Genomic DNA, 57,671 nt, shown 5'->3' with positions numbered 1-57,671 from the left:
CCGGTAATCGTCGACCACTTCGCGGGTAGTGACGAAGTGATTTTGCCAGAAAAGCGTGAGCTTGTCCAGCAGCGACGGGGGGGCGGTCTGCTGCGTCATCAGGCCCAGCCACCAGTATTTTATAAACTGACCGAACTGAAAATTACGGTCGCCGTTGAAAGGTTTATCCAGAAATGGCTGGCCGGGATTTGCTGCCGTTTCGTCCATTTCCACGGGCGGTGGGGGCGTGGTAACGGCGTTGTTGAGAAGATTTTGAACGGCCTGGGCGGCAGTCAGCCCCGTAAACTGGGTAATCTCAGCCTGGGTTGGCCCAAACGTGGCCCGGCGCAGTAGATGGGCCGCCGCACGGGTGTCGAGCACGGCCGTGTAAGGATCTAAAAAAGGCATAGCGCAAGCGCAGAGCCGCAGCTCAGTCTGGTGGATAAAGACAGGCTGCACAACAAAGATAAGGTAGGTAGTCGGGTAGTTATCACTATTCTGCTACCGTTCCCTAAGTGCGCCTCATGCTTTGTCAGCCGCAAATCGTTGGCCAAACTGTTTCGTTGCGCAATAATTTAAAACGCCAGAGCCAACCACGTTCAGTTGCAGCGTGTTACAGAGACATATCCGTTATTCACCTATTGCCCTATGGCTAACCTGGCCGATTTGACCGCTTTTCCTGCACTGCAAGCCGTACCCGATGAGCAATTACAGTGGCTGTTGGACCATGCTGAAGAGAAAAAATACCCGGCTGGTCATCTGCTTCATAAACCAGGCGACCCCATTGATCACCTGCGGTTGTTGCTGACTGGCGAGGTGACTATCGGCGCTGAGCCTGACGAATTGCTGCATTACACGGCCCCAGCCATTACGGGTGTGTTGCCTTACTCCCGCCTGACTGAAGGCGTACAGCCGGTAACGGTTGATACCGACGCACGGATGCTGGAACTACATCGTGACCACCTTCGCGACATGGCTACTACCTGCTACGAACTTACGGCAGCACTGGTGCAGCAAATGACCGACCGCGTACGCAATTTTACCCAACAGGCGCAACAAGAAGAGAAGCTGGCTTCGTTAGGGCGGCTGTCGGCAGGACTGGCGCATGAACTAAACAACCCGGTTTCGGCTATTGTGCGCAACGCCGACGCCCTGCGCAACCATATGCGCGCCACACCCGAACGGTTCAAAGAGATCATGCACATGGCGCTGACCGACGAGCAGACCGACGTGGTCAATGAGTGGCTGTTTGAGAAGCTTGACAACAAAACCGCCCCGCTGTCGATGCTGGAACGGAGTAGTCTGGAAGATGACCTGACCGACTGGCTCGACGACCAGAAGGTACCCAACGGCCCTGACCTGGCTAACTCACTGGCCGAATTTCGCTTTACCGAAGCTGATCTGGACTTCATACTCGAACAGGTTGGCCCCGAAAACGTGGCGGGTGTACTGGGGTGGGTAAACAATAACCTGGTCACCGAAAAACTCGTCGTTGATATTGGTGAGGCCTCGGGACGGATGGCCACGCTGGTTGCGTCTATCAAATCATACACGCACATGGACCGGGGCGGTGGCCGCGAAGCGGTAGTCCTGGCCGATGGTATTCGGAGCACAATTACGTTACTGGGCCACAAAATTCGGTCGAAAAACGTGGCTGTCACGGTCGATATTCCCGATGACCTGCCTACCATTCAGGGCTGGCCCGGTGAGTTGAATCAGGTTTGGACCAACCTCATCGACAATGCCATCGACGCGGCTCCTGACACGGGCGGTACACTTGCCATTCGCAGTTATGTAGAACGGGAACAGTTTGTCTACACCACCTTCACCGACAATGGATCGGGCATTTCCGATGGTATCCAACAGAAGATTTTTGAACCCTTTTTCACTACCAAAGGCATTGGCAAAGGCTCTGGCCTGGGCCTCGACGTGGTGCAGGGAGTGATCCGCCATCACAACGGCAGTATCAAAGTGGCGTCGAAACCAGGCGAAACAACGTTCACGATTTGTATACCCATTTCTAATGAGTAGATGAGCGAATAGGTGAATAGTTGCGCAGCAGCTTTCGCGCACCGGTCCTACTACTCACTCAATTGCTCATTCACTACTTGACCCCATGAAACAACCTATTATTCTGGCTATTGACGACGACGAACCGGTACTGGAAGCCCTGCGTCGCGATTTGCGGGCGCAGTACCGTAAAGAGTATCGAATCCTGACTACATCGTCGGCTCATGAAGCGTTGGCGTCGCTGGCTGATTTGAAGAAAAAAGGAGAAACCGTTGCCCTGTTTTTGTCAGATCAAAAAATGCCCGACATGCTGGGCGTTGAATTTTTAAAAGAGGCTCGGAAGGTATTCCCCGGTGCCAAAAAAGCCCTGCTCACGGCCTATTCCGACACTGACGCTGCCGTGCGGGCGATCAATGAAGTACAACTCGACTACTACATCAACAAGCCCTGGGACCCACCCGAAGAAAAGCTATACCCGGTATTGGATGGCTTGCTGGAAGACTGGAAACAGCGACATGTGCCTGATTATGAGGGTTTAAGCTTAATTGGGTACCAGTTTTCACGGGATTCGCACGAACTGAAAGACTTCCTGGCAGGGAATCTGTTTCCGTACCGATGGCTTAATGTTGAAGCTGATGACCGCGCCCAGTCACTGCTCGATACCCACGGCCTGACCACCGCTGACCTGCCGGTGGCTGTGCTCGGTGATGGCACCGCGCTGGCACATCCTACCATTCAGGAATTGGGTGAAAAACTGGGTCTTAGTTCAAAAGCAGAAGGAGCGCTCTACGACCTGGCCATTATTGGAGCAGGGCCTGCCGGGCTGGCAGCGGCGGTATACGGAGGGTCGGAAGGGCTGCGTACCATCCTGATTGATAAACGCGGGCCGGGTGGGCAGGCAGGTACGAGTTCACGCATCGAGAATTACCTTGGCTTTCCCAATGGGCTCAGCGGGGCCGAACTTACCCAGCGGGCTATTTCGCAGGCAAAACGCTTTGGTGTGGAGTTTTTGGTACCGCAGGAGGTGGCCGAAATTAAGTCGGAGGGGCAGTATAAGCGCATAAAGATGGCCGACGGGAGCGAGGTCGTGACGCGGGCTATTTTGCTCAGTACGGGTGTTTCCTACCGAAAGCTGGAGACCGAAAGCCTCGACAAGTTCACCGGCGCGGGGGTTTACTATGGTGCCGCCACCACCGAAGCCTACGCCTTCAAAGGGCAGCCGGTCTATGTGGTGGGTGGAGGAAACTCGGCAGGGCAGGGGGCCATGTACCTCTCGCGCACCGCCTCCGACGTATACATCTGTATCCGCCGCCAAAGCCTGTCCGACACCATGTCGCAGTACCTGATTGACCAGATTGAGCGCACACCAAACATCCACCTGTTGCCCTGCACCGAGATTGTGGAAGGCAAAGGCGATGATAAACTGACCGCCATTGTGCTCGAAGACCTAAATACTAAAGAACGCCGCGAAGCCGAGGCAGGGGGGGTATTCATCTTTATTGGTGCCAAACCCCTCACCGACTGGATTGAAATGGACATCATTCGCGATGGCAAAGGGTTCATTCAAACGGGCCGTGACCTGATCAACAACGTCCGCTATCGCGAGATATGGAAACAGTCACGCGAACCGTTTTCCCTCGAAACGTGCAGCCCCGGCATCTTCGCGGCGGGCGACGTGCGCTCTGGTGCCATGGCCCGTGTGGCCTCAGCCGTAGGCGAAGGCGCAATGGCCGTCAGCTTCGTGCATAAGTATCTGGCTGAGAACTAAACACATAAGTTTTCTTTCAACTTCATGGGTTTAACAAAAAAAGGCCCCCGCTTCACAGCGGGGGCCTTTCGATTGGTGTAAATGGACGGTCTGCCGTCGCGGCAAAATCAGGCTATGCGCCCCGCTCCATTAGCCATTAATAAAACTTGGCGCGGTTGTCGGTGATTTTGGCCGCATCGCGGATGGCTTCGTTAGCATAAAACTGGGACCGCTGGAATCCATTCTGCTCAATCATATTGCGGTACATGGCGTAGTCAGCCACGTTGGGGGCGGGCGTAATGCGGGTTGGCTCCACAATCAGCACGCCGCTTTCGCCCGCAAAAGGCTTTGAACGCTTACCAGGTTTTAGGCCGAAAGTCTTACCCAGGGCTACAGGATCGACACCAGCGCTGCGCAAAAAGCCCGTCGACAGGTTGATATCGTCGGCAGTTTCAACAATGGCACCGGCACCGTACTTCTGCGCAACGGTCTCAAGCGGACCGCTGGGATTACCCAACTTGGCCAGAATCTGATCTGCCTTTTTTTGGTTACGCACTTTGGCGGTCAGTTCAGGGCGGTAATCATCAATGGTTACTTTGTCTTTGTCGGTTTTGCCCGTCAGCACAGCTACCACGTACTGTTCACCTACCTGATACGGCTCCGACACAGCGTTGATGTCGGTCTTCTTATCGAACGCCCACCGTACAATCTGACGGGCATCTGTCAGCGCATTGATGCTGCTGGCCGTTTCGGGAATCCGCTCAGCGTTGGCTACCACGAGTTTGTCCTTTTTCGCGTTCTCGTCGAAGTCATCTTTCGTGCGGCTGTTGGCGGCAAACTGACTCGCTTTCTGGTAGGCCTCGTTGGTGGTGGCTTCGCTTGGCGTAATGGTTTTGCCAATACCCGCCACGCGATAGAGCAGGTTTGTTTTTGGCTCGGTCACTTTAATAATGTGGTAGCCATAATCGGTTTCAATCAAACGGGGAATCAGACCGGCGGTGCTTTGACCAAAAACGGCTTCTTCAAATGGCTTCACCATCCGGTGGTCGTTTTTGAAGTAACCCAGGTCACCACCCAAATCCCGCGAACCGTCGTCGCTGTTGGTTTGTGCCAGTGCCTCAAACGACGCACCACCCTGAATCTGCTTCAAAATGCCTTCGGCGCGACGACGGGCCTGTGCTTTCACCGAATCAGACGCCGTTTTAGGCGCGTTGATCAGGATGTGGCTGGCGCGGGCCGTGAAGCTGGTATCACGCTTGGTACCGCCATACTTATAAATGAAGTAGGTGTTCTTTTCGCGGAAAGGACCGTATACACCACCCGGCGAAAACGTAGGAATGGCGGCGCGGAGTTGCTCCGGCATCTGCCCGGCAGTTTGGTAAAGGGGCACCTGCTCATCGGAGTTCTGGCGGGCAAACGTCGAATCGTTTTTGGCTGCACCCAGCCCGCGGGCCAGTGTCTTGATCTCGTTGTAGAGCGACGCGCTGTCTTCCTTCGACGGGTTCACGGCAAACGTTACGTACTGAATCGTGCGGCTATCAGCGCCGGGGTATTCGTCTTTGTGGCTGCTTAGATAGCTTTCCAGTTCCGAATCAGTGACTTTCACGGTCGTGTCATTCACCGATTGGAATGGCACGTAGAGGAACTTCACGTCGGCCTTGGTATTCTGCGCTGTGTATTCTTTCTGGGCTTCAGCGGTGGTTACGAATGACGACAACCGGATAAGGTTAGCGTATTTCTCGCGGAGGCGGCTCGTGCTCAATCCCTGCTCAAAGTTGGCCCACTGCACTTTCTCTTCAACAGGGCGGCTGTTCAAACCTTTCAGGAACGTCAGGATCTGCGCTTTGTCAAATACGCCGGCGGCGTTGGTAAAGCTGCGCCGAACTTCGGGACTGATGTTATCGCCCTGCACCATGTCTACAAGCTCGTCATTCGAAACGGTCAGGCCGAGCTTATCAAATTCCTTTTGGTAGGCGATTTCGTAGATAAACTCATTCCAGGCCTGATCCCGAATCTGACCCATTTCCTGCTCACTCGGAGCGCGGCCAGCCTGCTGCTGATACTGCTGGCGGGCCTGCTCTACTTTGGCCTGAAAATCCTGATTATCAATGGTCTTCCCATCAATCTCTCCCACTTCCTGACTGTTGCCGCCGAAGAGTGCTCTCCGGCCTCCCAACAAGTCGCTGCCTACGATAAACAGGATCAAACTGACGGCAATTACGCCGACGGCCAACCCCGAACGTTCACGGATTTTGTTAATTAATGACATTTCGGTTCTACACGAATTTAGCCCGCAAAATAACAATCTTTCCCGTTGGGATACAAGAATGGGGCCAAAAAGGGCGGGGTTCGACGTTCAAGGTCCAGGCGACCCTCTCTAAAGTTGCTTCGTTTCGGCATAGCACGAAACAACTTTAGAGAGGGTCGCCTAGACCTTGAACCTTAAACTAATTTCTCCTTCCATCCGCAGCACTGAAAACCGGGCGAAGAGTTCTTCCGAATACCACTTGCTGTCGCGGGTTTTCTTCACAATCTCGCGGTGGCCGCTTTGTCGGTAGGCAAACTGATCAACGAGGGCGGCGTTTTTCCAGACGCTGATGGTACATTGTTGTACCAGCGGTTTTTCGCCTACGCCCATGGCTAGCAGAAGGTTATCGCCCTGATCGGCAATGCGCTGGCGGGCTTGCGGAATGTTGCGGTAAAAATCGAGGAGGGCACCGGGACGGATGTTGGCGCGGGTGAGCACGGCCACGGGTGCGGCAGGGTCGGGTGGGGGCAGTGCCTTGTCTGGGGTGAACGGGTTGACACCGTCCCAAAGTCCGTGCGACTTAAACGGCTGCAGGTACAACGTGCTGATACCGTGTGTGTCTTTTGGTAAAAATGGCTGCCACCTTTCTGACGTGAAAAACGCGTTTGCTGACGCCTCGTCCTGCCAGACACCCAGGAAAACGTACTGCGAAAAGTCGGGGATGAAGCCAAAGTTTTTCCCCGTACCCATCATTTTCTGAAACCGCAACCCCACCTCATCAAATGGTTTCATTAGCCACCGACCCATGTTGGCAAAAGCCCGGTACCGGTCGCCGGGGGCAAATTTCAGGATCGTGAGCGTTACGAGCGGCAAGAGATTTACGATTTACGATGTACGACTTACGATTTGTTGCTTACGCATCTGTTTCTGGTGTAAGCAACAAATCGTAAGTCGTACATCGTAAATCGTAAATCAGCACTTCTTGTTTCAACGCCGCCCTGAATGCTACTTTTGATCTATGCATTCACTTTACCTTCCGGCACGCTTCGGGCAATTTCTCTTTCTTTTACTCATCACGGCTTTTTCGGCAATTGCCCAAACGCCACCGCGTACATTGACGTGGCAGTTTCCGTTGCCCCGGCCCCATACGGGCGTGTTGCTGGGAAACGGCACCCAGGGCATCATGGTCTGGGGTGGGGGGCATACGTTGCACATCACCATCAGCCGGTCAGGGTTTTGGGACCACCGGGGCGGCAACGAATTTTCGGCCAAAACCACCTACGCCGACCTGAAAAGTAAACTTCAGGCGGGCGACAAGGCAGGCATTACCGCCGCCTTTGCCGTGCCCCGTTCGGCTAGCCAGTCGCTGGGGCATCCGCAGCAGTTGGGTGGCGGGCGGCTCGACGTGACCTTGCCCGATGGCTGGCTCATTCAGTATGGTAATTTGTTTACAGACAGGGGTTTACTGCAAATTATAGTGCGCGACCCCCAGCAGGTGAGCCACGTGCTGAACATCAGACAGGCGGCTAGCCTGGAGGTGACTGAACTGGAAATTCCGAAAGATCTGCGTGGCAAACTGACCTATAAGCTTATCCCGCACTACACCTTTGTGACCGAGCAACTCCGGGCGGCAGGCATTGAAGAGCCGCAGTGGGTGGTGAAAGATTACGGCGGAAAAGGCGCGTTCATCCAGCCCCTGCCCGACGATGACCCGCTGTTGGTGGGGTATGATCTGGTCAATGACCAACACCTCTACATCCAGACCAGCAACCTCTACTACAACCGCAAGACCCGCCGGTTCGACTACCCCGCTATGCAGGCCCTGCTGGATAGAGCCCCCTCGGCTATTGCCAACGTCGACACGTTTTGGACCAGTTATTACAAAGTGGTGCCGCGCATTGCCCTGCCCGACCCGCTGTTGCAGGAAATTATTGACTATGGGCTATACAAACAGGCCATTTCTACTTCGCCAAACGGGCTGGCCTGCACACTGCAAGGGTCGTTTATGGAAGATTATCAGTTGCCACCCTGGAGTAACGATTACCACTTCAACATCAACGTTCAGATGATCTACACGCCCGCTCTGGCAACCAACCGGCTGGCGAATTTCAAACCCCTCTGGCGGATGATCAACGGCTGGATGCCGCAGTTGAAAAAGAACGGCGAAGCGTTTTTTGGTCGGCCCGGCGCGCTGATGCTGCCCCACGCCGTAGACGACCGCTGCCGGGTGGTGGGTACGTTCTGGACCGGTACTATCGACCATGCGTGTACCGCCTGGATGGCCATGATGGCCTGGCAGAACTACCGCTACGGGCTCGATCAGCCCGACGCGCCGCAGATGCTTAGCCAAACGGCCTGGCCTTTGCTGACCGGCGCCTTTGAAGGGTACTTCGCCATGCTGGAAGAAGTGTCTACCGACGACGGCGGCAAGCGGTTTAGCCTGCCAGTATCGGTAAGTCCCGAATACCGGGGGGCGGAAATGAACGCGTGGGGGCGCGATGCGTCCTTTCAACTGGCAGCGCTACACCGTATTTGTCGTATTCTGCCACAAGCCGCCGCCGCTCTTGGTAAACCCGTTGACCCCCGTTGGGCCGACGTTGATAAACGGTTACCTGCCTATTCTACTTTCGAGGGGAAATACATGGACGAGTGGAGCCTGAGCAACAAGCGAATTGCGCTCTGGGAAGGTATGGACCTGATCGAAAGCCACCGTCACCACTCACATCTGGGCGGCGTATATCCCTTTGCCACAATTGATCTAAGCAACCCCACCGAGCGCAAAATGGTGGATAACACCCTACAGGCCTGGCGGTTCAAGGGGGCGGGTGGCTGGTCGGGCTGGTCGTTGCCCTGGGCGGCTACGCTGCTGATGCGCACCGGCCAAACCGACGCCGCCATCAAGTGGCTCCACTACTGGAAAGAAAATTACGTGAATGAGGGGCGGGGTACACTGCACAACGCCAATACCAACGGCACCAGCCTGCTGGGGTCGCCGGATTGGGAGACCGAAAAGCAAAACCGCGAGATCATGCAACTCGACGCTGGCTTTGGCGCACTCAACGCCGTGCTGGAACTGCTGGTGCAAAGCCGCGACGAGGCTATCTACGTGCTACCCAACCGCCCGCGTACCTGGCAAAATCTGAAGTTCGATGATGTGCGGGCCGAGGGTGCTTTTCAGCTTGGGGCCACGGTAAAAGAAGGAGCCGTAACAGAAGTACGCGTGAAGAGTTTGGCAGGCGGCAAGCTCACCCTGATGCTTCCTTTCGAGGGTAAGTTCCGCCTGAACGGCCAACCCCAGGAAGGCACAAAATTAGTTCGTGACTGCAAAGTCGGCGAGGTGTTAACGTTAACGCCGATGTAGGATTTTTTCCACGAAAAGGGGAAAAGAGTTCAATGTTTAAAGTCCAATGTCTAAAGCGGTCCGCCGCTGCGGTTGCTTCGCACAACACAAAGATGAGTGCGAAGCAACCGCAGCGGCGGACCGCTTTAGACATTGGACTTTAAACATTGAACTCTTTTACTGATTCGGATTGCCGTCGCCGTCGAGCTTGTTGCCGGCTTTGTCAAAGGCATCACCGATTGACCGGCCAGCCTGCTTGAAACCAGCTTTAATGTCTTTCCAGGCGTCGGCGGTGGCGTTTTGGGCCTTGTCGATGTCTTCGCCTAGTTCTTTGCGTTTCCGCTCAGCCTCAGCCAATTGCTCTTTTGATTTTTCTTTGGCTTTAGCACCCTGACGCTTAATATCAGCCTTCATTTCTTCAATATCACTGTCGAGCTTGGCTTGCTGCTTTTTCATGCCAGCCACAGCCTCGTCGCGCTCACGCTTGAAATCACTGGCGGCCTCATTTCCAGCGGCTTTGGCCTTGTCGCCAGCCTCATCGAGGCTCTCTTTGGTTTTGTCAGCAGCCTCATCCGCATTTTGTTTTGCGTCGGCGGCAGCGTCTTTAGAGTCGGCAGCAACGGCGTCGCCGGTGCGCTCCATAGCGTCTTCTGTACGTGATTCCTTTTTTCCATCTGAACTGCAGCTTTGCAGAACTGTCATAGATGTAGCCAGCAGGCCAATGCAGAGTAGTGAGGCGAATGAGCGTGTATGCTTTTTCATAACCGTTGTGAATTTTGGTTTAACGCCAATTTAACAGACAACGACCATGCCAGGAAGAAATAGATAAGCAGTCTTGCTTACGCCAGTGCAATACGCTAGCGAAGGCAAGACTGCCCACTATTTCATTTTTATTGCACAACCGATAGCTTTCGTCAGGGGTGTCACCACGGGTCGGCCGGCCAGCAGACTGGTGGCGGCCTCATCTACATAAGCGCGTTGCACATTGGTGGCGTCCTGTGGGCTATCATCAATGCTGCCGATATACTCTACCGTGAAGCGTTCGCCAGATCGTTTCAGCACGTATACCTGCGGCGTACGTGTGGCACCAAACGCCTTCGCGACCCCTTGCGTATCGTCGGTGAGGTAGGGAAACGTGTAGTTCCTGGTCTTTGCCCGTGACTGCATCTGCTCGAATGAATCTTCTTCATATACGCTCGCATCGCTCGACATGATAGCCAATACGGGGTATCCCTGCGGCCCAAATTTCCGGTCAAGGTTCAGCATGCGGTCTTCGTAGGCTTTCGAAAAAGGACAGTGATTGCTGGTGAAAATGACGATAACGCCCTTTTGCGTTTTGTATTCGTTCAGCGAGATTGTTCGACCATCGACGTTTTTCAACGAAAAAGGCACTACGACCTCGCCGAGTGTATAACCCGTTGCCGCACGTTGGGCAAAGACGGGGAGGGTAACGATTCCGAGCAGGAGAACCAGCAGGAATGGTTTCATGATGTTGGTATTCACGACAGTTAGACAGCGAATAACGGGAAAAGATTAATCTGTAGGGGCGGGCCATACCCGAATCGGTCGTGGCTGCCCGCTCTCGGCCCAAAGGACCGCCTGTAATGTTTCTGCACAAAACAGCGGCCCTTTGAGCCGAAAGCGGGCAGCCACGATGGGCCGCCCCTACATGACCGTTTACTCAATAACTTTGCTCTTACTAAACAGTGTTCAGTATGTTTGATGCGTTAAGTAATGACTTATGGGAATCGTAGAACGGAAAGAGCGAGAGAAAGAAGACATGCGGCGGCGAATAGTAGACGCGGCACGGCACCTGTACGTATTGAATGGGTTTGAGAAGTTAAGCATCCGGGCCATAGCCGAAGAGATCGAATACAGCGCGGCAACGATATACCTGTATTTCAAGGACAAAAACGAGGTTATGTATGCCATTCATCAGCAGGCGTTTAGCAAAATGATGCAGGAGTTTCAACCCATCGTGAGCATGACCGACCCGTTTGAAAAGCTGGTAATGATGGGGCGGAAATACACGCAGTTTGCCATGGAAAACCCTGAGCTATTTGACGTTATGTTTATTATCACGGCACCAATGGATACGCTTGAATGCCGTGAGGAAATCTGGTCGGAGGGGCGCATTGCGTTTAATATGCTGGTGCAGGTGGTACAGGAGTGCATCAATGCAGGCATTTTTCAGCCGCAAGACCCGGAAGTGGCTGCTATGATGATATGGAGTACGATTCATGGCTACACGGCGCTCTTTATCCGTAAGCGGATGAATATGTTTTCTGACCAACGCCGGGCCGAATTGATGGAACAGGCCTTTGCGCTGTTTTGCGATAGTCTGCGAAAGTCGCTCTAAAAAATTTAGCCATTCACTAAACGATGTTCAGTAAATAAGATGCGATTATGAAGCAGCGATTATATGTCTTATTGCTCATGATTATCGGTTCGCTACCAGGAGCCGCACAACCACTTCCCGGCAAGCCTACATTGCTGGATGGCTATGTGCAGGAAGGACTGGCAAACAACCTAACGCTGAAACAGGAGGGCTATGAGCTCAGGCGCGTAGCCGAGTCGCTGACGCAAGCGAAGGCGCTATTTTACCCCCGCGTGGCGTTCAACCCCACCTATTCGCTGGCAGCGGGTGGTCGACGGCTGGAGTTCCCGGTGGGCGATCTGCTCAATCCGGCCTATGCCACGCTCAACAAACTGACAGGCCAGGACCGATTCCCAACCAATATTCCGAACGTGAATCAATTGCTGGCCCCGAATGATTTTCACGACACGAAATTCACCCTACAATACGCAGTCTATAATACTGATGTCCAGTACAACTATTTGATTCAGAAGCAATTGCTGTCAGCGCAGGAAGCGCGGAAGCGGGTGGTTGAAAACGAGATTCGGTACGGAATACAGACGGCCTATTACCAGTATCTGCAAACGCTGGAAGGTCTCCGCATCTACGACAACGCCCGCAGCACCCTGCGCGAACTAACCCGGCTGAATGAGAAACTTGTGGCTAACAACGTGGCGACAAAAGAGATCGTGTCGCAGGCGCGGTACGAACTAAGCAAAGTAGATCAGCAGGTGGCAGTAGCCGAAAAAAACCGTGAATCCGCCCGCGCTTACTTCAACTTCCTGCTCAACCGAGACCTTGCCGCCCCAATTCAGATCGACTCGACACTGGCGTTGGTTAAGGCCCCTTCTGCCGAAAATGGTTTGCCCGACATGCAGCAGGCGGCTGTGCGCAACCGACAGGAGGTGAGTCAGTTAACCTATTCGTTGGCGGCAGCACAAACGGCGGTGAAGCTGAACGAGGCCAACGCTCTGATTCCGAATCTGTATGTGGGCGGCAATGCGGGTTTTCAAGGTTTTGGCTACACGTTTCGGAATCAGGCCTATGCCGTAGCGCAGCTTGGTTTGCAGTGGGATCTGTTTCGGGGCTACGAAAAACGCTCGAAAATTCAACAGGCAAAAATTCAGACGGGCCTGCTCCAAACCCGCCTCGCCGAACTGGAGCGGCAGATTCAGCTACAGGTGTTGCAGGCTTTTTACGATCTCGACGCAGCCAACGAAAGCCTGGTGGCCACGCAGTCGGGCGTGGCCAACGCCGAACAAACGTTTCGGATTATAGACAGCAAATACCGTAACGGACAAGCCCTATTGATTGAGTTTCTGCGGGTGCAAAACGACCGGCTTACCGCCCAACTTCAACAGTCGCTCGCCCGTGAAGACGTACTCGTAAAACGCGCTGCCCTTGACCGGGTTGTGGCGGTTCCGTAGAGTTCACTGCCATACGATGGCTGATAGAACGCAGATCGTTATGATTAGCTGAGATCATGTTGAATCATAATCACCATAACGATCTGCGTTCTATCAGCCCTTCACCAATACTCCGACCAACACACATGAAACCAACGCAATTACTCCCTTACCTCCCGTTGTTTGCCTTGCTCTGGGCTTGCGGTGGCAAAGCAACTACCTCCGAAACAGCCGCTGCCGACACCACACAAACTGAGGCCTCGGTGGTGCCGGTACGGCTGGCGGCGGTCGAATCCGTAGAGCGGGCCGAACCCATTGTGGCATCGGGTCTGGTGTCGTCGTCGGAAGAGGCGCGGCTGTCGTTTAAAGTCGGTGGAATCATCAACAAACTGTATGTGAATGAGGGGCAGTCGGTGCGGAAAGGGCAGTTGCTAGCTACGCTGAACCTGACCGAAATCGACGCGCAGGTAGCCTCGGCGCAGTTGGCGCAGGAGAAATCAGAGCGTGATCTGGGTCGGGTAAAAAAGCTCTTCGCCGACACTGCCGCCACCCTGGAACAACTTCAGAACGCCACCACAGGCAGCAATGTGGCTAAACAAAACCTGACCATTGCACAGTTCAACCGGGGTTACGCGCAAATTCGGGCATCGGTCGACGGCACCGTGACCCGGAAGCTGACTAACGAGGGTGAGTTTGTTGGCCCCGGTGCTCCGGTGTACCTCATTTCGGGCAACCACCGGTCCGACTGGGTAGTGCGCGTGGGGATTTCCGACAAAGACTGGGCACGTCTGAAACTTGGTGACCGCGCCAGCATCCGCCTCGACGCTTACCCCGACCGAGCCTTCTCCGGCACAGTCCGCGAACTGGCCCAGGCCGCCGACCCGGTCAATAAGCTCTATGAAATTGAAATCAGGATCGACCCCAGTGGTGTGAAACTGGCCCCCGGCCTTTTCGCTAAAGCTACGCTGACCCCCGCCCAACGACGTACCTACACGACCGTGCCGATTGAAGCCATTGTAGAAGGAAACGGTAAAGAGGGATTCGTCTATGTATTGGAACCTGACCGCCGCCACGTCCGCAAACAGCCCGTCCAGATTGGCTATATCAGCGGCGAGAAGGTATTGCTAACAGGCGGGTTGTCGGCTGTTAGTCAGGTAATTACGTCAGGATCAGCGTATTTAACGGAAGCGTCGGTGGTGGCTGTTAACTAACTAGCGTCAACAATTTGTTGATGATAGTTTGTCGGAATTCAGGCTGGACGGCACTGAACCGCCGATCAATCAGCGACTCGTTCAACAAGAAAACTTTATGAACACGAATGTAGCTGGTGAGTGGAAGAACTGGTCCTGCAAAGTCAGTAGCAATAATAGGGAACGACAAACCATCCGAATGAAACTGGCTGGTGATCTGCACCATCAGGTAGTCGCCGGTTTGGTTGACGGCGGCATTTGACAAGATCAGGGCAGGCCGTTTTTTGGTCTGCGAAATGTCGGTAAACGGAAAATGGACACTGACAATATCGCCTTGCTGGTAGGTTGGGTTCATAGCAGGCTATCCCAACGTTGATCGGCTTCGCTGTTCCACTCAACGCCTAATGAAGGTTCAGCCAGTTTGGTCACCTCGTCAATGACACGTATACCTGTAACACCTTCAACGTCACGCAAAATTTCTTCAACCCGGTGGCGGTCGGCTTCATTACGAACCGTAATCAGTACTGCTTCCATCGTTTATTTTTTGTATTTATAAGATGAATTTAGCACAATTTTCCGTCAAAAACTGGCAATTCATGCTGGTGCTGTTCATCGCCGTGGTGGCGCTGGGTATCAACGCGTTGCTGAATATGCCGAGGGGTGAAGACCCCGAATTTACGGCTCCCAATTTCGTGGTCATCTTCGTCTATCCCGGTGCCGATGCCGAGGATATGGAGCAGCTCGTGGCCGACCCCGTTGAAGCCCGCTTCAATGCCCTCGACAACATCGACCACGTCATCACCACCATTGAAGATGGGCTGGTGGTGGCGCGGGTGGAATACAATTACAGTGAAGATCCCGACGAAAAATACCAGGAAATGGTGCGCGAAGTCAATGCGTTGCGGTCGGTGTTGCCGCCCGATATTTTCCGCATCGACATCCGCAAATTTTCGCCTACCGACGTCAGTATTGTGCAGGTGGCGTTGCAGTCGGAAGTGGCGTCGGATAAGGAATTGGGTGGACAGGCCGACCGATTGAAAGAGGCGCTGGAAAAGGTGAAAAGCCTGAAAGAAGTGGCCAACTGGGGTTTTCCCAAAACAACAGTCCGGGTGTCGCTCAACATCGACAAGATGGCACAACTGGGTATCCCCATCAACCGAGTGGTGGGGGCCATGCAGGCCGAAAACCTGATCATCCCGGCGGGCAGTTTGCAGGCCGGTGCGCGGAAATTCAACGTTAAAACCACCGGCGATTACCAATCCCTCGACGACATCCGGAACACCATCGTATCAACCAACGGGCAGAAGATCATCTACCTCCGCGACGTGGCCGACGTGAACCTGAGCTACGAAGACCAGACGTACCTGACGCGCCTCAACGGCCACCGGGCGGTGCTGGTCACGGCGGCACAGAAGGCAGGCGAGAACATCGAAAAAGTAGGTAGCAAACTGCGCCCCGTCATCGCCGATTTTGCGAAAACGCTGCCATCGCATATTGTACTGACTAAAAACTTCGATCAGGCTGCGAGCGTGAGCAAACGCTTATCGCGCTTCGCCAAAGACTTCGGCATTGCCATTCTGCTGGTATCGCTCACCTTGCTGCCGCTGGGGTTCCGGGCGGCGTCGGTGGTGATGATCTCCATCCCGCTGTCGCTGGCTATTGGGCTGGCGTTGCTGGGCGTTTTTGGCTTTAGTATCAACCAGTTAAGTATCGTGGGGTTTATTGTCGCGCTGGGTATCCTGGTCGATGATTCCATTGTGGTGGTTGAAAATATTGAGCGGTATTTGCGCGAAGGCTACTCCAAAAAAGACGCCGCTATCAAAGCCACCAACCAGATCACGCTGGCCGTTATTGGCTGCACCACCACGCTCGTTCTGGCATTTCTGCCCCTGCTGTTTTTACCCGAAGGCTCCGGCGATTTCATCCGGTCGCTGCCCACGGCGGTGGTGACTACGGTGGTGGCATCGCTGGCGGTGTCGCTTACGATTGTGCCGTTTCTGAGTAGCCGCCTCCTGAAGCCGGGTCATAACCCGGAGGGTAACCTGTTTCTGCGGGGGCTGAAACGGGGTATCAGCGTATCGTATCGCCCGTTGCTCAACGCGGGGCTGCGGTTTCCGGTTATCACGTTGCTGCTGGCGGGGGCGTTGTTTGGTGGGTCGTTGATGCTGTTCAAACGGGTGGGTTTTGCCTTGTTTCCCCCGTCGGAAAAGCCGCAGTTTTTTATCAATATTGAAACCGGCGATGGCAGCAGCCTAACCGAAACCAACGCCGTGGCGCGCTACGTAGAGGGCGTGCTGAAGGACGAAAAAACGGTGCAATATTTCACCAGCAACGTAGGCAAAGGCAATCCGCGCATCTATTATAACATTGCCCAACGCAGCGAAGCGGCCAATTTTGCGCAGGTGTTTGTGCAGTTGCACCCCGAGAATGGCCCCGCCAGCAAACGGGTGGTAATAGACCGCCTCCGCGACAAACTGGCGCAGTACCCCAATGCTAAAATCGAGGTCAAAGACTTTGAACAGGGGCCATCGCAGGAAGCCCCCGTAGCCATTCGGTTGTTTGGCGACAACCTCGACACGCTCCGGGCGCAGGCGGCGAGGGTGGAGGCCGTTTTCCGCCAGACGCCGGGCCTGATCTATGTCAGCAACCCCCTGGCTACCCGTAAAACTGACCTCCGCGTACGGATTAACAAAGAGAAAGCCGGACTGCTGGGCCTTTCCATCGCCGACGTGAACCGCACGATCCGGCTGGCTGTGGCGGGCCTGAACATCGGTACCTTCAAAGACCCCGAAACGGCTGATGACTACACGATCAACGTCACCGCCAACGGCACCCGGCTACCCAACGGTGCGGTATCGCAGGAAGCACTCAGTAATCTCTATATCAATACGTTGACAGGCGGTACGGTGCCGCTGCGCCAGATTGCAGATCTGCAATTCGAGACCGGTACAACTCAGATTCGGCATTACGACAAAGACCGGTATGTGAGCATTACGGCCTTCGTGAAAACGGGTTTCCTGGTCGATAACCTGTTTACATCCGTGCTGAATAAGCTTGGTAGCATGACCTTTCCGAAAGGGTTTACCTATAAAGCCGCGGGCGAACTGGAAAGCCGCGAGAAGTCCTTCGGCGGATTGGGGACGATCATTCTCATCACCGCGTTTGGGTTTCTGGCGGTGCTCGTGCTGGAGTTTGGTACGTTCAAAAGCTCGCTCATTGTGCTGTCGGTGATTCCGCTGGGGGTAGTGGGGGCTATTGCCGCACTGCTCGTCACGGGTAATCCGTTCTCGTTTGTGGCCATCATCGGCTTGATCGCGCTGATTGGCATTGAAGTCAAAAACTCGATCCTGCTAGTCGATTTCACCAACCAACTCCGCGCTGAGGGTATGCCGCTGGAAGCCGCAATCCGGGAGGCGGGCGAGGTGCGGTTTGTGCCCATTGTGCTCACCTCACTCACGGCCATTGGGGGCCTTATTCCCCTGGCCATCGAGAACAACCCACTCTACAGCCCGCTGGCGTGGGTGCTCATCGGCGGTCTGATTTCCAGTACCTTACTCTCCCGCATTGTCACGCCGGTACTCTACAAACTGCTACCCCCACAAGTGGAAATGAAGGCTTTGGCAGAACCGGAACTAGTGTCAGTATAGGGCGGTGGTCCGGTGGTTTTTACCATATGATAAGTGTTGGTCATCAGCGCGTTAAGACCTTTGTAGTGCCAATTTGTAATCGAAGGCATCATGATCCGAACAGCACACGCCTATACCATCATCATCACCGGTGGCCACACTGGTCTGGGGCTGGCTGCCAGCCGCCATATTCTGACCAATGCCACCAATGTACAGCTTGTCTGGGCTAGCCGGTCGGGAGCCATGGCCAGGCAAACGGCGCTGGACATGGCTCCCGACCGCATTACGGTATTACACCTCGATCTGGCAAAACTTGCTGACGTTCAGCAATTTGTTGCCTCAGTTACTACACTGATTGAGGCCGGAACGCTGCCGCCGCTGGGTGCTGTAGTTTGTAATGCGGGCGTTCAGTTTGCGGGTGGGCTACACCAAACTACCGAGGGTATCGAGGAAACGTTTGGCGTAAATCACCTCGCCCATTTTCTGCTCGTCAACCTGTTGCTTTCCCATCTGTTGCCCACTGGCCAGGTAGTGGTAGTTAGCAGCGGTACTCATTTCAACGCCCCCCGCATTTGGCAAAGTGCCCTGTTTGGCATGCCCGCCCCCCAGTATTTGGGCGCCGCAGCATTGGCGCGGGGGGCAGTACCAGCCCACATGAACCCAGTCGGCAATAAGGCCAATCAGTTTCGGTACACTACGTCTAAACTCTGTAACCTGCTGTTTATGTACGAGTTAGATCGCCGGTTACGGGCGGCGGGTTCGCAGATTACCGTCACAGCCTTCGACCCTGGCCTGATGCCCGGCACTGGCTTGGCCCGTTCTAATTCGCCTGTTGAGCGTTGGGCCTGGAACTACGTGCTGCCCATTTTACGACTTTTCGATGGCGTAAACTCCGTCGACACATCGGGGCGTAACTTGGCCCGGTTGGCAACAGACCCGGCTATGCCAAGTGTTAGCGGACAGTATGTTGAAGGAACAACTGTGGTACCCTCGTCGGTGTTGTCGCGCCGCCCGGAGCTGTGGTCCGATTTATGGGCGGAAAGTCAGAAACTGATAGAACTGAACACGATGCCGCACGTACCCACGGCCAAGCCAACGATGCAATGAGCCATACACCCCTGGAAAATTTCCTGTTGCAGTTCAGCCATTTCACCCCGCAACAGCTGCAACTCATTAACAGTAAGGCCGTTGAGCGAACCTATCCGACGGGGGCGTACTTCTCTGAAGCGGGGCAAATAGCGCGCGAAATTGGCTTTATCATCAGCGGCATCTTCCGCGCCTGCTACTTCGACAATGCGGGCAACGAGATCACAAAATACTTCATCGACGAAAACCATTTCGTAGTCGATCTCCAAAGCTATCAGTATAAGCTGCCTTCTACAGAATACGTGCAGGCCGTGACAGCGGTGCAGGTGCTGGTTTTTTCTGAACGGGACTGGCAAACAATCGGCCACACCATTGTGGGCTGGGCCGAAACGGAGCGAAGCATCGTTACGCAGGCGCTACTGGAAAAAATAGACCGGCTCAGCCCGCTCGTCAATCAGGATGCCGACACCAAATACCGGGCATTTTTGACAAAATACCCCAAGTTGGCCAACCGGATTCCGCTGTCATACCTGGCCTCATATATTGGCGTTACGCCACAGTCGTTGAGCCGGATACGAAAAAATCTGGCTGGTCACTAAACGCATTTCTGAATAAGCCATGAACGCTACACTGATTATTTTCTATATAGCATTGCTGGTCATCAGCCTTGTTTATCTAGTTGCTGGTTTTCAGAAAGTCAGCGGCCGGGAACCCATGAAATCGCGAATGGCTGAAATGAATCAGGGCGGCGTGGTGATGCTGCTAATTGGTATGGCCGAAATAGCGGGTGTCATTGGCATTTGGTTACCGGCTACCCGGCCACTAGCCTTGCTTTGCCTAATGCCCTTTTCAATTGGCGGCATTACTGCGCATATCGTTCTCCGGCACAACTTCAGAGAGCGCAATATACCGGCGGTACTCATGATTGTATTGATCTGTGTGGCCTTTTGGCTGGACCCAAGTTTTTCTATCGTTTTCAATTGAAACCAATTAACTAAACCAAGTCTGACCATGACACGCTTCCGTTTTCTACTGATTATTCTGCTGTCTGCAAGCAGCCAACTAGTTGTAGCACAGGCTGCGGCTGATAAAATTTTGGGTCACTATTTAAGTCCTAAAAAAGACGGTAAAATTGAAGTATATAAAGTAGGCGAAATGTATTTCGGAAAAGTTGTTTCGGGAAATAATCCCCGGAAAGATGTTAACAACCCAAACCCAGCTTTACGAACGAGAGATTTGCTGGGTATGGTATTTTTGACAAATTTCGTCTATAAAAATAATGAATACAGTGATGGCGAAATTTATGATCCCGAGAATGGGAAAACTTATAGTTGTAAAATGTGGCTCGATAAGGGTAATCTTAAAGTCAGAGGGTACATTGGCCTTTCCATAATTGGTCGTACAGAAACATTTACAAAAGTTAATTAACTGGTAAGCTATAAATTGCCTTAGACCTGGCTTTGGGTAATTTGTAGCCTACCAGATTATTTGTCTGTTACAGAAAGGGGTAGCATTACTAAAAGCTTTTCAGTCAATTACACCACTTTCTATAATACTGAATGTCTTGTTGATGCAATCTATCTCTGCCATCACACCATACGGTATTGTAAAGGTTGGGCAGGTATGGCCGAAATCCATTTCGGTAATTATTGGCATACTAGTCAGATTTTCTTCACGCATTACTTTCAGTAGTTCATTGTTGTATTCGGTCACATATTGATTGTTATGCGGCCTACCCAGAATGATACCTTTAGCCCTGTGTAGAATACCTTGCTGAGCATAATTTCTTAGCCACCAGCGAAAGTAATCGGGTTTCGGCATATCTTCTGACGTTTCAAAAAATAGTATTGAATCAGCCCAATAGTCTCTGTTAGGCCAACAATCAGTTCCTTTCAGAAACTCTAGTACTTCCATACAACCACCTATTAATTTCCCCTGCACCTTTGTACTTCCCTGAAGAAAGTTCCAGCCCGAGTTTTTCTCTACCTTTCTTTTTGTTGTTTGTAAAGCCGGATCGAACCAGTCTAGTAGCTCAGACGTCCAACCTCCCTGATTTGGATATAGTTGCCCAACTGGTTTGGTTGAAAACAGTGTTCTCTTGATGTCATCTATCTGATATTGATGCATTCCGCCATTTTCTGCAAATCCGACAAGTAATGATGTGCCATAAAAAGAAACTATGCCCGCCTTTAGGCAATTGAAATGGGCTATCGTACTGTCAGAAAAACCTAAAACTATTTTTGGGTTTTGTTTGATTATAGTCAGATCAATATAGCGTAGAACACGTATACTATCTTCGCCACCGATATTGGAAATTATAGCCTTTATAGATTTATCGGCAAAAGATTCCATTAGATCATTGGCTCTTGCTTCTGGATTTTTGTAGATATAATCTGCTGATTTTAATGCATTGGTTGTTTCGACAACGTCTAAGCCGAAGATGTCCTGTAATTGCCTTTTCCCTTGCTCATATCGGTGCAAAAGTTCTCCCGCGCCGCCCCAAGAAAGCGAAATTGTGGCAACCTTATCACCTCGTTTCAATACTTTTGGCTTGATCAGTTTCATATCCGTTTCAGCTTTGTAAGATTTCTCGTTACAGATAACGTCATGTTGCCCACTGAACCCGTTCTTAACCCACCCGATGATGAGAAACAGGCTACTAATCTATGTGTTTGCATCATTAATTCTGCTGTGTCCGTCGGCCAATATGCTGGCGCAACAACCCGTTAACCGGCTGATTGTCCTGACGGATATTGAGGCCGATCCTGACGATGCGCAGTCCGGCCTTCACCCGTTACAGACGGGTTATTGTAGACTTTGTGCCTTAACAAGATGCCGGTGTTGATGCCTTTATTCCGGGCAATAACATCAACGAGAGCCTAGCGTAGTACGTTGTCGAACTGCTGTGTAAGACATCTCGCTGGCATTGACGGGTACAAGCACAAACCAGCCGACTGGACCATACAGGCGCTTTTTGGCCAAACAGGCCCGTCTGGGGCGGCTTTTTTTTACCTTCGGGGTATCAGGCTTCCCATTGTCACGCAACGTTCATGAAGAATAGCTTCTGTTTATACCTGCTGGTCAGCAGCATACTCCTGCTGGGCGGCTTACCTGGATGGGCACAGAAAGCCCAGAGTGCTCCCGAAGCCATGCGCTTCATTAAGCTTGGAAATACACTTCGCGAAATCGACAAACCGCAACAGGCTATTGATTTGCTTTTGCGGGCCCTGCCAGCCGTGCAGGGTAAAGATATTTACTGGGAAGCGATTGCCTACGAAAACCTGGGTCTCGCATACAGCGACCAGGAAAACACGGTTGATGCTATCCGGTATTTCCAAAAAGCACAGCTACTCTACAAATCGCTGAAATACAAGGCCAGCGAAGCCGCTATGAGTGAGTTGATCGACGATGCTACCGGTAAAAAAACCTATGCTGGCATCGATATCGGCTCATCGGGTATTAAGCTGGCCGTTTTTGGTACCAGGATGGAAAATGGTTTCTATACCAAGTCGATTCTGTCCAAGCCCGATGCGCCCAACGTAACGCTGATTTCAGGTACACCACAGGCCTTCGACAATGGCCGAAACGTACTCAGAGCCTACATGGATTCTATCCGGCGGTATAATATTCCTCCCGAACGTATTTATGTGGCTTTCAGCAGTGGCATCAATGATGGTTTTGGTAAAACACCGGGTCGGCGAAAACAGCTTTACGACCTCCTGACGGCCGAACTCCCTAAAGGCGCTGTTTTTGACACTACCCTGACGGCTTCCCGCGAGGCCGAACTCTTCACGGTAGGAGCCGTGCCGCGCAAACTCTGGGCTACCACCTCGTGCATGGACATTGGCAGCGGCAACACGAAAGGAGGTTACTACGATGCCAATCGCTACTTCCACGCGCTCAGTTTTCCGATTGGTACCAAGTCGCTGGCCGCACTGATCGACAAAAACAAGTCGCTGGATATTCCCGCTTACCGCAACGAAGCGCAACGCGTAGTGAACGCCCTTGCCGACTCAATGCTGAGACCTGAATTTAGTACGGGCCATGTAGGGCTGCAACAACGCAGAACGGTGGCTTTTGGTGGGGGTATTGCCTGGGCGTTGGTGGCTTATCTGCACCCCGAAAAAGCGGGCGTGACGGCCGTACCCCTGACCGTTGCCGACATAGAGCGCTTTAAACGGCTGGCGCTCACCAACTACCAGGCGCTTATTCACCCTGACCTTACCGATTTAACCGATCTGGCTGTTCGCCAGAAAGCCGAGAAAGACCTTGGCAACGTGCAGGCGCAGTTTAACGAGAAGCAGGTTATTGCGGGGGCACTCTGGCTCGATGCCGTAGTGCGGGCCTATGATAACACGACCGTGCCTAAGCGGTTCGTTTTTATCCGTGACTCAGATATAGGTTGGGTGACGGGTAAGTTTCTTGAAGACTTAAACCGTGCCTATGAACGTACCCTTGCCACGGAGGCCAAATAACCTTCTGAGTGCGTAGTAATCTATTGACTAGTAGCTAATAACACCATTCCACGTTGGAAACAGTAACACATGTCAGCAGGCAGGCCTTCATGGACGGTGGCGGCGAAATGGGCGCGCTTACCCGTCAGTATGACTGGGCCGCCACGCCACTAGGGCCGCCAGAGCGCTGGCCACAGAGCCTGCGCACCACGCTGAGTATTATTTTGCATTCAAGATTCCCCATGTTTTTGTTTTGGGGCGAGCAGCACCTGTGCTTCTACAACGATGCCTACCGCCCCAGCCTGGGTAAAGATGGCAAACACCCGCAGGCGTTAGGTAAGCCCGGTGCCGACGTTTGGCCGGAGGTATGGCCGATCATTAAACCCATGATTGATCAGGTGCTGACGGGGGGGGAGGCCACCTGGAGCGAAGATCAACTGATTCCCATTTATCGAAACGGTCAGTTAGAAGACGTATACTGGACGTATAGCTACAGTCCTGTGAGCGATGAGTCGGGTAAGCCAATGGGGGTGTTTGTTACCTGCACCGAAACCACGCAGAAAGTCAACATCCTAAACCGGCTTCAACTATCAGAACAGCGGTTTCAAAATCTGGTGCGCGAAGCATCGGTGGGGATCGTGGTGCTGACCGGCGACGATATGGTGGTCAGTATTGTCAACAATGCCTATGCCCGTCTGATAAACCGTAGCGCCGGCGATCTTGCGGGTAAACCGTTATTTAGTATCGTTCCGGAAACAGAAGCGGATTTCAGACCAATTCTTGATCAGGTTCGGCATACCGGTGAGCCCGTCTATCTCTATGGACGGCCCTATTTTGTGTATGCGGATGACCGCAAAAAGGAAGGTTTTCTGAACCTGGTTTATCAGCCTTACCGGGAGCAGGATGGCAACGTCAGCGGTGTGATGGTCCTTTGCCAGGATGTGACCGAACAGGTAGCGACGCGCCAGAAACTGGCTGAAAGCGAAGCCAAGTTTCGTTCACTCATTGAAGAAGCCCCCGTAGCCACCTGCCTGTTTGTGGGCCCGTCTATGCGCATTGATATTGCCAATGACACCATGCTGGGTTATTGGGGAAAGAGCCGGGCTGTGTTAGGCCAGCCCCTGAATGAGGCTTTGCCAGAGCTAACAGAACAACCGTTTCCGCAGATTCTGGCCGAAATTTATAGTTCTGGCCGGATTCATTCGGAAAAAGGTGCCCGCGCGGATCTGGAAGTGAATGGAGTACTGAGTACCTACTACTTCGACTATACCTATAAGCCGTTGCGTAACGCGGCGGGAGCTGTTTACGCCATCCTGAATATGGCCGTCGACGCAACAGACCGGGTTGTTGCTCAGCAGCAGATTGAGGAAACGCAGCAACAGGTGCTCACCTCGTTCGAGCAGTCGCCGGTAGCAATTGCCATCATCAGCGAACCAGACCTGACGTTTCGGATGGTAAACCCGTTCTACGCGCAGCTGGTTGGCCGCCACCCCGAGCAGCTAATCGACAAACCGCTGTTGGCCGCGCTCCCCGAAATTGAGGGGCAGGGGTTCGACCAGCTGCTGAGGCAGGTCATGGCTACGGGTGTGCCCTACGTTGCCCCAGAAACCGAAGTATCTGTCATGCGCCACAATCAGCTGGAAACCATCTATGTCGACCTGAATTATCAGCCCCGCCGCAAAACAGACGGGTCTATTACGGGCGTTCTGGTTATCGCAACCGATGTAACAGGACAGGTAAAAACCCGTCAGGCGATTGAAGCCAGTGAAGCGCGTTACCGAAAGCTGTCGGAGGAGTTGGACCAGCAAGTTCGGCAGCGCACCAACGAACTGGAAATTACAAACAGAGCCCTGTCTGCCACTAACAACGAGTTTACGGCCGCCAACCGGGCGCTGGAAGAAGCTAACTATGACCTAACCCGTTCCAACCAAAATCTGGAGCAGTTTGCCTATATCGCCAGCCATGATTTGCAGGAACCCCTGCGCAAGATCCAGGCCTTTGGTGATATCCTCAAAAGCCATTACGGAACCGCACTGGGGGCGGGGGTTGACCACCTGGACCGGATGCAGGCCGCCGCCAGCCGCATGTCGCAGCTAATTCATGACCTGCTGGCTTTTTCGCGTATATCCACTAGCCAGGCCATTGCCATTCCTGTAGCGCTGGATGAGGTTATTGGTCAGGGCATTGAGAACCTATCCGTCGCTATTGACGAAGCCAGCGCGCAAATTCGGGTAGAAGCTTTGCCCACAGTCATGGGCGACCGCCTGCAGTTGGGTCAACTTTTCCAAAACCTGCTCAGCAACGCCATTAAATTCAGCCGGAGAGATGAGAATGGAGACTCCATAAGCCCCCAGGTTATAGTTAAGTCCACGCAGATACCCGCCAGCGATTTGCCCCTTTCACTGAAGCCAACACGCCATACGGAGAGCTATCATTGTATTGCCGTCACAGACAATGGCATCGGTTTCGATGAAAAATATGCGAGTCGTATCTTCCAGGTATTCCAACGTCTGCACGCCAGAAACGAATACGCCGGCACAGGCGTAGGGCTGGCTATTTGCGAAAAAGTAGCGGCAAACCATGGCGGTGGCATTGTGGCTCACAGTCGGCCCGGAGCAGGCGCTACGTTTAGCGTATACCTGCCGGCGTAATAATGGAGCTTTCCAAAAACAAAGCCTGCCTCCGGTTGCGGAAGCAGGCTTTTTCATGGAATGAATGGACTGGAAACGGAAAGCAACAGAGCAAGCTTTTACCACCGGCGCTCCTAGGTATTGCCGGGTCGTTGCGGTTGAAACTATGGGTTAGAGCCTTTGGCTAACCCAAGGTTTAATGAGTCTTTCCGCAACTTCATCAAGAAACTCCCAGCCACTACCAACTTGCGCCGTCGCCGATACGACGACGGCAAAAAACAAACACCGGCCTACGTGGGTATCAGTGCGCTGAGCTAAAAGCTACCGGCTGGCCACCAGCTTGGCTTTGGGAGTGAACTTCTCGACGGTGTGTGGTACGGGCTTTACTGTACGCAAATAGTCATAGATCGCACCGAGATCCTGCTCGGTCATACCCGCATACATGGCCCAGGGCATCACCGAATTGAAGCCATCTTCGCCAAGGGCGGAGGGTGCTACGTCAGCATTAGCGTATGCTTTAAATCGGGTAATGAAGGCTTCTTTGGTATAGGCTGCAATACCGGTTTCGGTGGGCGTGAGATTAGCCGAACGCACTGTACCAGTAGGCAGCGGAAAGGTGCGTCCACCCGCCATTGTCATGCCTGGCAGGGGTTGCCCTTTATCGTCTACGGGCGTGTGGCAGTCGCCGCAAGATGCCAGCGTGATCAGATAACGGCCATATTCCACCGTGTTGACCGGATCCGGACGGTGGCCGGCTTGAGCTTTGGCCGGGATGGTGTTCAGAATAAAATTCATCGGAAAATCGGGTTCCGCCGCCGGAATGGCCTTGTTTTCAATCGGTTTCAATGACCGCACGTAGGCAATAATGGCGTGGATATCGGCAGGGTCGGCCTGACCAAAATTCCGGTAGGGCATAACCGGAAACAGAGCATGGCCGTCGCGGCTGACGCCGGTGGTAATGGCCCGGTAAATCTCGCCGTCGCTCCAGGGACCGAGGCTGGCGGGGGTAATGTTGGCTGAATAAAAGTTGCCCGGGAAGCCCATTTCGCGCGCAAACTTTTCGCCGCCTTTACCCTCGGTGCCCGCTACAATGGGGCCGTTGAGCTTGCTCCAGTCGCGGGTGGAGTGGCAGTCTACGCAAACGGCCACGTGGTTGGCCAGATAGCGCCCCCGCGCGAGTTGAACCGAGTCGGCCCGGAGGGTGAGTGTGGGCGCCGGACCCACATTGGGCAGGGCTAATTTTACGTAGCTCAATCCGGCAATAGCCAGAATAATTAGCAGGGCCAACAGGCCACCAAGCATACGTAGCAGTCGTTTCATGACCTCGAATACCTGCCGGGAAGGAAAGCAGATAAGCAAGATTAGGCATCGTAACCACCTGATCGTTCAGCTATTGCTTGAGCGTAGATTATTGTTAGCAAGTGGTTGGCAGGCTACTTCGCCGCAATAACCGCAATGGTCAGGCGGCTTACACACACAAGGCGATCCTGCTCGTCGGTGATACGAATATCCCAGACGTGGGTGGTGCGGCCTACATGAATGGGTGTGCAGCGGCCATATACCCAGCCCGAACTCACCGACCGGATGTGGTTGGCGTTGATCTCCAGCCCCACAGCCCGCTGCTTGTCGGGGTCGGTGAGGCGAAGCATGGAAGCCGTGCTGCCCAGCGACTCCGCCAACACGACCGATGCCCCCCCGTGCAAAATGCCGAAGGGCTGGTGGGTACGCGCATCAACGGGCATCCGGCCCACAATGAGGTCGTCGGCAATAGATACCAGTTCAATGCCCAGGTGGCCTGAGATAGAGTTTTTGTTCAACTCGTTCAGACTCTCTACCGTAGGGGTATACTTCATAATACGCTGATTTATCCGTAATTTTGCGGCCAAATTAGGTTACGCTCTACGTAACACAACAGCTTTTGGCACGAAAAGATATATACATTATTCGCCACGGCGAAACCGACTATAACCGCCGGGGTATTGTGCAGGGCAGCGGTGTCGACGCACCGCTGAACGACATGGGACGGGCGCAGGCTGAGGCCTTTTTTCAGGCTTATCAGCATATGCCGTTTGCCAAAATATACACGTCTACGCTGATCCGTACCTACCAGACAGTTGAGCCGTTTGTTGAGTTAGGCATCCCCTACGAAAAGCTGTCGGGTCTGAACGAAATCAGCTGGGGCATTATGGAAGGCAAAATTCCTAATAACCTCGACGATGAATATTACCGTAATCTAATTGAAAACTGGTCGGCAGGAAACACGGCCATGCCCGCCGACGAAGGCGAAAGCCCCGAGCAGGTGGTAACCCGGCAGCGGCCCGCCATGGCGCACATTATGGCCCAGACCAATGAATCGCCGGTGCTGATTGCCATGCATGGCCGTGCCATGCGCATTTTGCTGTCGTGGCTGCTAGACAAACCGCTGGCCCGTATGGACACCTTCGAGCACAGCAATCTGTGCCTTTATAAACTGGGCTACGACAACGATACCAGGCAGTTTACGCTCGACGTAGCCAACGATACGTCGCATCTGCTGGCTGTCAGTAGCTACTACTGATTGCGCTACCACTTATCCCCTCTATAGCCCCCCTCATCCGCCCGGGAAAGGGGGTTGGTAAAATCGCGGGGGTATAGACCCGGCCGTTTTTGTAGTTTCGGCATTGGGCTATCCGCCCATTGTGTTTATTGCCTGCATGTCGAAACAACGCATATACTGGTTCTGCCAAATTGTGGGCTGGACGCTCCTCATTCTGACGGAGTTTGTGATCTATTGGATCGACGAGGGGTTTGAGGTGAACATGTTTTACCTCTCCATTGCCAACATCGTGCTGGGTATCAGTTTAACTAACGTGTACCGGATCATGATTCAGCGGTGGAACTGGGTGCGGCTGCCGTTCTACAAACTGGCCCCCCGTGTGCTGGTGTCGGTGCTGGTGCTGGCCCTGATCATGACGCTGATTAACTTCCCCTTCGACCAGGAACTGATTGTTAACCCACAATTGCATGATCTGTCGGCGTTTATGGCCAACATGGCCAGTTGGGTGAAAACCATGCTGGCCTGGATCCTGAGCTACACTGCCTACCACTACGTAGAGCGTACCCGCGATGCCGAGATCGAGAAAATTTTGCTCAAGACGTCCATTCGCGAAACAGAGGCCAGGGTGTTGCGATCACAGTTGAATCCGCATTTCATGTTCAACGCCCTCAACAGTATCCGGGCGCTGGTGTACGAAAACCCCCAGAAGGCGCAGCAGGGCATTACGCAACTGTCTAACATCCTCCGTAACTCGCTTCTGGCCGACCGTCGTAAAACCGTTGACCTGCGCGAAGAGATCAAGACCGTAGACGATTATCTGGCCCTTGAAAAAGTGCGTTACGAAGACCGTTTGCGTAGCCTGATCGACGTTGATCCACGCGCTATGTACTGGCAGGTGCCGCCCATGATGTTGCAGACACTGGTTGAGAATGCCATTAAACACGGTGTGTCGAAAGAAGTAGGGGGGGGCTTTGTAGAGCTGCACGCGCATGTAGAGCCCACAGCCCAGGGTCGCGACGAACTGCATATTCTAATCCGTAATACGGGTACTCTCGGCGACAGGGAAGCGTCGGGCGGATTTGGCCTGAAAAACACTCTTCAACGGCTCGACCTGCTCTACGGCCCCGACGCACACTTTCAAATTGCCCAGGAAGCCCAAGGTGTGGTCTTGGCCGACGTTCATATTCCCCAACAATCTGACACTGTTTTTAAACGTGAAACCCTACATGATGTGCAATGAATAGTGTGCATTAATCCTTTTCCCCCATGCGAACCATCATCATAGACGACGAGCGGCTGGCCCGCAACGAACTCCGGCGGTTGCTGGAGAATATGCCCAAAGTACAGATCGTTGGCGAAGCTGCCAACGCCGATGAAGCCCTGCCAATGATTGAAAACCTGCAGCCCGATCTGCTGTTTCTGGATATTCAGATGCCCGGAAAAAACGGCTTCGAATTGCTGCAGGCTATTGAAGGCAAGGCACCCGAAGTGGTGTTCACAACGGCCTACGACGAATATGCCATCAAGGCGTTTGAATTCAATGCGCTCGACTACCTCCTGAAGCCCGTTGACTTGGCCCGGCTTACCGAGGCTATTCACCGAGTGGAGGAAGAACTGAATCACGGTCAGGCCCCCGAAGGTCCCCACGTGCCCAAAGACGGCTCGAAACTGCTGGGCGAAAACGACCAGGTGTTTGTGAAAGACGGTGAGAAATGCTGGTTTGTGAAACTGGGTAAAGTGCGCCTGTTCGAGTCGATGGGTAACTACGTCCGGCTTTATTTCGATGATCAAAAGCCGCTGGTACTCAAATCGTTGAACGCACTGGAAGATCGCCTCGATCCGGCTACCTATTTCAGGGCCAACCGAAAGCACATCATCAACCTGCAATGGATCGAAAAAATAGAACCCTGGTTCAGCGGCGGCCTGCTGGTCACGCTGCGCGGCAGCAACGACAAAGTTGAGATAAGCCGCCGTCAGGCTATTCGGTTTAAGGAGATGCTGTCCTTATAAGTCGATAGTCAATAGCCGGTTGATGACCGAACAACTCTGCGAGAGTCTACTGGTGCGTCAGCCGACTATCGACTGACGACTTTTTACAAATAAAAATCCCTGCGCTCAAACTGGCGCAGGGATTCCGTACCCACCGTAACTTGTACTTAACCTAAAATGAAACCACCTAAACCTAAACGTACCACTTCGTAAAGTGACCCAGTTAAACAGGCTTTGGTCAATATAATTGGCTCATGTGCCTGGTCGGCTATTCGACTAGTGAACTGCGTGATTGGCTTGTGCCTCAAACGCCACGCCCACTAATCAGCCTGAACACGACCGCTATGATTGCTATAACAAGCAATGCGTGAATCAAATTTCCCATTCCAAAGCTGTTGAATCCTAAGAAGCCCAGCGCCCAGATGATCACCAAGATCACAGCTATTGTGTACAGCAAGTTTCCCATAACGTTTATTGTGTTGTTGAGTAAATCAGAACCACTGTGTCTCGTGTTCTGACTACTCTTTAGAAAATTCTGTGCCAGACAAAATATGCGTCAAGATCAACACATGACTAAAAAGGCTGTATGATGTGTAAATGAGGCTTTTAAGCACTTTTTTTCAATCCCACACCAAAAATCAGGAAACGATCAGCTAATCTGGGTTGGGGAATTTTTTCCCCACTTTGGGAAATCTGAACAGTAAATAGCTCCACAGATTTCCCCACACCCTACAAATATTGTATACATTCGGTCATAGGCAGGTATAAAAGGATTGGGTATAACTGCTTCTTAATGGGGCATTTAGGCGCTAAAATTGCTTAAGTCTACGATAGCCAATAAGTTAGGCATTATATTTTATAGATATAATCATGACAGCGTGGTTGAAATATGTAACGAGCGCACAATATGACCGGAGTAATTGTACCTAGTTCGGCTGTCGGACACGCGTTTGTGCCGAAGCCGAACATCAAACAAAATATGAATACCAAGCACGTTCTCATCGTAGACGACGAAGCCGATATATGTTTATTATTGTCAGGCTTACTTCGCCGGTTGGGCTACCAGCCTACGTGTGCCCATTTCTTAGAAGATGGCCGTCAGTGTCTGAGCCGGCAACATTTTGACGCTGTGTTTCTGGATCTGAACCTGCCCGACGGCTTAGGATTTGACTTGTTGCCAACGATCAAGCAGGGAGGGACATCACTAGAGATTCCTAAAGTGGTCATGATCAGTGCGTTTGATGGAGCTACCGAGCGAAAGCGGGCTACCGACCAGGGTGCAGATTACTTTATGGGAAAACCCTTTACCCGCAAAACAGTAGAGCAGGCATTAGAATCTATTCAGGTATAGTACGCTAAAGTCGTGTTTTGGAGTTAGGGTATTAGCCAACCGTAAAGAAACCATACATCGGCTGGTTCTTGTTCTTGTTTGGAATTGCCAACCGTAGGTTAGCTGAGTTGCCTGTTCCCACCATCATCAACAGATCGCCTTAACGAGTGTTCCTGAGATGGGCATTCTGCTTATGGAAAAAATATTAATCATAGACGACAACAACGACATCTGCGTCTTGTTAGAGCGTTTCCTGGGTAAACAAAAGTATAAGACCGCTTCAGCACAGCGCGGCGAAGAAGGATTAGCTCTGTTACGCCGTGAAACGTTCGATCTGGTTATTTGTGACTTCAAATTGCCTGACACCGACGGGTTAGATATGCTGCGCCGCATTAAGGTGCTTAGCCCTGCCACCGCTGTTATCATCATCACTGGTTATTCAGACGTACGCATTGCCGTGCAGGCGCTGAAATATGGCGCCTTCGATTACGTGACGAAGCCGCTGCTACCCGACGAGATCCTGTATACGATCAGGGGAGCGCTCGACAAGAAGAGCAGTACGCCAGCCAAAGCCGCTGTTTTAGACGAAGCGCCAGCAGGCGCAGCTAAAGCAGGCAAAACAGCCAAAACTGCGCTGGCCCCCGATGGAAAACGGTTCATCTTTGGTAAGAGCCGTGCCGCCGAACAGCTACAGAAACATGTTGAACTAATTGCGCCGACCAATATGTCGGTCATTATCACGGGGGAAACCGGCACCGGCAAAGAGTTTGTTGCCAATGCCATTCACCTGAGCAGTAAACGCGCCGAGAAACCCTTTGTGGCTATCGACTGTGGGGCGTTGTCAAAGGAACTGGCCGGAAGCGAATTGTTTGGTCATGTGAAAGGTGCTTTCACCGGGGCCATGTCCGATAAGATGGGCTCTTTCGAATACGCCAATGGAGGTACCCTGTTTCTCGACGAAATCGGCAATCTGTCCTACGAAAATCAGATCAAGCTGCTGCGGGTATTACAGGAACGTAAAATCAAGCGGGTTGGCGGTAACACAGACATCGGGGTCGACGTGCGCATTCTGTGCGCTACCAATGAGGACCTCCGCGACGCTGTTCGTCAGGGACGTTTCCGGGAAGATATTTTTCACCGCCTCAATGAGTTTACCGTTGAGCTACCCCCGCTGCGCGAGCGCAAAGCCGATATCATGCTTTTCGCCGAACATTTCCTCGAACTGGCCAACCGCCAACTGGAGAAAGACGTACTCGGTTTCGACGACGAGGTGCGCGACAAATTCAAAGAGTACTACTGGTATGGTAATCTGCGCGAACTACAAAACGTGGTGAAAAGGGCAGTGCTGCTCACTCAGGGCGATTACGTACAGGTTGATGTATTGCCTCACGAAATAACTTCACCCACGTACATCACCACCGACGAAGCGGCAGGTTTTGTAATGGACTCTGTCAGGCCCGGTTCGATGCCCGTTATGCAACAACCTACGCAGGGGGGTAACCTGAAATCTGTGTCGGAAAGTGCGGAACGGGCTGCTATTCTGAAAGTACTCGAGAAAACGGGGTACAATAAGACCAAAGCTGCGGAAGTACTTAATATTGATCGTAAAACGCTCTACAACAAGCTGAAGGCGTACGATATTCACTTGTAAAGTATAAAAGCTGAGCTATGAGATGATCCTGAAACGGAATTACCTCATAGCTCAGCTTTTATACTTTAATTGAATGAGTAGCCGATGCTCAGCAGACCTACGCCGTTGCGTGCATTGTTGAGTACAGCCCGTGAAGCAGTCGTGTTAGCAATTTTCTGGATACCCTGCTCGTAACGTACGCCGACCAGCAACTGGCCGAAGAACACGTTAACGCCACCCGCCAAACCGTAATCGACGCGGTTAAATTGGTCAGGGTTCAGGTTTGTGCCTGTGCTTAACAGGCTACCCTCCGATTTTACATTCGAATTGAGCAGGTACCCCACGTAGGGACCAGCCTGGATTTCGGCGAAATCACCCAGCTTCAGTGTAGCCAGTACGGGCAATTCCAGGTAATTGATGTTAAAGGAATTTCTGCCTGTGCTCCCCAGCACATTGTAGCCGGCCGATGCACCCTTGTTAATGTAAAGCAACTCGGGCTGAATGGCGAAGGCCGAACCTACAGGTACTTGCGTAAACACACCTGCATGAAAGCCAATACGTTCTTTCCGGTCATTTAGGCTGGTGTTGTCATAGAATAATGAGCTAGCTGACAAACCTGCTTTAATACCTGTACGGGGACGCGTCTGGGCGCTGGCATCAGTAGTGTGAAGGGTTAGGCCTGCAGCGATGGCCGCGAGAGCGCCAATTTTGAGGTACGTTTTCATAGCGTAATGTTGAGTTGGATAAAGCGTGTTGTAATGTGCTTTTGCCTTTTATCCATCACAATATCATGCCATTTGCATGAAGAATATGTGCGTTTTCGTAGTAACACTTTGATTGTCAATAAGTAAACCTGCGCCCTGTGTGCAGGTCGGTGATGGCTTAAAGCGCAATCGATTGAATTGAGTGCGTACGAGATTCCACACTTTCGGAATGGAAGCCCCCAACTAGAGCAGTTAAATGCAGTCTGTCTAAACCGCTGTTGCGTGTTATGGCCGGGTTACGAATACGCCAACTATTGCAAAAAGATGATCTCCGGTGGTGGCGCTGGCGACGGTATAGACCGCTAGTGCTGTTTCGTGGTTTGGCAAGGTACCTTTGCTGTGGCCTATGCGGCAACCATCGTTTTGATCAATATGGCGGCAACCAAATTATACAGACGCACCGGTGGTTAAACGGTTATGATGAGTATCCAGGAACAGATATTGGCTTAGCCATTGTGCAGAAAGCTACCGAAAATCATGCTGGACTCGTCCTGGTTCATCTCTGACCAGATCGTCGCACGTTGATCTATGTGTATTTACCCATAGGCTAGGTAGTGATTTACGGTTATCTTCGTACAGTTGCATAACAGCCTCTTCATTCGTTATTGCCTTCATATATGATGCTATCTTCTGAAATACAGCCTTCGACTACGATTTTAATCGCCGATGATGACGCAGACGACCGGCTGTTTATGGCCGAGGCCTTGCGGCAAAATCAATTTGGCAGTACCGTTAAGTTTGTCGAAGACGGCGAAGAACTGATGAATTACCTGACGTGTGCTAATGGTTTCACCGTCGAAAATGCACCGCGTCCAAGTCTGATCTTGCTGGATTTGAATATGCCCCGGAAAGATGGATTTGAGGCCCTTAAAGAGATCAAGACAAACCCTCATCTGTGCCGCTTGCCGGTTGTGGTGTTATCTACATCGTCGGCCAAAGAAGACGTAAAACGCGCCTACGGTCTGGGAGGCAATTCATTTATCACTAAACCACATAACTTTAGTCGGCTAACCGAACTCATGGGTTCACTGAAGCTCTATTGGATGGAAACTGTTCAATTGCCGGATTGATAATACCTCACGTTATGACCACTTCGCTACCCGACTCAGAAAGCGATATTATTGATAATCAGCAGCTTGTACGTGTTCTGTTGGTGGAAGACGATGAAGATGACTACATCTTGACCCGTACGCTCATGAGCGCCCCGGAAAACCGGAACCTGCGGTTAGACTGGGTAGAAGGCTATGATGAGGCACTGGAACGCATTCTGGCCAGTGACTACGATGTTTACCTGATCGATTACCGATTGGGCCAACGCACAGGCATTGAGTTGATTCAGGAGGCTGCCCGGGCCGGTTGCCATTCGCCCATGATCCTGCTCACGGGGCAGGACGATAAATCAGTCGACTATTCGGCAATGGCCATTGGAGCCGCCGATTACCTTGTGAAAGGCCGGATCGACTCGCAGCTGTTGGGGCGTAGTATTCGCTATGCCCTGCGGCAGGCCGAATCGCTGGCCGAACTGCTGGAGCAGGAAAACAAGTACCGGTCGCTGTTTGAACGGTCTATCGACGCCATCTTCGTGGCCGACCAATCCATGCATTTCCTCGACGTGAACCCATCTGTTGAGCACCTGCTGGGCTACACCCGCGACGAACTGCTGAAGCTGAACCCTGCCCGGCTATTTGATCAGTTTGACAAACTGCGTGAGATGCGTTTTTCGGTGCGCGAGTTTACCCAGATCAAAGATTTCGAAGCCGTGTTAGTGAGTAAGCAGGGCCGCAAGCGCATCTGCCTTATCTCGATCTGGGCCGTGGAAGATGCCAACGGCCGCCCCGTCTGGTACCAGGGTATCGTACGCGACATTACCGACCAGAAAAAAGCGCAGCAGGAACTGATTATTGCTGAAAAGCTAACCATGACGGGTAAACTGGCCCGTAGCATTGCTCACGAAGTGCGTAATCCACTGACCAACCTAAGCCTGGCGCTGGATCAGTTGGTTGATGAACTGGGAGAGCAAAATGAAGATACCCAGCTGTATACCGACATCATTGGCCGCAATGTGGAGCGTATTGGTGCCCTGATCACCGACATGCTCAACTCCTCGAAGCCGCGTGAACTTGACCGCCGCCCGCAAGACCTGAACGATATTGTGCGCGAAACGCTGGGCTTTGTTACCGACCGCATCAAGCTGAAGCAAATGACGTTGATTACTGACTTCAGCACCCATGACTGCACCGCCAACCTGGACCGGGAACAGTTGCGGATTGCGTTCACCAACATTTTCATCAACGCTGTGGAGTCGATGGAGCCGGAGCACGGCAAGCTGGTAGTACGCACTATGTGCCTCGAAGATTCGCAGGTGTGTGTGGTGATTGAAGATAACGGCGCGGGTATTCCCCCCGAAAACCTGCAACGCCTGTTTGACCCCTTCTTTACTGGTAAACAGAGTGGTATGGGACTGGGCCTGACCGCCACCCAAAATATTGTGAACAGCCACAAAGGGCATATCGACGTAGATAGTCACGTTGGGATTGGTACTACGTTCAGGCTGACATTCCCAAAGTAACCGCTCACCCCGCAGGGAGGATCAGTCATCTCGCCGCGGGCACTTTACCAATCTTTAGCACCAGGCCATATTCTTTGGCCTTTGATACGTCTTTGAGCGTGACGGTACCGTCCTGCCAGGTGTAAACGCCCGCCTTAGGCTGGGCTGAACCGTAGCGCGCATTGTAGTAGGCGATCAGATCCTGCTGATAAGTGCGCACGCTGGCCGGGTTGTTCAGGTACAAATCCACCCGGATGCCCGATACCTTTCCGGATTCAGTAAAGTATTGATAATCAACTGACTCCAGATTGTCAAATTCTATGCTATAGCCCACGTGGGTGGCATCTTCTTCAAAGGGACGTTCGGTTTCGGGTGCTTTGGCAGCGGCGAAAGCATCGCCCAGGTTAACCCGTTTCCAGTCATAACTGGGCGTGAGGCTCAGGCTGTTGATGCGGGCCGATGTTGCTGGCGCTGCCGTTGTAGATGCCGCTGCCGGAACCGTAGTCAGGGTAGAATCGATGGCCGTGCCCACGCGGTTTTCAACGCGATTCGATTCTGTTGAAGGACGTGAGGTGCAGGCAGCCAGAAGAAGTGTAACTAACGCAGGCAGGACGAGGTGTTTCATGCCTCAAAATTACAATTCGCGCTGGATGTTGAGGAAAAAGCCCGGCTCCCGTTGTGCGTTTACCACCCCGCTGAACCGCACCACCAGGTTATAGAACGTGACCACGTCAAGGCTGGCTCCGTAGCCATAGAGCCATCGGTTAGCCAGTCGGCTTTGGTAGCGTTCGGCCACGGGGCTGCTTACGTAGCCTGCATCGCCAATGAGCGACACGTAGGCCGAAATAGGCAGGGTGTTAAACTGCTTCACGTGCAGCCAGTTAAGCTGCTTTACCGTGGAAAATAGCCGGTAGCGAATGTTGTTCCTGAACAATGCATACCGCTGACCTTCAATAATATACAATTCATAGCCCCGCAACACGTCGTCGCCGTTGCCCAGGCCCCGGAGATTATAATACGGCTGTCTGTTGGTCCAGACCGAGCGTAGGCGAACCGTAGACGCTGCAAAAAATCGCTTGCCAAGTGGCCAGTAGTGGCTTAATCCCAACGTTAAATCGGTTTGCTTCAGGTCGGCGTTGGGTAGCCAGCCCATGTGAGCCAGTACGCCCGTGGCCAGGGTGCCCCGTAGCGGGTAGGCTACATTGTCGCGACGGTCATAGCGGTAGCTGTACGACAGCGTGGCGAACTTTTGTGCGCGGCGGCCGTCCAGAAAATAGTCGGGGTTGAGGCGGGCTACGGTGTCGGCAATGGTGTTGCGACTGTAGCGGGCTTCCAGTTCGTGAAAATGATAGAACCCGTCGCGGCGGGTAATGCCAATGCTGGTGGTTAGCCGCGAGCGCAGGCTCTCCAGTACTGCCGGACGGATATACACCCATTTGTCGGTAAAAGTGCGGTAGGCTATCTCGCGGTTGGTGGCATAGTAGAAATCGGCGTTGACCCCGTACCGTTGCGCTTTGTCGAAATAGGGGCGGTCATAGGAAAGAATGTATTTGTCCGTAAAACCAGTCTGGGCCAGTGCCGTGAGCTTGTCATTACGGCCCGTAAAGTTTTTCCAGTCGAGGCGCAGACCATAGTTTGTGCGGCGGATGTCGTGGCCCCGGTCATACCACCACTCATTGAGGTTGCGGTCGGCCAGTTCGAAGATGGGGGCTACAAAAATGTACCAACGCTCTTTCAGGGTCACCACCACATCGAGCGGCCGGTAGTCGGGCGGGGCGGTGGTATCTTCCACGGCCGCTACATCGACGGTGACAAAGAGGTTGGTGTTGGTGATTTTGCGCTGATCCCAGGCTACTTTCTGGGCCAGGTCGGTTCGACTGATAGTGTCTCCTGCCAGCAGGGCCATTTCCCGCCTGATGATTCGGTCGCTGGTGCGGGCATTTCCGCGCAACGTGACCGACCGCACCACCAGCGCGTCGAGGCTTCGGCTCCCCCGGCTCCCCACCGAATCGGGCGGAGGCAGCGGAGCCGACAGGATGCAGCTGGTGAGGAGCGTGAGCAGTAAAGACATAGTGGTGGATAAGGCGGAGAGATCTACAGCATAAGTAGTGTATTACTGTGAAAGATAAGCCAATATCCCGAATGGCTCTGTGGTACATACGCGTTAAACCAGCCAATGGGTTGCGCAAAGTGCCTGAGACACCTTGTTGTTTAACCAGCTTTGGCCCCAATAAGCTATAAACAAAATAACCCAACTCCATCGTCAAATCATGCAACGGGCTGCGTAATATTGTTGTATAGTTAACCTTACATGCTGTTTCAATAACCAGCTAATCTATGCAGACTGACCAAGCGCCAAGCGTGGCCCAAGCTACTTCCCGCCCGAACCTCTCGTTCTGGCAAATCTGGAACATGAGTTTCGGGTTCTTGGGTATTCAATACGGCTTTGGCCTACAACAGGCCAACATGAGCCCCATTTACCGTTATCTGGGCGCCGACGAGGCGTCTATTCCGGGGCTCTGGCTGGCCGGGCCGCTTACCGGGCTGTTGCTCCAACCCATTATCGGGGCCGTGTCTGACCGGAGCTGGTCGCCTACGTGGGGACGGCGCAAACCGTTTATTCTGGTGGGTGCGCTTATGGGCAGTATTGCCATGTTGCTGATGCCCAATTCATCAACAGTCTGGATGGCGGCGGGCCTGATGTGGATGCTCGATGCGGGCCTGAACTCAGCGATGGAGCCTTTCCGGGCGTTTGTGGGCGACATGCTCAACGAAAAGCAGCGGCCTACCGGTTTCGCCGTACAGTCATTCATGGTTGGTTTCGGCCAAACGCTGGCCAACTGTATGCCTTATATTTTGCCCTTTATTGGGGTGTCCATGCTGGTGAGTGCCAGTGAGTTGGCCAATGGTATTCCCAATTCGGTGCGGTATCCGTTCTACATTGGTGCGGCGGCTATCCTGATTGCTGTAGTCTGGACCATGCGCACCACCAAAGAGTACCCGCCCGTTGATGAAAGCTACAAGCTGCATCCGGTCTTCACCGACGAACAAAAAAAATCAATTTCCTTTTGGCACCTGGCGCTCGCTTTGGGGGCGGCTGTACTAGCTTTCTTCTTTGCTGCCCGCCTCGGTGGCATTGCCAATGGCCTGATCTGGGGTGTAGGCGTCATGGCCGGTGGTTACCTGGTGCTGATGCTGCCCGTTTTCAAAGAAGTGCTGGCTTCGCTGTCTGAGATGCCTACCGTCATGAAGCAACTCTGGTGGGTGAAGTTTTTTACCTGGTATGGCCTGCCGCTGATGTGGCAGTACCTATCACTGGCGGTGGCCAAGTATGCCTTCGACGCGCCCAATGCGGTCTCAAACAAGGCTGGCTTTGAAGCGGGTACCAAGTGGGGCGGGCTGTGTTTTGCTATGTTCAGTATCTCCTGCGCCGTTATTTCCATCTTTATTCCACGCATTGCCAAAGCCATTGGCAGTGCCCGCGCCACCCATGCCGTATTCCTGTGCATCGGTGCACTGGGCTTTTTCCTGACGCTGACGTCAAATGATAAACTGATTTATCTCGTCGGAATGGCCATTATTGGGTTAGCCTGGGGTTCTATCATGTCGATGCCTTACCTGATGCTGGCGAGTGCTGTGCCCAAAGAAAAAATGGGCGTATATATGGGTATCTTCAATGGTTTCATCTGCGTACCGCAGTTCATTGGTATGCTTACCGTGCCGCTTTTCTACAAAACGCTCCTCGGCGACGACCCTCGCAACGCACTGGTACTAGCCGGCGTCTGCATGCTACTGGCCGCCGCGTCCTGCTTCCTGGTGAAAGCACCGAAGGCAGTTTAGAGGTCGAAGTTTAAAGTCTAACGTCTAATGTCCAAAGTTAGCTGACGCAGATGTATGCTGACGCACAAAACGAGTACGCATGAGCAGGCTCATGCGTCAGCTAACTTTGGACCTCAAACTTTAGACTTTGAACCAGTTTTCCTTCCCATGCCCAATTCCTCCAAACTCATCCTCTCTGTCGGCGAATTGCTAGTCGATTTCATTGGTCATCATGTCTCTGCCAGCCTGTTCGATTCGCCTGATTTTCGGCGCTATCAGGGGGGCAGTCCCGCCAATATGGGTGCCAATATGGCCCGGCTGGGCAACCGCGTGGCCCTGGTGGCCTGCGTCGGCGACGATAACCTGGGCAAGTTTCTGGTGCAGCGCGTAGCCGAAACGGGCGTTGACACCCAGTACATTGCCACTGACCCCAACGAACCAACCAGTATTGTGGTGGTGTCACGCACATCGGGAACGCCCGATTTTATTGCTTACCGCACTGCCGACTGCCAGATTCGCCCCGAATACCTGCCCGATTCGTTGCTGGCTCAGGCATCTATTTTCCATACCACCTGTTTTGCCCTAAGTCGCCAGCCTGCTCAGCAGGCCATTGTTGAAGCCGCCGAACGGGCCGCCTCTTTAGGTGCGCAGGTAAGCGTAGATGCCAACTATGCCCCCAGTATCTGGCCCGACCGGGCGCAGGCGTGGACCGTGCTGAGTCGTTACTGTGCCACCGGGGCCTTTATCAAACTCAGCGAAGACGATGCCACCCGCCTTTACGGCGAACCTCAAACCACCGAGCGCGTTCTGGCCGACCTTCATGCTATGGGAGCCAAACTGGTCTGCTTTACCCTCGGGGCCGAAGGAAGTCTGGTGTCCTTCGACGGGGGGGTAGAAACCGTACGCATTACGGGTCGTAAAGTTGACGTGGTTGATGCCACCGGCGCGGGCGATGCCTACTGGGCAGGTTTCCTGACGGCCTGGCTCGATGGTCGCGACCCCACCGATTGTGCGCAGGCCGGTGCCAATCTGGCGGCTATTAAGCTCAAACAAGCCGGTCCTATGCCTCCGTCTGTCAATCGGGCCGTGCTTTATACAGGGCACCTTTAATTTTTATAGGCAGTGAAGAATGGTAAGCAGCAGCAGGCAGTGGCCGTAGGCAGGGGGTTAATTACCATCCTTTCCTCCGTCCTTATCTTCGCTTCTTGCCAGACAAAACCGAAGGTCGCCACATCAGCTTATGCCGATCTGCGCGACGACTATCTGGCGGCTTATTATGCCAGCAACCCCGAAGCGGCGGTGTTTTTGGGCAAGCACGAGTTCGACGGGAAGCTTGACCTGCCAACCCCGGCGTATTGGCAAAAGCAACGCGCTGAACTGGCCCGTTTCGATTCGGCTTTTGCGCGGTTGGATACGACCCAATTGTCTGCTGATGAACAGATTGACTATCGACTGATGCAGGCGCATGTGCAAAGCGAGATCAACAGCATTGATAGCATCCGCGTGGCGGAAGACCCGTACACGTACACCGTCGATTTTAGTTCGTACGTAGAGCGTACGTTTGGTACACCCGCGGGCCGGATGAAATCGGTGATTGAGAAGGCGCGGCTCGTGCCCGACTGGGTAGCGGCAGTGAAAGAGAACATCGGCCCGCATCCTTCCCGCGAACACGTGCTGGTGGCTATCGACGCCCAAAATGGCACCGCCGATTACCTGTTGGGCGAGGTGCAGCAGGCCTTTGCCAAAACGGGTACTACCGCGGAGCAGCAAGAACTGACATCAACAACGAAACAAGCCGCCGAAGCCCTGCGGGGACTGGTGAGCCACCTGCAAAAAACCGTGCTGCCCCGCGCTACAGGCTCGTTTGCCATTGGGCGGGGCAATTTACGGCGGATGCTCCTGTACAATGAACACCTGGCCGCCAACCCCGACAGCCTGCTGGCCGTGGGTATGGCTAACCTCCGTCGCGAACAGGCCGAATTCGCCCTTGCCGCCCGTGTTATCGACCCTACCAAAACGCCCATTCAGGTGTTCCGCCATATGCAGCAGGAACACCCTGCCGCCGATAAACTGGTTGCCAGCACAAACGCTCACTGCGAAGCCATACGGCAGTTTTTGCTCGATAAGAAGATTGTGTCAGTCCCTTCTGAAGTGCGGGCAACCGTAACGAAGACGCCCGAATTTATGGTAGGTGCCACGGCCGCCATGAATACGCCGGGACCGTTTGAAGATAAAGCCGCCGCACAGGCGTATTACTACGTTACACTGCCTAAAAAAGCCTGGTCCGCCCGCCAGCAGGAAGAATGGCTCGCGCAGTTTAACCGCTATGTGGCCGAGGTGATCTCCATTCATGAAGCGTATCCGGGCCATTACGTGCAGTTTTTGCACCTCAATGCCTCGCCTGTGAGCGAGGTGCGGAAGGTGTTCAGCAGCTACGCATTTGTGGAAGGCTGGGCGCATTACACCGAGCAGATGATGCTGGAAGAAGGCTTCGGCAACACCGATCCAAAAACCGCCGCCAAGTATAAAATGGCCCAGCTGTCGGAGTCGCTGTTGCGGTATTGCCGGCTGGTGTGCGCCATCAATCTGCACACCCATGGCTGGACGGTGGATCGGGCAACGAAATTTATGCAGGCCAACTGTTATTACGAAGAAAAACCTGCTCACGAAGAGGCGCTGCGTGGCACCTATGACCCCGGATACCTCTCTTACTCGCTGGGAAAGCTTCAGTTGCTGGCACTGCGCAGCGAATACCGGCAACAGATGGGTAAATCCTTCAGCCTAAAGACCTTTCATGACCGGGTGCTTGACCAGGGTATGCTGCCCGTCAATGAGTTAAGACGGGTATTATTGGCGCCGCCCGTGCGAGCCGCACAATAGTGATCTACAGGATAAGAATGAGCACTTAATGGCTCTTTAACGTCCAGTTTTAAGCCTGCTTTATCCTAAACCGTTGGCAAATTCATATCTTTATACTACCGAAAATCGTTTTAATACAGTACGTTAAATCATCTTACTCCTATGAATAGACGCGATGCCCTTATGCGGGTGGCTACGTTGGTTGGTGCTACCGTAGCACTACCCGCGCTGGGTCATTCCGCGATGGCCGACACGCTCGAAGCCTCGGCCGCACAACGGGTGGCCACCGGTAAACCCGTGCTTTTCACGGCCGACCAGGATGCCCTCGTGGCTGACCTGGCCGACGTTATTATTCCAACAACCAACACGCCCGGAGCCAAGGCCGCGAAGGTGAACGAAATCATTGACGTGGTACTGAAAGACTGCTACAAAAAGCCCGATCAGCAACGCTTTATTGATGGCCTCACCCAGACCCAGAAAATGAGTCAGGATGCCTACGGCAAAACGTTCAGCCAACTGGACAATGCCCAGCGCATTGAGATTATGAAAAAGCTGGAAGCTGATGCCAAAGCGCAGAAAGCAGAGATGGCCCGTGCCGTAGCTGGGCAGCAGGATGTACAGATTCCCGCTGCAAAGCGCAACGTGACGCCCTTCTTCAGCATGCTGAAAGACCTAACGCTGATGGGCTACTTCACGTCGGAAATCGGCGCGACACAAGCCCTTGAGTACGTGGCTATTCCCGGCCGCTACGACGGTTGTGTACCCCTCAAGCCCGGTCAGAAGGCCTGGGCCATCTAAAAAACCAGTTCAAGGTTTAAAGTCTAAGGGTCAAGGTGTTGCGGAGCAGTTCTGTCCGCGCAACTTTAGACATTGAACGTTGAACATTGAACTCATTTTTCAATGAACTTGAACATCGACGCCCAGAAAGACATGACCTACGACGCTATCGTGGTTGGGTCGGGCATATCGGGTGGCTGGGCCGCAAAAGAACTAACCCAAAAAGGGTTGAAAGTGCTGATGCTGGAACGGGGCCGCGACATTAAACACGTGGAGGGCTACACCACCGCCACCAATAATCCCTGGGAGTTTCCGCACCGGGGGCGCGTGACCACGCAGGCCGCCGAAGAGTACTGGGCCAACATGCGTACGGGCTACACCGCCAACGAAGAGTGGCGGCACCATTTCGAAAACGATTCGCTGAATCCGTATATCGAAAAACGCCCTATGGACTGGATTCGGGGGTATCACGTGGGTGGTCGGTCGTTGATGTGGGGTCGGCAGAGCTACCGCCACAACGAGGAAGACTTCATGGCCAACCTCAAAGATGGCATCGCTGTCGACTGGCCAATCCGCTATGCTGATCTGGCTCCCTGGTACACCTATGTGGAAGGCTTTGCTGGTATCAGCGGCTCAAAAGACGGCCTGAGCGTATTGCCCGACGGCAATTACCTGCCTCCTATGCAGATGAACTGCGTAGAGAAGGAAGTGAAAGCACGGGTGGAAAAAGCCTTTGGTAAACGTCACATCACGATGGGCCGCACCGCCCACCTCACCGATCCCAAAGCGGTGCATACAGAGTTGGGTCGGGCTGCCTGTCAATACCGCAATCAGTGCATGCGTGGCTGTCCGTTTGGGGCTTATTTCAGCACCCAATCAGCCACGTTGCCAGCGGCAGTTGCCACTGGTCGGCTCACGCTTCGCCCCGATTCAATCGTGGCCGAAGTGCTGTATGACGACAAAAAAGGCGTAGCCACCGGCGTTCGGGTAATTGACCAGAACACGCTGCAAACGCGCGACTACTTCGCCAAAATCATCTTCCTCAACGCCTCGGCGTTTGGTAGCACGTCGATTTTGATGAATTCTAAATCGAGCCGCTTCCCCAACGGGATGGGTAACGACTCGGACCAACTGGGCCGCAACATCATGGACCACCACCTGGGCGTGGGTGCCTCTGGTGACTTCGAGGGCATGGAAGACCAGTATTACTACGGTCGTCGGGCCAATGGCGTCTACGTACCCCGCTACCGCAACTGGGACGGCGACAAGCGCGACTACATCCGGGGCTTTGGCTACCAGGGTGGCGCGAGCCGTGCCGGATGGAACCGGGGCAATGGTGCCGACGGTTTCGGTGCCGATTTCAAAGAATCACTCACCAAGCCCGGCCCCTGGTCGATGGGCCTGGGTGGTTTCGGCGAAGTGCTGCCCGACCCCAACAACCGCATGACCCTGTCGCCCGACAAGAAAGACAAGTGGGGTTTGCCGCTGATTGTTTTCGATGCCGCCTACGGCGAAAACGAAAAGAAGATGCGCAAAGACATGATGAACGACGCCGTGGAAATGCTGGAGGCAGCCGGCCTGAAAAATGTACGCGGCTATAACGACGAGAGCAAGCACCTGGGCATCGGTATCCACGAGATGGGCACCGCCCGCATGGGTCGCGACCCCAAAACGTCGGTGCTGAACAAGTGGAATCAGATTCACGCTGTGAAGAACGTATTCGTCACCGACGGTGCCGCCATGACGTCGGCCTCGTGCGTGAACCCGTCGCTCACCTACATGGCCCTCACCGCCCGCGCCGCCGACTTCGCCGTGAAAGCGATGAAGCGCAAGGATATTTAGGAAGAAGGAACGGAGTAAAGGAGTAATGGAAGAAGGGGTGGCTGACGCAAGCGTAATGCTGGGTTAGTCACCCCTTCTTCCGTTCTAGCCTTAGTGGGGTAGTGTGAATAGTGGCAACTGCTAGGTGGGGTAGCTCAGGACCAGCGGACGACCGCTGGTCCTGAGCTACCCCACTTCTTCTCTACGCTATGTGATACCCCAAATCGTGCTTAATTTCTTTCAGCACAAACGTGCTGTTGAGGACGCCGATGTTCTCGATTTGGGATAGCTTGTTTTTGACGAAATCGTGGTACTCGCCGAGGCTGCCGACGTGGATTTTTAAGAGAAAATCGACTTGCCCGGCCATGTGGTAGCACTCCTGCACCTCTTCCAGCTTCTGCACCTCTTCCTCGAACTTGTTGATGAACGCCTTGTCGTGGTAGCGCATAGACACCTGGCAGAACGCCATGATTGATTGGCCGAGCATGGCTTTGTCCAGCACGGCCACGTATTGCTTGATGTAGCCCAGGTTTTCCAAGCGGCGGATGCGCTCGTAGATGGGGGAGAGAGTGAGGTTCAGTTGGGCGGCCAGCTCTTTGGTGGTGAGCTTGGCGTCGGCCTGAAGCAGGCGTAACAAGCGCTTGTCGATGTCGTCTAGTGCATCCATGCCGAAAAATTTTCTACAGGGCGATTTCGTGTAAAAATAACGCCGTACTATTTGGGTCTAAAGTAGTAAATCGCCGGAATATTTACGGTCTGTGGCCAAAAAACGTCGGTTGTTCGTTGTATAGATAACTTTGTGCCGGAAATAGATGATGCGCTACAATGCCCATTTATTGCCGGAATAAACCTGTTTTTCAACGGAATCATCGACCCACTATGCAACGGGACACGGTATTGATTATTGGAGCCAACGGGCAAATCGGCACTGCGCTGCTCCCCCTTTTGCAGGAACAATTTGGCCACGACAACGTGATCGCCTCCGATCTTCGAAAGCCCACTCATAACACAGGGCCCTTTGATGTGCTGGATGCTACAGACCCCGATGCCCTTGCCGACCTGGTGCGGCGACATAAGATTACGCAGATTTACCACCTCGCGGCAGTGCTGTCGGCGAAGGGCGAGAGTGACCCGCTTTGGGCCTGGGATCTGAATATGAAGGCACTGCTCAACGTGCTGGAAGTATCGCGGGTGCAAAGGCTGCGCAAGGTGTTTGTGCCCAGTTCCATTGCCGTTTTTGGCGACGGTGCCCCCCGCAACAGTACGCCGCAAAACAGCGTGCTGAACCCCAGCACGGTATATGGCATCAGCAAAGTGGCCGCCGAAAACTGGCTGGCTTATTACCACAAACGGTATGGCCTCGATGTGCGGTCGCTGCGGTATCCGGGCGTGATTAGCTACCAGTCGATGCCCGGCGGTGGCACGACCGACTATGCCGTGTCCATTTTCCACGAAGCCGTTCAGGGTCACGCGTTCGATTGTTTTCTGGCCGAAGACACCCGTCTGCCCATGATTTACATGGACGATGCCCTGCGCGCCACGCTGGAACTGATGAACGCCCCCGCTGAACGCATCAGTGTACGCACGTCGTACAACCTGGCAGGAATGAGTTTCACCCCTGCGGAATTGACCGCCGCTATCCAACGTTATATACCTGAGTTGGTCGTGAACTACAAGCCCGATTTCCGGCAGGCCATTGCTGAATCGTGGCCTATGAGCATCGACGATTCAGCCGCCCGGCAGGACTGGGGCTGGAAACCCGCCTTCGACTTAGCCCGCCTGACGGAGGAAATGATCAATCATTTATCGGCCATGTATCAGCCAGCATAAAAAGTAGGGTAGCACGGATTTTTTTGGACAGGATTAGAGGGATTTTATGGATTGATAAGATTTTTTTCTTCACCATACAGCAGATGATTGGAGCGAAAGAGAAATCTCGTCAATCCATAGAATCCCTCTAATCCTGTTCAAAAAAATCCGTGCCAATCAGCGTCATCAGCGTTCTTTTTAAAAATCTAAGCCATATGTACGGAGCTATTAAAGACCAACTTCAGCAGGAGCTGAACAGCATTAAAGAGGCCGGTTTATACAAGACCGAGCGCATTATCGTGACGCCACAGTCGTCGGTGATTGCGGTGAAAGACGGGCGCGAGGTGCTCAACTTCTGCGCCAACAACTACCTCGGCCTGTCGTCGGACCCGGCGGTGATTCAGGCGGCGCACGATACGCTCGATAGCCACGGTTTTGGTATGTCGAGTGTGCGGTTTATTTGCGGCACGCAGGACATCCACAAAGAACTGGAGCAGCGCACCGCCGAGTTTGTGGGTGCCGAAGACTGCATCCTCTACGCGGCGGCGTTTGATGCCAACGGCGGCGTTTTCGAGCCACTATTGAACGAGGAAGACGCCGTTATTTCCGACGAAATGAACCACGCGTCTATCATCGACGGTATCCGGTTGTGCAAGGCGAAACGGTTTCGCTACAAGCACAATAACATGGTCGATCTGGAAACGCAGCTTCAGGCAGCAGCCGGTTCGCGCCGTATCCTGATCGTGACCGACGGCGTGTTCTCAATGGACGGCACCATTGCCCAACTCGACAAGATCTGTGACCTCGCCGACCAGTACAACGCGATGGTGATGGTTGATGAGTGCCACGCCAGCGGATTCGTGGGCAAGACCGGTCGCGGTACGCCCGAATATCGGAACGTGCTGGGCCGGATCGACATCATCACGGGCACGTATGGTAAGGCGCTGGGTGGCGCGTCGGGTGGCTTTACAGCGGCGCGGAAAGAGATCGTGGACCTGCTGCGGCAGCGGTCGCGGCCCTATCTGTTCTCCAACACGCTGGCCCCGGCCATTGTGGGTGCGTCGCTGAAAGTGCTTGATATGCTGCAAGAATCAACTGCCCTGCGCGACAAGCTGGAAAACAACACCCGTTATTTCCGTGAGGCCATGACAGCCGCCGGTTTCGATATTTTGCCCGGCGAACACCCCATTGTACCCATCATGCTCTACGACGCCAAACTGGCGCAGACTTTCGCCGCCAAGTTGCTCGACGAGGGTATTTACGTGATCGGGTTCTTCTATCCGGTTGTACCGCAGGGCAAAGCCCGTATTCGGGTGCAGATTTCGGCCAGTCACGAGCAGGAGCACCTTGAAAAAGCCATTGCTGCTTTCACCAAGATAGGGCAGGAACTAAGTGCGATTAAGCAGGAAATAGCAGCGTAATTGACTGATTGTTAATGAACAAGCCCCGCCCTGATTTGCTCAAGGCGGGGCTTATTGGTTAGTGTGCTACAACCAGATTAGCCGGGCGCTGATGGCTACGCGCGGGTTGCCGGAACGCCGGACCGCCTTCGACAAGCTCAGGGTGACAACAACCTTGAATCAATTCAGTGAACCTGACTCTAGTTTCCTGTCACCCTGAGCTTGTCGAAGGCGGTCCGGCGTTCCGGCAACCCGCGCGTAGCCATCAGCGCCCGGCTAATCTGGTTGTAGCACACCAATGTCCTTTTATTTCTTCGATTCGGCGTTGGAATCGCTGCCTGAACCTGTGGCATTGCCTGAATGACCATGACCGCCACGCTCGTTAGCTAGTTCGGTTTTGGTTTTGCCACCCGGCGTTTGCTGACGTCCCTGGGGTGAATGGTCATCCTCTTCGCTCTGCTTGCTGCTGTGCTTGCCGCGTGATGTCTTGCCCTGCTTTTCGTCAGGTACATTCGTATTTAGCTCGTGCTTCTTGGTTTTGTCGGCGGTATCGCGGACGGTCGGTTGCGTGGTTTGCTTGCTCATGTTGAGTTTCTTTAATGAACAATGTATAATGAACAATGTACAATGAGCTTGCGCATATGCAGGCTGACGCGTAAGCCCATTGTACATTGTTCATTATACATTGTTCATTAAACCCCCTTCCCGCCGCGTTGTTTACCTTTACCGAGGCAGTTGCCCCACATCTGGCCAGCCTTTTCCATGCACACTAACTACTATTTTCTGCGGCAGGTGGCGCCTGCGCTTCAGGAGCGGCTGCGCGGGCTGTTTTTCGTAGACTGCTTCAGTCAGGATCGCGACGAGGTGGTGCTGGTGTTTGCGCAGGCACGGGGCAAAATCAACTACTACAAGCCGTTCTTTATCAAAGCCTCGCTCCGCCCCGAATTTTCTGGTTTGCTCTTTGCTGACGATGTGCGCCGGGCACGAACCAACAGTGTCGACCTATTCGAGGCGCTCACCTCTGGGGCATCGGGGGAAGCTGATGAAGCGGGCGAAAAAGTAACCGAGCAGCCCGGAAAGGCCGTTTTGGGGGTGCGGTCGTTTCTGAATGAACGATGCCTGGCTATTGATCTGACGGATAATTACACGCTGCTATTCAAGTTTTTTGGTAACCGCCCCAACCTGCTGGCCTTCCACGAAAACATCGTAATCGAACTGTTCAACCACAAGCTGGCCGGCGACAACAACCTGCGCCTCGACACGCTCGACCGGCCCATCGACCAGTCAGAGGCGGCGTATGATGCGGCGGGTGGCGACTACCGGAAGCTGTTTCCTACGTTTGGCAAGGTAGTGCGCGCCTACCTGAATCAGCGCGCCGAAGAAGCCGGAAAACCAGTCGACTGGCCCTTGCTGCAGTCGGTGGTGGCGGAGTTTGAAACCCCAACCTATACACTGGTGCGGTTTGAGCACAAGCCCACGCTAAGCCTGGTGCCGATCAGCGAACCGTTGCGCACCTACACTGGGCCGCTGGAAGCGTCGAGCAGTTTTTACATTTCATTCAATGGCCAAAACAACGTTGAACGGGAGCGGGCTGAGGTACTTCGGCTGCTTGACAAACGGCTGAAACGGGCGCAATCGCAACTCGACGCAAACCTGCAACGGCTCATCAGCCGCGACGAGGGGCCAAGTCATGAAGAACTAGGCAACCTGCTGATGGCCAACCTCCACACGATTGACGTACGGCCCGGCGGACGATCACCAGAGACGGTGACGGTGGCCGATTTTTACCGGAACGACACGCCCGTAACGATCCGGCTTAAGCCTGAACTGTCGCCGCAGCGCAACGCCGAAATGTACTACCGGAAGTCGAAGAATGAGCGAATCGAGATCGACCATATTCACGAGCAAATTGCTCTCCGCGAAGCCGAAATAGCCCAAATCAAGGCCGACAAGGCGGTTATTGAGCCCATGCAGTCGCTGAAAGAACTGCGCAAATACATCAAGCAACATACCCTGCTCGATGCCGCCATCACAACCGACCCGACTGAATTGTTTAAGGAAGTGATTTACGAAGGCTTCACAATCAGGATTGGCAAAAATGCCAAAAACAACGACCTGCTCACGCAGCGATACACTTACAAAGACGACCTGTGGCTACACGCCCGCGACGTCTCAGGGTCGCACGTGGTGATCAAGTACCGGGCGGGCAAACCGTTTCCAAAAACGGTGATCGAACGCGCGGCCGAACTGGCTGCCTGGAACTCGAAACGCCGCACCGACAGCCTCTGCCCGGTCATTGTAACGCCCAAAAAATATGTCCGTAAACCAAAAGGCCTGGCTGAGGGCCAGGTCGTGGTAGAAAAAGAAGATGTGGTGCTGGTAGTGCCAAAAGGTTGAAATGATTTACGATGGACGACTTACGATTTATGATTTGTTGCTTTCGCCAAAGTAATCATGCGCTTGCGAAAGCAACAAATCATAAATCGTAAGTCGTCCATCGTAAATCATTTCACGATCTCCCGGCTCATTTTCCCCCAGGTGATATCCCATGAGTTCTCGGTCAGGAACTTGTCAATAGCGTTCCAATCGGTAGGGTGCTCTTTGTTCAGGGCTTTCTCAATAGCCGTTTCAAAAGCCTCGGCGGTGGCAGCAATCTGCGTGAAACCGCGCTCACCATAAGTACGTACCACGTCGCGAATGGGAGTCGAAACCGTGGGCAGACCAGCGGCCAGGTATTCAGGCGTTTTGGTTGGGCTGATAAATTTCGTCGATTCGTTGAGCGCGAAAGGTAACATGGCTACATCCCAGCCGCTGAAATAGGCGGGCAATTCTTTATACGACTTCATACCCAGATAATGCACGTTGTCGCTATGGGGCAAGGTAGCCGGGTCAATTTTCACAACTGGGCCAATAACGATAAACTGCCAATCGGGCCGGCGTTGGGCCATTTCACGAAGCAACTGCACATCGAAACGCTCGTCGACTACGCCTGAGAAGCCAATGCGCGGGTGCGCAATATGAGCCTGATCGGCGGGGTCGGCCTGCCGTTTGCGGGCTTTCGAGAAATGGGCGAAGTCAATGCTGCTTGGAAACGCATGCACGTTGGCGTGGCGGTTGCGCTTGGCCTCATACAAACTATACCCACCCGTGAACACCTGATCTGCCTGCGCCATTAATTTTGACTCCAGATCAATTAACTCACGTGGGGCACCCAAAAACGCCGACAGTTCGTCCATGCAGTCATAAACGGTACGGGTAGGAGTAAGGTGGTCACTGAACATCAGCGCCATGGGCGTATAATACCAGCTAACGAACTCAGTTATACGTTCAGTCTCAATGAGTTGGTCGATCATACGGCGCTGGTAGGCCAGCACGTCGTCAAACGGTGTGCCATGCGGAATGTGCGGCACCAATATGGTCAGATTCTCGCCCTCTGATCGCACCTCAACGCGCAACTCGTTGCCCCAGATAGGTTCTTCCAAAAACCAGACTTTCATGCCTTCGCTGGCACGGCTCATCAGGTGCTGTGGACGTTGATACACGAAATTCCACCGTAAATGCGAGAAACAAAGAAGGTGTTCGGGTAGATTTTTTTCGGCAGAAACCGGTTCTGCAGGCTGCACAGGCTGTTTCACAGCCACCGGCACGCGTTTAGTTTCTACAACAGGCGTACTGGTTGTTTCAATGATGGCCGACGAATCGGCAGGAGAGGCTGTGTAATCACTGAGCTTCATGTAAGGAGACGTTGAGACGGTTAACAAAAGGTCAATTCCGTTATTTAGGGACAAGATCAGTTTACTGAGGAGCTATATTGGCTACTTAGCTAAAAATTCTTACCTAAAAACTCGTTGATAAATAGATGCCTAACTGGCCATATATAATCACATAACTATGGAAAGCTACCTATTGTTAACAGAGTCCATAGGCAACTTAGGGAATGGCCCATTTTCAGCAGGCAGTGCTAACACGAACGTACTTTTCTGTCATGAGCTACTGCCACTGCTCACGGCCTACTTTTTCTCGTTCAATTCCCACAAATACCCGTCGGGGTCGGAGAAATAAATCTGGGTAACGCCGTCGAAGCGGACCTGCTTGTGGAAGGGAATGTTTTTGGCCGACAGAAAGGCTTCTGATTTGGCAATGTCGGCTACAAACAGCGCCAAGTGACTACCGTTCTTATCGTGATTAATCTGGCTAGTCCGTCCTGAGAGCAGGTGAATCATCTGCCCGTTTTTCATATCGAACCAGGCACGGGTCGTTTTCAGGTTATCGGGTACGGGGATGGGAGTCAGGCCCATCACGTCGCGAAAAAAGGCGGCACTGGTGGGAATATCTTTCACGTGCAGGGCTACGTGATTGTGACCTGTAATACCCAGACCGCCCTGAGCAACAGCCAATTGGGTAATAAGAAGCAGAGGAAGGAGAAAGCGCATGAGGGAGTTTAACGTTAGACCTTAGACTTTAAACGGTAAACTCCCTTTTTCTACTTCACCAATATCCCCGCCCGCTGCGCCCCATCGACGGTTTGGAGGCGTAGAATGTAAGCGCCAGCGGCAAGTTGGCGAAGGGGAAGAATGCGTTTCTGGGAGCCAGCCAGCACGTTTACTTCCGATTGTGACGACACTGTTTGCCCCAGCGTATTCACCAGCGATAGCGTTATGGGTCCCGCCGTCTGGGTACTAAACGTCACCGTGAGCTGATCGTGGCTAGGATTGGGATATACCTCCAACGAATTACGTGTGGATTCGGTAGCCAGTACTACGGGCGTGGTATTTACCGGAGGGTCAACCTGCGTAGCCGTTTTCAGAATCCAGTTGTCGGGGTCGAATGCAATACCGGTGATGGGGCCGCTGCCCGCAATGGTAAACGATTGCACGGGTTGGTCATTCACCACGGTAACGAGCTGACTGCCCCCCGCCGACTGCACGGTTACCTGTATAGGCATGGTGAACGACGTTGGGTTGGTACTGGCAGCCTGACTGATGCGCAAAATGGCCTGGTTGGTGTTGGCAATGGGGGCTACCGAATAGGTGTATACCGGGTACTTTTCGCCGTAAATCCACTCCTTAAAAAAGTAGTTCAGGTCTTTGCCCGACGCCTGCTCCATCACGCGCTGGTAGTCTTCCGTTATGGCGGTGCTATAGGCCGCTGGTGAGGCTACGTAAGCTTTCATGCCCTTAAAAAACGTGCTGTCGCCCAGCACACCGCGCAGCATGTGCAACACCCAGGCACCTTTACAGTACGTCCGGTTATAGTCGAAAATGGCATTGACACTTCCCACGTTCTGAGCGTAGACAGTACCGGTGGCTGCTTTTGCCCGGCTGGCAAAAGTCGTGTTCATGTAGCTCTGATAAGCTGCTTTTCCGCCCAATGACTCCTGGTAGATGGCTTCGCCGTAGGAAGCAAATCCTTCGTTGAGCCAGATATTTTGCCAGTCACGGCAGGTGATCTTGTCGCCAAACCACTGGTGCATCAGTTCATGCGAAACCACGTTCCGGTCGAGCAGCGCATTGTGGTCCATCGACGAAACGGTCTGGTGTTCCATGCCGCCCTGATTCTTGCCAAATTCGGCATGGCCATACTTTTCCCGGATGAAGGGATAGATGCCAAACCGATCGGAAAAGACCCTGATCATGTCATTGGTCTGGTCGATAATGGGCTTGGCGGCGGCCAAATCTTCGGGGAAAATATAATGCGTCACGGGCATAGTCTGGCCCTGGTAGGTCAATGGCGTGTCGTATTGTGTGTAGTTGGTGCAGGCAATGGAGATCAGGTACTGGGCAATGGGGTAGCTGTTTTTCCAGAAATACGTCTTCGTTCCGTCGATGTTGTTGATAACGCGCTGCAGGAGTCCGTTCGAGACCGACACGAACGTGGGTGGGGCCGTGATACTCACAGCCGACGAGTCGGCTTTGTCGGCGGGGGTGTCTTTGCACGGAAACCAGTCTGAAGCACCGTAGGGCTCGCTAAGGCTATAGATAAGCGGATCTTTGGTGTTATCGTGGGTGGTAAATGCGAAGGCGCCGTCGGCGCTCACGGGCAGGCCCTGGTAGTACACCAACAGGCGCTGGGTTTGCCCCACGGCCAGTGTCTGCGGGAGGGTTATCGTGAGGCGATTGTTTGCGTGTGAGAACGCCAGCCGCCCGTTGCCGACCTTTACCGAGTCGACGCGCAGGGCCGAGTTGAGGTCCAGAAAAAAGCTGCTCAGGCTGGTGGTAGCTGGTTTGACGGCCACCGTTGCCACCCCGCGCAGGTAGCTGGGAATATACGTCAGGTTGAGGTTCAGCCCGTAATAGGTGACGTCGATGCTGGCGTCGCCCGCCGACTGGATATCTGGTGCTAGCCGGGCCTGCTGCGGACTGAACCGCCCCGGCTGCCCGAAAAAACGGGTTTTCCCCTGGGCACATACTTCGCCGCCCGTTTGGGCCATAGCCCTGATACAGAGTAAATTAAAAACCAGGATAAAGAAACTGTTTTTCATGTGAGTAGGGTCATTTCAACAGAATATAAATGGCTTTGTTGGCGTCGCCCATAACCACCCTACAGTCGGCGAAGGTAGGTGCCGACATACGCGGGCGCACGTTATTGCTGAATCCATAGGGCTCTTTGGGGATACCAAACAGACGCGTGTCCAGCCTGCCGTTACTGTTAACATCGTGGTAGGCTGCCAGCGCATACTCGCCAGGTTCAACGTCGAAAGCGAGCCGTACACTGCCTTTGGTGGCGGCAATCATGCGGGCTTCAAAGGGCTTACACTTGTCGGGAAAATTGGGTGACGGCTTAAATAGACCCAGTTGAATTCGCCCGTCAGCCTCCTGAATATTTCGGATTTCTACGGTGAGTGTGGCTTTGCGGGGCGGAGACGCAGGTGAGTGCAGTAGTACCAGCAAGGCGGCCAGGAAAATAAGCATGGGCGAAACTGTTTTGGAAGAAACGAAATTAACTTGCGTACTGATGCCTTGTTCACCCGTCGCATGATTACGCACCCCGCACCGCCTTCAAAACGCTGGCTTTTCAAACCTTTTCCCGACCGACCTGACGAACAACAGGCCGTGGCCGATCTGGTACAGGTCCTGAACGTCAGCCCGTTTCTGGCTTCTCTGCTGGTGCAGCGGGGGGTTTATTCATTCGACGAAGCCCGCTACTTTTTCCGGCCCGAACTGACCCATCTGCACGACCCTTTCCAGATGCGCGACATGGACCGGGCCGTAGACCGGATCACACTGGCCATGCATCGGCAGGAAAAGATACTCATTTACGGCGACTACGACGTAGATGGTACCACGTCGGTGTCGCTGATGTACGGCTTTCTGCGCACCCACTACGAACACCTCGACCATTATATTCCCGATCGTTACAAAGAAGGCTACGGGATCTCGAGAGCGGGTATTCAATACGCCGCCGACAATGGTTTTACCCTGATCATTGCCCTCGACTGCGGGATCAAATCCATTGACCGTGTGGCCGAAGCAACCGCCCTCGGCGTTGATTTCATCATCTGCGACCACCACCGCCCGGGCAATGAGATTCCTGCCGCGGTGGCCGTGCTCGATCCAAAACGCGCTGATTGTCAGTATCCTTATAAAGAACTGACGGGTTGCGGTGTAGGGTTTAAACTGCTTCAGGCACTATGCCGCCGGTGGGGTTTGCCCGTTGACGACCTGTGGCCATACCTCGATCTGGTGGTCGTGAGTATTGCCTGCGACATTGTACCCATTACGGGCGAAAACCGGGCGTTGGCATATTATGGACTAAAGCAACTCAACACCGCCCCCCGCACGGGCTTCCAGGCCCTGATGCGGGTAGCCGGGTTCATGCGTGACGATGAAGCGTGCCCGCATAAAGACAAGCACCTCGACATTGGCAATGTGGTGTTTGGGTTGGGGCCGCGCATCAACGCTGCCGGGCGCATCAAGCACGCCCGCGATGCCGTGAATTTGCTCCTGGCCGAGAGCTTCGATGAAGCCGAAGAGTTTGCCTACTTCCTCCACGCCCACAACAAAGACCGGCAGGACCTCGACAAAGGTATGACCGAGCAGGCGCTGGACATGATTCGGCGCAACGACCTGTTAATTAATGCTAAATCGACGGTTTTGTTCGACGCTTCGTGGCACAAAGGCGTTATCGGTATAGTGGCTTCGCGGTGCATCGAGCAGTTTTACCGGCCCACGATCATCCTGACCCAATCGAACGACAAAGCGGCGGGGTCGGCGCGGTCGGTGGCGGGGTTCGATGTCTACGAGGCCATTGAAGAATGCGCCGATTTACTTGAGCAGTTTGGTGGCCACACCTTCGCGGCGGGCCTGACCATGCCGAT

At 53.4% G+C, this 57,671-nt stretch carries 49 protein-coding genes (2 of these 49 cut by a window edge); 29 read left to right on the top strand and 20 right to left on the bottom strand.

The window, feature by feature from the left end; genetic code table 11:
- Positions 1–387, bottom strand: the 5' end (the start) of a protein-coding gene (locus J2I47_RS08815) for a DUF1800 domain-containing protein (RefSeq protein ID WP_207364190.1). Its footprint begins 1,260 nt before the window's first position; only the first 387 of its 1,647 coding nucleotides appear in the window; the start codon lies at positions 385–387; its stop codon lies beyond the left edge, outside the window.
- A 240-nt stretch (positions 388–627) separates the two neighbouring features.
- Here J2I47_RS08815 and J2I47_RS08810 point away from each other — a divergent pair, with 240 nt between their 5' ends.
- Positions 628–2,010 carry a sensor histidine kinase gene (locus tag J2I47_RS08810; protein WP_207364189.1) on the top strand — a complete coding sequence of 461 codons (1,383 nt, stop codon included), beginning with the start codon at positions 628–630 and terminating at the stop codon, positions 2,008–2,010.
- An 85-nt stretch (positions 2,011–2,095) separates the two neighbouring features.
- Positions 2,096–3,757 (top strand): NAD(P)/FAD-dependent oxidoreductase, encoded by a 1,662-nt coding sequence (locus tag J2I47_RS08805; protein WP_207364188.1) that lies wholly within the window; start codon positions 2,096–2,098, stop codon positions 3,755–3,757.
- Positions 3,758–3,893: 136 nt separating this feature from the next.
- Here the strand turns inward: J2I47_RS08805 and J2I47_RS08800 are convergent, their stop codons facing one another.
- Positions 3,894–6,005, bottom strand: a complete 2,112-nt coding sequence (locus J2I47_RS08800) for a peptidylprolyl isomerase (protein WP_207364187.1) — start codon at positions 6,003–6,005, stop codon at positions 3,894–3,896.
- Between the two features lie 159 nt (positions 6,006–6,164).
- Positions 6,165–6,857, bottom strand: coding sequence for a DUF3291 domain-containing protein (locus J2I47_RS08795; protein WP_207364186.1), 693 nt, complete (start codon positions 6,855–6,857; stop codon positions 6,165–6,167).
- A 145-nt stretch (positions 6,858–7,002) separates the two neighbouring features.
- Here J2I47_RS08795 and J2I47_RS08790 point away from each other — a divergent pair, with 145 nt between their 5' ends.
- Complete coding sequence (locus tag J2I47_RS08790) at positions 7,003–9,345, top strand: glycosyl hydrolase family 95 catalytic domain-containing protein (RefSeq protein WP_207364185.1); 2,343 nt, start codon at positions 7,003–7,005, stop codon at positions 9,343–9,345.
- 156 nt (positions 9,346–9,501) lie between these two features.
- Here the strand turns inward: J2I47_RS08790 and J2I47_RS08785 are convergent, their stop codons facing one another.
- Entirely contained in the window at positions 9,502–10,086 is a 585-nt protein-coding gene (locus J2I47_RS08785; protein ID WP_207364184.1) for a sll1863 family stress response protein, read from the bottom strand.
- Between the two features lie 117 nt (positions 10,087–10,203).
- The gene (locus tag J2I47_RS08780; protein ID WP_207364183.1) at positions 10,204–10,812 is read right to left on the bottom strand and encodes a thioredoxin family protein; all 609 of its coding nucleotides are present in this window, start codon (positions 10,810–10,812) and stop codon (positions 10,204–10,206) included.
- A 253-nt stretch (positions 10,813–11,065) separates the two neighbouring features.
- On the opposite strand from J2I47_RS08780, the gene J2I47_RS08775 reads away from it, so the two are divergent.
- The 3 genes from J2I47_RS08775 (at position 11,066) to J2I47_RS08765 (ending at position 14,297) form a co-directional block, all read left to right on the top strand.
- The gene (locus J2I47_RS08775; RefSeq protein WP_207364182.1) at positions 11,066–11,683 is read left to right on the top strand and encodes a TetR/AcrR family transcriptional regulator; all 618 of its coding nucleotides are present in this window, start codon (positions 11,066–11,068) and stop codon (positions 11,681–11,683) included.
- Positions 11,684–11,730: 47 nt separating this feature from the next.
- Entirely contained in the window at positions 11,731–13,107 is a 1,377-nt protein-coding gene (locus J2I47_RS08770) for a TolC family protein (RefSeq protein WP_207364181.1), read from the top strand.
- A gap of 125 nt (positions 13,108–13,232) precedes the next feature.
- Positions 13,233–14,297 (top strand): efflux RND transporter periplasmic adaptor subunit, encoded by a 1,065-nt coding sequence (locus tag J2I47_RS08765; RefSeq protein ID WP_207364180.1) that lies wholly within the window; start codon positions 13,233–13,235, stop codon positions 14,295–14,297.
- On the opposite strand, the gene J2I47_RS08760 is transcribed toward J2I47_RS08765, so the two are convergent.
- Positions 14,290–14,631: a type II toxin-antitoxin system PemK/MazF family toxin gene (locus tag J2I47_RS08760; RefSeq protein WP_207364179.1), complete on the bottom strand. Its 342-nt coding sequence runs from the start codon at positions 14,629–14,631 to the stop codon at positions 14,290–14,292. The genes J2I47_RS08765 and J2I47_RS08760 overlap by 8 nt on opposite strands.
- Positions 14,628–14,810, bottom strand: coding sequence for a hypothetical protein (locus tag J2I47_RS08755; protein ID WP_207364178.1), 183 nt, complete (start codon positions 14,808–14,810; stop codon positions 14,628–14,630). The genes J2I47_RS08760 and J2I47_RS08755 overlap by 4 nt, the downstream gene beginning before the upstream one ends.
- Before the next feature lie 23 nt (positions 14,811–14,833).
- Here J2I47_RS08755 and J2I47_RS08750 point away from each other — a divergent pair, with 23 nt between their 5' ends.
- The 5 genes from J2I47_RS08750 (at position 14,834) to J2I47_RS08730 (ending at position 20,416) form a co-directional block, all read left to right on the top strand.
- Complete coding sequence (locus J2I47_RS08750) at positions 14,834–17,923, top strand: efflux RND transporter permease subunit (RefSeq protein ID WP_207364177.1); 3,090 nt, start codon at positions 14,834–14,836, stop codon at positions 17,921–17,923.
- A gap of 90 nt (positions 17,924–18,013) precedes the next feature.
- Positions 18,014–19,009, top strand: coding sequence for an SDR family NAD(P)-dependent oxidoreductase (locus J2I47_RS08745; protein WP_207364176.1), 996 nt, complete (start codon positions 18,014–18,016; stop codon positions 19,007–19,009).
- Positions 19,006–19,587 carry a Crp/Fnr family transcriptional regulator gene (locus tag J2I47_RS08740; protein WP_207364175.1) on the top strand — a complete coding sequence of 194 codons (582 nt, stop codon included), beginning with the start codon at positions 19,006–19,008 and terminating at the stop codon, positions 19,585–19,587. The genes J2I47_RS08745 and J2I47_RS08740 overlap by 4 nt, the downstream gene beginning before the upstream one ends.
- A gap of 19 nt (positions 19,588–19,606) precedes the next feature.
- Entirely contained in the window at positions 19,607–19,972 is a 366-nt protein-coding gene (locus J2I47_RS08735) for a DoxX family protein (RefSeq protein ID WP_207364174.1), read from the top strand.
- 27 nt (positions 19,973–19,999) lie between these two features.
- A complete protein-coding gene (locus tag J2I47_RS08730; RefSeq protein ID WP_207364173.1) occupies positions 20,000–20,416 on the top strand; it encodes a DUF2147 domain-containing protein in 417 nt (138 codons plus the stop codon).
- Positions 20,417–20,515: 99 nt separating this feature from the next.
- On the opposite strand, the gene J2I47_RS08725 is transcribed toward J2I47_RS08730, so the two are convergent.
- Positions 20,516–21,553, bottom strand: a complete 1,038-nt coding sequence (locus J2I47_RS08725; protein ID WP_207364172.1) for a S66 family peptidase — start codon at positions 21,551–21,553, stop codon at positions 20,516–20,518.
- Between the two features lie 485 nt (positions 21,554–22,038).
- Between J2I47_RS08725 and J2I47_RS08720 the strand changes: the two genes are divergently transcribed.
- Together J2I47_RS08720 and J2I47_RS08715 are read left to right on the top strand one after the other, a co-directional pair.
- Positions 22,039–23,463: a tetratricopeptide repeat protein gene (locus tag J2I47_RS08720; RefSeq protein ID WP_207364171.1), complete on the top strand. Its 1,425-nt coding sequence runs from the start codon at positions 22,039–22,041 to the stop codon at positions 23,461–23,463.
- 89 nt (positions 23,464–23,552) lie between these two features.
- Entirely contained in the window at positions 23,553–26,093 is a 2,541-nt protein-coding gene (locus J2I47_RS08715) for a PAS domain-containing protein (protein WP_207364304.1), read from the top strand.
- A 300-nt stretch (positions 26,094–26,393) separates the two neighbouring features.
- Here the strand turns inward: J2I47_RS08715 and J2I47_RS08710 are convergent, their stop codons facing one another.
- Positions 26,394–27,392, bottom strand: coding sequence for a c-type cytochrome (locus J2I47_RS08710; protein ID WP_207364170.1), 999 nt, complete (start codon positions 27,390–27,392; stop codon positions 26,394–26,396).
- A gap of 113 nt (positions 27,393–27,505) precedes the next feature.
- Positions 27,506–27,925, bottom strand: coding sequence for a hotdog fold thioesterase (locus tag J2I47_RS08705; RefSeq protein WP_207364169.1), 420 nt, complete (start codon positions 27,923–27,925; stop codon positions 27,506–27,508).
- 65 nt (positions 27,926–27,990) lie between these two features.
- Here J2I47_RS08705 and J2I47_RS08700 point away from each other — a divergent pair, with 65 nt between their 5' ends.
- The 3 genes from J2I47_RS08700 to J2I47_RS08690 all read left to right on the top strand — a co-directional run bounded on the left by J2I47_RS08700 (position 27,991) and on the right by J2I47_RS08690 (position 30,618).
- A complete protein-coding gene (locus J2I47_RS08700; protein ID WP_207364168.1) occupies positions 27,991–28,629 on the top strand; it encodes a histidine phosphatase family protein in 639 nt (212 codons plus the stop codon).
- A gap of 136 nt (positions 28,630–28,765) precedes the next feature.
- Positions 28,766–29,848, top strand: coding sequence for a sensor histidine kinase (locus J2I47_RS08695; RefSeq protein WP_207364167.1), 1,083 nt, complete (start codon positions 28,766–28,768; stop codon positions 29,846–29,848).
- 26 nt (positions 29,849–29,874) lie between these two features.
- Positions 29,875–30,618 (top strand): LytR/AlgR family response regulator transcription factor, encoded by a 744-nt coding sequence (locus J2I47_RS08690; protein WP_207338279.1) that lies wholly within the window; start codon positions 29,875–29,877, stop codon positions 30,616–30,618.
- A gap of 283 nt (positions 30,619–30,901) precedes the next feature.
- Here the strand turns inward: J2I47_RS08690 and J2I47_RS08685 are convergent, their stop codons facing one another.
- The gene (locus J2I47_RS08685; protein WP_207364166.1) at positions 30,902–31,063 is read right to left on the bottom strand and encodes a lmo0937 family membrane protein; all 162 of its coding nucleotides are present in this window, start codon (positions 31,061–31,063) and stop codon (positions 30,902–30,904) included.
- A gap of 513 nt (positions 31,064–31,576) precedes the next feature.
- Between J2I47_RS08685 and J2I47_RS08680 the strand changes: the two genes are divergently transcribed.
- Together J2I47_RS08680 and J2I47_RS08675 are read left to right on the top strand one after the other, a co-directional pair.
- Entirely contained in the window at positions 31,577–31,948 is a 372-nt protein-coding gene (locus tag J2I47_RS08680; protein WP_207364165.1) for a response regulator, read from the top strand.
- A 172-nt stretch (positions 31,949–32,120) separates the two neighbouring features.
- The gene (locus J2I47_RS08675) at positions 32,121–33,578 is read left to right on the top strand and encodes a sigma-54-dependent transcriptional regulator (protein WP_207364303.1); all 1,458 of its coding nucleotides are present in this window, start codon (positions 32,121–32,123) and stop codon (positions 33,576–33,578) included.
- Between the two features lie 65 nt (positions 33,579–33,643).
- Here J2I47_RS08675 and J2I47_RS08670 read toward each other — a convergent pair whose 3' ends face one another.
- Positions 33,644–34,282 (bottom strand): porin family protein, encoded by a 639-nt coding sequence (locus J2I47_RS08670; protein ID WP_207364164.1) that lies wholly within the window; start codon positions 34,280–34,282, stop codon positions 33,644–33,646.
- Between the two features lie 656 nt (positions 34,283–34,938).
- On the opposite strand from J2I47_RS08670, the gene J2I47_RS08665 reads away from it, so the two are divergent.
- Both J2I47_RS08665 and J2I47_RS08660 read left to right on the top strand, forming a co-directional pair.
- The gene (locus tag J2I47_RS08665) at positions 34,939–35,391 is read left to right on the top strand and encodes a response regulator (protein WP_229374420.1); all 453 of its coding nucleotides are present in this window, start codon (positions 34,939–34,941) and stop codon (positions 35,389–35,391) included.
- Positions 35,392–35,405: 14 nt separating this feature from the next.
- Positions 35,406–36,890 (top strand): hybrid sensor histidine kinase/response regulator, encoded by a 1,485-nt coding sequence (locus J2I47_RS08660; protein ID WP_207364163.1) that lies wholly within the window; start codon positions 35,406–35,408, stop codon positions 36,888–36,890.
- A 25-nt stretch (positions 36,891–36,915) separates the two neighbouring features.
- On the opposite strand, the gene J2I47_RS08655 is transcribed toward J2I47_RS08660, so the two are convergent.
- On the bottom strand, positions 36,916–37,494 hold the full coding sequence (locus tag J2I47_RS08655) for a hypothetical protein (protein ID WP_207364162.1): 579 nt from the start codon (positions 37,492–37,494) through the stop codon (positions 36,916–36,918).
- A gap of 9 nt (positions 37,495–37,503) precedes the next feature.
- Positions 37,504–38,940, bottom strand: a complete 1,437-nt coding sequence (locus tag J2I47_RS08650; protein WP_207364161.1) for a BamA/TamA family outer membrane protein — start codon at positions 38,938–38,940, stop codon at positions 37,504–37,506.
- 266 nt (positions 38,941–39,206) lie between these two features.
- Here J2I47_RS08650 and J2I47_RS08645 point away from each other — a divergent pair, with 266 nt between their 5' ends.
- From J2I47_RS08645 to J2I47_RS08625, 5 genes are all read left to right on the top strand, one after another.
- Positions 39,207–40,709, top strand: a complete 1,503-nt coding sequence (locus tag J2I47_RS08645; RefSeq protein WP_207364160.1) for an MFS transporter — start codon at positions 39,207–39,209, stop codon at positions 40,707–40,709.
- A gap of 147 nt (positions 40,710–40,856) precedes the next feature.
- Positions 40,857–41,798: a carbohydrate kinase family protein gene (locus tag J2I47_RS08640; protein WP_207364159.1), complete on the top strand. Its 942-nt coding sequence runs from the start codon at positions 40,857–40,859 to the stop codon at positions 41,796–41,798.
- Positions 41,799–41,810: 12 nt separating this feature from the next.
- A complete protein-coding gene (locus tag J2I47_RS08635) occupies positions 41,811–43,568 on the top strand; it encodes a DUF885 domain-containing protein (RefSeq protein ID WP_207364158.1) in 1,758 nt (585 codons plus the stop codon).
- A 141-nt stretch (positions 43,569–43,709) separates the two neighbouring features.
- The gene (locus J2I47_RS08630) at positions 43,710–44,345 is read left to right on the top strand and encodes a gluconate 2-dehydrogenase subunit 3 family protein (RefSeq protein ID WP_229374418.1); all 636 of its coding nucleotides are present in this window, start codon (positions 43,710–43,712) and stop codon (positions 44,343–44,345) included.
- 102 nt (positions 44,346–44,447) lie between these two features.
- Positions 44,448–46,166 carry a GMC oxidoreductase gene (locus J2I47_RS08625; protein ID WP_207364157.1) on the top strand — a complete coding sequence of 573 codons (1,719 nt, stop codon included), beginning with the start codon at positions 44,448–44,450 and terminating at the stop codon, positions 46,164–46,166.
- A gap of 181 nt (positions 46,167–46,347) precedes the next feature.
- Here J2I47_RS08625 and J2I47_RS08620 read toward each other — a convergent pair whose 3' ends face one another.
- On the bottom strand, positions 46,348–46,812 hold the full coding sequence (locus J2I47_RS08620; protein ID WP_207338594.1) for an Lrp/AsnC family transcriptional regulator: 465 nt from the start codon (positions 46,810–46,812) through the stop codon (positions 46,348–46,350).
- 212 nt (positions 46,813–47,024) lie between these two features.
- Here J2I47_RS08620 and J2I47_RS08615 point away from each other — a divergent pair, with 212 nt between their 5' ends.
- A complete protein-coding gene (locus J2I47_RS08615) occupies positions 47,025–47,975 on the top strand; it encodes an NAD-dependent epimerase/dehydratase family protein (RefSeq protein WP_207364156.1) in 951 nt (316 codons plus the stop codon).
- Between the two features lie 194 nt (positions 47,976–48,169).
- Positions 48,170–49,375, top strand: a complete 1,206-nt coding sequence (gene kbl / locus J2I47_RS08610) for a glycine C-acetyltransferase (protein WP_207364155.1) — start codon at positions 48,170–48,172, stop codon at positions 49,373–49,375.
- A gap of 285 nt (positions 49,376–49,660) precedes the next feature.
- On the opposite strand, the gene J2I47_RS08605 is transcribed toward kbl, so the two are convergent.
- Positions 49,661–49,939 carry a hypothetical protein gene (locus tag J2I47_RS08605; protein WP_207364154.1) on the bottom strand — a complete coding sequence of 93 codons (279 nt, stop codon included), beginning with the start codon at positions 49,937–49,939 and terminating at the stop codon, positions 49,661–49,663.
- A gap of 177 nt (positions 49,940–50,116) precedes the next feature.
- Here J2I47_RS08605 and J2I47_RS08600 point away from each other — a divergent pair, with 177 nt between their 5' ends.
- Positions 50,117–51,751 (top strand): NFACT RNA binding domain-containing protein, encoded by a 1,635-nt coding sequence (locus J2I47_RS08600; protein WP_207364153.1) that lies wholly within the window; start codon positions 50,117–50,119, stop codon positions 51,749–51,751.
- A gap of 107 nt (positions 51,752–51,858) precedes the next feature.
- Here the strand turns inward: J2I47_RS08600 and J2I47_RS08595 are convergent, their stop codons facing one another.
- From J2I47_RS08595 to J2I47_RS08580, 4 genes are all read right to left on the bottom strand, one after another.
- Positions 51,859–53,088, bottom strand: coding sequence for a glycosyltransferase family 1 protein (locus tag J2I47_RS08595; RefSeq protein ID WP_207364152.1), 1,230 nt, complete (start codon positions 53,086–53,088; stop codon positions 51,859–51,861).
- Positions 53,089–53,364: 276 nt separating this feature from the next.
- Entirely contained in the window at positions 53,365–53,787 is a 423-nt protein-coding gene (locus J2I47_RS08590; protein WP_207364151.1) for a VOC family protein, read from the bottom strand.
- A 50-nt stretch (positions 53,788–53,837) separates the two neighbouring features.
- Positions 53,838–55,835, bottom strand: coding sequence for a M1 family metallopeptidase (locus J2I47_RS08585; protein WP_207364150.1), 1,998 nt, complete (start codon positions 55,833–55,835; stop codon positions 53,838–53,840).
- A gap of 10 nt (positions 55,836–55,845) precedes the next feature.
- Entirely contained in the window at positions 55,846–56,265 is a 420-nt protein-coding gene (locus J2I47_RS08580; RefSeq protein WP_207364149.1) for a DUF2141 domain-containing protein, read from the bottom strand.
- 63 nt (positions 56,266–56,328) lie between these two features.
- Between J2I47_RS08580 and recJ the strand changes: the two genes are divergently transcribed.
- On the top strand, positions 56,329–57,671 hold the 5' portion of the coding sequence (recJ, locus tag J2I47_RS08575) for a single-stranded-DNA-specific exonuclease RecJ (RefSeq protein WP_207364148.1). It continues 421 nt past the right edge of the window; only the first 1,343 of its 1,764 coding nucleotides appear in the window; the start codon lies at positions 56,329–56,331; its stop codon lies off the right edge, out of view.

The sequence above is a fragment of the Fibrella rubiginis genome (assembly GCF_017353185.1).
Classification (GTDB): Bacteria; Bacteroidota; Bacteroidia; order Cytophagales; family Spirosomataceae; genus Fibrella; species Fibrella rubiginis.
This window is presented reverse-complemented; position numbering and strand designations above follow the sequence as displayed.

Excerpts from the sequence above, each read along its gene's own strand:
- J2I47_RS08585 (WP_207364150.1), bottom strand. The coding sequence starts at position 55,835 with ATGAAAAACAGTTTCTTTATCCTGGTTTTTAATTTACTCTGTATCAGG.
- J2I47_RS08810 (WP_207364189.1), top strand. The coding sequence starts at position 628 with ATGGCTAACCTGGCCGATTTGACCGCTTTTCCTGCACTGCAAGCCGTA.
- J2I47_RS08665 (WP_229374420.1), top strand. The coding sequence starts at position 34,939 with ATGATGCTATCTTCTGAAATACAGCCTTCGACTACGATTTTAATCGCC.
- J2I47_RS08805 (WP_207364188.1), top strand. The coding sequence starts at position 2,096 with ATGAAACAACCTATTATTCTGGCTATTGACGACGACGAACCGGTACTG.
- J2I47_RS08705 (WP_207364169.1), bottom strand. The coding sequence starts at position 27,925 with ATGAAGTATACCCCTACGGTAGAGAGTCTGAACGAGTTGAACAAAAAC.
- J2I47_RS08675 (WP_207364303.1), top strand. The coding sequence starts at position 32,121 with ATGGAAAAAATATTAATCATAGACGACAACAACGACATCTGCGTCTTG.
- J2I47_RS08650 (WP_207364161.1), bottom strand. The coding sequence starts at position 38,940 with ATGTCTTTACTGCTCACGCTCCTCACCAGCTGCATCCTGTCGGCTCCG.
- J2I47_RS08630 (WP_229374418.1), top strand. The coding sequence starts at position 43,710 with ATGAATAGACGCGATGCCCTTATGCGGGTGGCTACGTTGGTTGGTGCT.
- J2I47_RS08790 (WP_207364185.1), top strand. The coding sequence starts at position 7,003 with ATGCATTCACTTTACCTTCCGGCACGCTTCGGGCAATTTCTCTTTCTT.
- J2I47_RS08670 (WP_207364164.1), bottom strand. The coding sequence starts at position 34,282 with ATGAAAACGTACCTCAAAATTGGCGCTCTCGCGGCCATCGCTGCAGGC.
- J2I47_RS08645 (WP_207364160.1), top strand. The coding sequence starts at position 39,207 with ATGCAGACTGACCAAGCGCCAAGCGTGGCCCAAGCTACTTCCCGCCCG.
- J2I47_RS08775 (WP_207364182.1), top strand. The coding sequence starts at position 11,066 with ATGGGAATCGTAGAACGGAAAGAGCGAGAGAAAGAAGACATGCGGCGG.
- J2I47_RS08760 (WP_207364179.1), bottom strand. The coding sequence starts at position 14,631 with ATGAACCCAACCTACCAGCAAGGCGATATTGTCAGTGTCCATTTTCCG.
- J2I47_RS08695 (WP_207364167.1), top strand. The coding sequence starts at position 28,766 with ATGTCGAAACAACGCATATACTGGTTCTGCCAAATTGTGGGCTGGACG.
- kbl (WP_207364155.1), top strand. The coding sequence starts at position 48,170 with ATGTACGGAGCTATTAAAGACCAACTTCAGCAGGAGCTGAACAGCATT.
- J2I47_RS08660 (WP_207364163.1), top strand. The coding sequence starts at position 35,406 with ATGACCACTTCGCTACCCGACTCAGAAAGCGATATTATTGATAATCAG.
- J2I47_RS08720 (WP_207364171.1), top strand. The coding sequence starts at position 22,039 with ATGAAGAATAGCTTCTGTTTATACCTGCTGGTCAGCAGCATACTCCTG.
- J2I47_RS08620 (WP_207338594.1), bottom strand. The coding sequence starts at position 46,812 with ATGGATGCACTAGACGACATCGACAAGCGCTTGTTACGCCTGCTTCAG.
- J2I47_RS08740 (WP_207364175.1), top strand. The coding sequence starts at position 19,006 with ATGAGCCATACACCCCTGGAAAATTTCCTGTTGCAGTTCAGCCATTTC.
- J2I47_RS08605 (WP_207364154.1), bottom strand. The coding sequence starts at position 49,939 with ATGAGCAAGCAAACCACGCAACCGACCGTCCGCGATACCGCCGACAAA.
- J2I47_RS08640 (WP_207364159.1), top strand. The coding sequence starts at position 40,857 with ATGCCCAATTCCTCCAAACTCATCCTCTCTGTCGGCGAATTGCTAGTC.
- J2I47_RS08685 (WP_207364166.1), bottom strand. The coding sequence starts at position 31,063 with ATGGGAAACTTGCTGTACACAATAGCTGTGATCTTGGTGATCATCTGG.
- J2I47_RS08595 (WP_207364152.1), bottom strand. The coding sequence starts at position 53,088 with ATGAAGCTCAGTGATTACACAGCCTCTCCTGCCGATTCGTCGGCCATC.
- J2I47_RS08655 (WP_207364162.1), bottom strand. The coding sequence starts at position 37,494 with ATGAAACACCTCGTCCTGCCTGCGTTAGTTACACTTCTTCTGGCTGCC.
- J2I47_RS08590 (WP_207364151.1), bottom strand. The coding sequence starts at position 53,787 with ATGCGCTTTCTCCTTCCTCTGCTTCTTATTACCCAATTGGCTGTTGCT.
- J2I47_RS08765 (WP_207364180.1), top strand. The coding sequence starts at position 13,233 with ATGAAACCAACGCAATTACTCCCTTACCTCCCGTTGTTTGCCTTGCTC.
- J2I47_RS08750 (WP_207364177.1), top strand. The coding sequence starts at position 14,834 with ATGAATTTAGCACAATTTTCCGTCAAAAACTGGCAATTCATGCTGGTG.
- J2I47_RS08615 (WP_207364156.1), top strand. The coding sequence starts at position 47,025 with ATGCAACGGGACACGGTATTGATTATTGGAGCCAACGGGCAAATCGGC.
- J2I47_RS08690 (WP_207338279.1), top strand. The coding sequence starts at position 29,875 with ATGCGAACCATCATCATAGACGACGAGCGGCTGGCCCGCAACGAACTC.
- J2I47_RS08580 (WP_207364149.1), bottom strand. The coding sequence starts at position 56,265 with ATGCTTATTTTCCTGGCCGCCTTGCTGGTACTACTGCACTCACCTGCG.
- J2I47_RS08735 (WP_207364174.1), top strand. The coding sequence starts at position 19,607 with ATGAACGCTACACTGATTATTTTCTATATAGCATTGCTGGTCATCAGC.
- J2I47_RS08785 (WP_207364184.1), bottom strand. The coding sequence starts at position 10,086 with ATGAAAAAGCATACACGCTCATTCGCCTCACTACTCTGCATTGGCCTG.
- J2I47_RS08710 (WP_207364170.1), bottom strand. The coding sequence starts at position 27,392 with ATGAAACGACTGCTACGTATGCTTGGTGGCCTGTTGGCCCTGCTAATT.
- J2I47_RS08715 (WP_207364304.1), top strand. The coding sequence starts at position 23,553 with ATGGACGGTGGCGGCGAAATGGGCGCGCTTACCCGTCAGTATGACTGG.
- J2I47_RS08725 (WP_207364172.1), bottom strand. The coding sequence starts at position 21,553 with ATGAAACTGATCAAGCCAAAAGTATTGAAACGAGGTGATAAGGTTGCC.
- J2I47_RS08800 (WP_207364187.1), bottom strand. The coding sequence starts at position 6,005 with ATGTCATTAATTAACAAAATCCGTGAACGTTCGGGGTTGGCCGTCGGC.
- J2I47_RS08745 (WP_207364176.1), top strand. The coding sequence starts at position 18,014 with ATGATCCGAACAGCACACGCCTATACCATCATCATCACCGGTGGCCAC.
- J2I47_RS08680 (WP_207364165.1), top strand. The coding sequence starts at position 31,577 with ATGAATACCAAGCACGTTCTCATCGTAGACGACGAAGCCGATATATGT.
- J2I47_RS08730 (WP_207364173.1), top strand. The coding sequence starts at position 20,000 with ATGACACGCTTCCGTTTTCTACTGATTATTCTGCTGTCTGCAAGCAGC.
- J2I47_RS08780 (WP_207364183.1), bottom strand. The coding sequence starts at position 10,812 with ATGAAACCATTCCTGCTGGTTCTCCTGCTCGGAATCGTTACCCTCCCC.
- J2I47_RS08755 (WP_207364178.1), bottom strand. The coding sequence starts at position 14,810 with ATGGAAGCAGTACTGATTACGGTTCGTAATGAAGCCGACCGCCACCGG.
- J2I47_RS08770 (WP_207364181.1), top strand. The coding sequence starts at position 11,731 with ATGAAGCAGCGATTATATGTCTTATTGCTCATGATTATCGGTTCGCTA.
- J2I47_RS08600 (WP_207364153.1), top strand. The coding sequence starts at position 50,117 with ATGCACACTAACTACTATTTTCTGCGGCAGGTGGCGCCTGCGCTTCAG.
- J2I47_RS08625 (WP_207364157.1), top strand. The coding sequence starts at position 44,448 with ATGAACTTGAACATCGACGCCCAGAAAGACATGACCTACGACGCTATC.